Genomic DNA, 54208 nt, shown 5'->3' with positions numbered 1-54208 from the left:
CCTTCGCCAAGTCCCCGCACGGGCAGACGGCGTTCCGCCCTTGACCGGGTGGACGTGAGGCCCGGTGGCCCACCGGCTCAGGACGGCCCGGTGCCGGGACCCCACGGCGCCGTGTCGGGGTCGAGCAGGGGTACCGCACCCACAAACTCGGCGAGGACCTTGCCTGCGCCGTCCACGAGAGTCGACGTCACCGTCCAGCCCGACAGGTCCTCATCGGCGTCGACGACGGCCGACGCGACGTCGTCGCCCGGCATGGACCACCACGTGTCGTCGGCACCGTCGGGGGCGGTCGGTTCTCCTCGTGGGGTGTACTGCCGGCCGTCGGGGGAGTGCACGGTGAGCCCCGCCCGCGCATCCAGGGGCATGCGCGCGTCGGGGTCCGTCCCGGCCGTGGCGATCGACCAGCCGACCACGGCTTGCCAGCTCTTCTCGGTCGTGCGCCAGATCCCGGCCCGCGACTCGTTCCTCTCGCTGGAGGAGCTGCCGATCAGCGCGATGTACGGGCTGGTACCCGGGACCTCGCACGAGGACTCGGACTCCGCCGTCGTGATGCCGCCGGCGCTGCCCTGGACCAGGCTCATCGCCGCCGAGGCGGCGCAGAGCACGAGCGCGACGGCGCCCGTGACACGCGGCGGCCAGCGCAGCCACGGCGCGTGGGTGTCGCGGGACCGCCGGGCGTGGGCGACCCAGGGGTGCGGCTCCGGCCTGGTGGTGCGCACCGCGACCGTGCCGAGCAGGGAGTCGGCGAAGGTGCGCCCCTCACGGTGGACCGCCGCGCGGAGGTAGCCGATCAGGAGGATCGCGTCGAGCAGGTGCGCGAGCCAGCGCAGCACCGTGCCGAGGAGCCCGATCGGGCGTCCGGACGCGGCGTCGACCACCGAGATCCCTGCGACGCGCTTGCCCGGCGTCGCCCCCGTGTACGCCTGCAGGACGCCGAGGACCAGCAGGGTGCCGGCGGTCCAGCCGGCGCCGCCCGCGTCGGCGGTCTCGCCGGGCCCCGGGACGGCGGCGAGCGACGGTGCGTCGCCGGTGGCGAGGAACGCCACGGACGCCACCACGGCCGAGTCGAGCAGCGTCGCGAGCACGCGGTTCCCCCACGGCGCCCGGGGGCGCTCCGGGGTGAACGGCCCGAGGTCGTCCGTGGCGGGCGGCCCGGGCGCGGGTGGGGCCGGGGCGAGCGGCGGCTGCCCGACCGTCGTCGTCATGGCTGGATGCTCCCACCGCAGGTCGCCGGCGTCCACGGGTGCCGGGCCTGGGTGTCACCCCTGGCCCGCGCGGCGGGCCGGGAGGATCTCGACGGTGCCGGCGTCGCCGTCCACGGCGACGGTGCCGCGCAGGGCCTCGGTGGCGCGGGGGACGCCGAGCACCGCGGGGAGCCCCGCCTCGCGCGCGACGATCGCGGCGTGCGACAGCAGGCCGCCCGTCTCGGTGACGACGGCGGCGACGACGCCGAACAGCGGGGTCCAGGCCGGGTCTGTCTCGCGGCACACCAGGACGTCGCCGGGGCGCACCGCGGCGAAGTCGTCCGGGCCGCGCACCACCCGCGCGGGGCCGTGCGCCCGGCCGCCGCTCCCCGCCACCCCGTGCAGCACCCCCGTCCTTCCGCGCGCGGGAGCGCGGTCGGTGGCGGGCAGGGCGGCGGTGACGGGGCGCGCCTGGAGCAGCCAGACCGTGCCCGCGGCGTCGACCGCCCACTCCACGTCCTGCGCCCCGCCGAGCAGCGCGGCGACCCGCGCGCCGAGGCCGGCCACCCGCAGCACGCCGTCGTCGTCGAGGCAGGGCCGTCGCCGGTCGGCGGGGGCGACGTCGCGGGTCGTGGTGCCGTGGGACGAGCCGTCGACGCGGGTGTGCTTGGAGCCGACGTGGCGGCGGCCGACCTGCCCGGCCGTGACGGTGAACCGGTCCGGGTCGACGGCGCCCTGCACCACGCTCTGGCCCAGACCCCAGGACGCCTCGATCACGGCAGGCCGGCCCCCGGTCGTCCCGGCCGATCTGCCCGGAGCGGGGCCGGGGTCCGGGGTGAACATCACGCCCGCGACGTGCGCGGCGACCATGCGCTGCACGAGGACGGCGACGCCCGCCACCTCCGTCCGGCCGCGGGCGGCCCGGTAGGTCGTGGCGCGGGGGCCCGCGGCCGACGCGCGGCAGGCGTGCACGGCCGCGACGACCGCGTCGATCCCGGAGGCGCCGAGCACGCTGTCGTACTGACCTGCCGCGGAGGCGCCGGCCCCGTCCTCGTCCGCGGCGGAGGAGCGCACCGCGAACGGGCCTCCGCCGAGCCGGTCCAGCGCGGCGGCGAGATCGTGGACAACGGCACCGCTCAGGTCGGCGTCGGCGGGCACGACGACGCCGTCGGGGACGGGCAGGCCCGCGCGCCGCAGCCGCCCGAGCGTCGCGGCCTTCGCGCCCGCGTCCTGCGGTCGTGCGTCCGCCAGCGGGACGATCGTGCCCACCTGCCCACCTCCGGGTCCTCGTGCCGTGCGCGGGACGACGTCCTCCGCGTTCAACACCGTGTTGACAACAGAGTGTTGATGGTCCACGGTCGCGGGATGGAAAGCAAGCACGACCTCCCCGACGCCGCGGGCGACCAGGGCGCCGCGGACGCCGAGGCGCGGGCCCGCGCCACGCTGCTCGCCCTGGGCGCGGACGCGCTCGCGCCGCGACCGTGGCAGCCGGCGGGGGTGCCGCCGTCGGCGGCCGACCTCGTGCGGCACTACCTGTGGCGCTCGGCCCGCGGCGACCTCACGCCGGAGCAGGACGCCGCGGGCGCCCTCGCGGCGCTCGCCCTCGTCCCCGCGGCGCGGGCCGAGGCCGACCAGCTCGAGACCGCGGCCCTGTTCTCCGCGCGCGCGGCCGGGCACACGTTCGGCCGGATGGCGGCGGCGCGCGGGCTCGGGTCGCCCCAGGCCGTGCAGCAGCGCCTCGACCGTCTCGTGGCGCGGTCGGGCGCCGCCGCGGAGGACGACGCGTGAGCCGGGCCTCCGACCCGGGGCTGCTGGTGCTGCACGCGGTGCGGGTGCTCGGCACCGGCGACGACCGGGCCGTCGCCGCGCGGTACGGGCTCGACGCCGCCGAGGTGCACGAGGAGCTGCTCGACCTCGAGGCGTTCGGGCTCGTCACGTGGGCGGAGTTCGCCGGCACCGGTGGCTGGTCGCTCACCGAGCGCGGCCGCGCCGAGGACGGTCGTCGGCTCGCGGCGGAGCTCGCCGCCGTCCCCCGCGCCCCCGCCGTCGTGCGCGAGGTGCTCGCGGGGTTCGACCCGCTCAACGCCCGGCTGCGGCAGGCGTGCACCGACTGGCAGCTCCGGCCGGTCGCCGGCGGCCGGCTCGCCGTCAACGACCACGACGACGCCGCCTGGGACGGCCGCGTGCTCGACGAGCTCGGCGCCGTCGTCGACGGGGTGGCCCCGTTGCTGGCCGGGCTCGTGGCGGTCCTGGCGCGCTTCGAGGGCTACGACGCGCGGCTGGACGACGCGCTGGCGGCCGCGCGGGCGGGTGACGGCAGCCGTATGGCCGGCCTCGGCGCGGCGTCCGTCCACGGGGTGTGGATGGAGCTGCACGAGGACCTGCTGGCCACGGCGGGCGTCCCGCGCGGCGGCGCGTGATCGCTCAGAGGGTCAGCAGCACGAACGCCTCGACGACCAGCGCCGGCCGTCGGTGACGCCGGCGCCGGGGAGAGGGCGCGGGGGACGAGCCCCTGGTCAGGCCACGGCGCCTCGGATCGCCTCCGCGGTGGTGGTCGGGTCATAGCCCGCCGGGACGCCGTCGACCACGATGATGTCGCCGTCGATGTGGCGCGAACGCAGGGGCGCGATCTCCTGGTACGCCGGTGACGCCCACCAGTCCCGCGCCTCGTCGATCCCCGGGAAGCCGATCATCACCACGTGGCCGGGCCAGCTGCCCTCCTTGACCTCGTGCTGCGTCGCGTGGACGAGAAAGTGCCCGCCGTACGGCGCGAAGGTCCCGCTGATCCTCTCCATGTACTCGGCGACCTCGGGGTGCGGAGCGGCTTCTTGCAGGTGCGCGATCACGTAGGCAGCCAAGGCGACGTCTCTCCCTGTTCTCGGGGCCGCCAGGAGTCGGGCGGCGAGAGCCACGGTGCCCGACGTCGGGAGGTTTCGCCATGACTTTCGAGGTCATGCTCCGTTCGGCCACTACGATCGTGGGGGCTCGTGGCCGTCGTGCCGCCGGGCCGATCCCGTCCCCCGAGGAGGCCATCACCATGTCGAGCGTGCCGAGCTCCCCCCGCGTCGCCGTCGTCACCGGAGCCAGCAGCGGGATCGGGGCGGCCAGTGCCCGCGCGCTCGCGGCCGCGGGGTTCGACGTCGTGCTGGGCGCCCGCCGGCTGGACCGCCTGGAGCAGGTGGCCGCCGAGACCGGTGGCACCGCGATCGCGCTCGACGTCACCGACGACGCCTCGGTGGAGGCGTTCGCCCGCGCGGTCGACGAGCGGCACGGCCGCTGCGACCTGCTCGTCAACAACGCGGGCGGCGCCCTGGGGGCGGACCCCGTGGCCGGCGCCGACCTCGCCGACTGGCAGCGGATGTACGACATCAACGTGCTCGGCACGGTGCGGGTCACCCAGGCGCTGCTGCCGAAGCTGATCGCCAGCGGCGACGGCCAGGTCATCACCATCGGCTCGATCGCCGGCCGCGAGCCCTACAAGGGCGGCGGGGGGTACAACGCCGCCAAGCACGCCGAGGCCGCGCTCACCCGGGTGCTGCGCCTGGAGCTGCTCGGCCAGCCGGTGCGGGTCAGCGAGATCGACCCCGGCATGGTGCACACCGACTTCTCGCTGGTGCGCTTCAAGGGCGACCAGGAACGGGCCGACGCCGTCTACGCCGGCGTCGAGGCGCTCACGGCCGAGGACGTCGCCGAGACGGTGGCGTGGGTCGCCACCCGCCCGGCGCACGTCAACGTGGACCAGATCCTGCTCATGCCCCGCGACCAGGCTGCGGCGCAGACGATCCATCGGCGCTGACGGCCGGCGCCCCGGCGTCGTCCTCGCCGTGGCCGACCATCTTGAGGCCGATGGCGCAGCCGATGATGCCGACGAGGAACAGGGCCTTGAGGAGCGACGCCGTCTCGGTGCCGGTGAGCATCGCCCACGCGACCGTGAGGGCCGCGCCGACGCCCGTCCAGATGGCGTAGGCCGTGCCGATCGGGATGTGCTTGGCCGCGTAGCCCAGGCCGAGCATGCTGAAGGCCAGCGCGACCACGAAGACGATCGTGTCGCCGAGCACGGTGAATCCCTCGCTCGCGCCGAGCGCCGTGGCCCACACCGCCTCCAGCAGCGCGCTGGCCAGCAGCACGACCCAGGCGACGGTGCTCGCGTTCCTCGCGTTCTTCTTCGGGCTCATGTCCTTCGCCGCCATGTCAGCTCACCACCTTCAGTCCGACGACCGACCCGACCAGGCCGACCAGCAGCAGGGCGCGCGCGACCGTCAGTCGCTCGTCGCCGCGCACGATGGCGACCAGCACCGTGAGCACGGCGCCGATGCCCACCCAGACCGCGTAGGCGGTGCCCACGGGGATGGTGAGCATCGCGTGCGCCAGCCCCCACATGCTCAGGGCCAGGCCGACGACGAACACCGCCGTCGGCACCGGGCGCCGGAACCCGTGCGACGCCGCCAGCGCGGTCGCCCACACGGCCTCCATGACGCCGGCGGCGATCAGGATCAGCCAGTCCACGGCTCTCACTTCCTCTCGGTTCGGTGGGGTCTGATTCGTTCGCACGATCGTGCGAAGACAGTTCTAGCACACGTCGCACGACTGTGCGAACATGGGGCCGTGCCCCCACGTCTCGATCGCGAGGAACGCCAGCGCCAGGTCTCCGAGGCCGCGTGGCGCGTCCTCGTGCGCGACGGGCTCGAGGCCCTGTCCGTGCGCAACGTCGCCGCCGAGGCCGGACTGCCGCAGAGCTCGTTGCGGTACACGTTCCCCACCGTGGCGACCGTCCGCGAGCGCGCCGTCGCCCTGGTCGTCGAGCGGCTGGCCGAGCGGGTCGCCGCCGTCGACCCCGCCCGACCGGACTGGGGGCGGGCGGTCCTGGCCGAGCTCCTCCCGCTCGACGAGGAGCGCCGCACCGAGATGGAGGTCTACCTCGCGCTCGGCACCGCGGCGATGACCGACCCCTCCCTGCGGGTCGCGCACCGCGCCGCGCAGGAGGGCGTGCGGGACGTCTGCGCCCGTGCGCTCGCGGCGCTCGGCGGCGGCCGGCGACCGAGCGACGTCGAGGTGCGGCGCGTGCACGCCCTCGTCGACGGGCTCGCGCTGCACGTGGTGCGGCAGGAGCCGGACGCCGACTCCGCCTGGTCGTTGGACGTGCTCGACGCGCACCTGGCCGGCGTCGCCGCGGGCTGAGACTCAGCCCGTCGGACCCACCAGCGCGTCGCCGACCTCGGAGCGCAGGTACAGCACGGACCGGCCGGAGCGGGCGGAGGTCAGGAGCCCGGCGTCGCGCAGCACGCGCAGGTGCTGGTTGACGGCGCTCGTGGTGACGTCCAGCCGGCGGGCCAGCTCGGTGGACGACGCGGGGTGCTCGAGCGCCGTGAGCAGCCCCGCCCGCGCCCGTCCCAGCACCGCGACGAGCGCGGCACCCGCCACGTGCCGTTCCGCCTGCCACAGCGTGCCCGTGCCGCGGACGCCGTACATGATCATCGGCGGCTCCTCGGCGGAGATGGGGGCCGACGCGCCACCCGTGAAGAGGGTGGGCACCAGCGTCAGGCCCTCGCCGGTCGTGGGCCGTCGGAGGTCCGTCGTCGAGCTCCCGAGCCGCACGCTCACCACGCCGTCGGCGAAGGACACGCGGGGTGACAGGTCGGCGAACATCGCGCCCGCGCCGCGCGCGGAGATCACCGCGCCGCGGTGCACGACGTCGGCCTGGAGCACGGCGCGCATCCGCGGCCAGTACGGCGCGAAGCACGCGTCCCAGTAGGCGGTCAGCGCGTCGAGCAGCCGTCGCCGCACGCGGGGGAGCGGGTCGCGGAACGGAGCGGGCCGGCCGCCGGGGTGCAGGGCGGCGAGCTCGCGGGCGACGACGCCGTCCGGGGTCGCGGCGACGGCGGCCAGCTCGTCGTCGATGCGGGTGAGCGGGCTGCGCGGGCGCGGGGTGAGGAAGTCCGGCGTCCACAGCACCTCGTTGGTCAGCGCGAGCAGCATCTCGCCGTCGAGACGCGAGCGGGCCTCCTGGGTGCGGCGCAGCCACGGCAGGTGGAGCGGGTAGCGGCCCGGTTCACGCCAGGTGCGCAGCGACAGGACCAGCTCGTTCAGCGGGGAGACGGCGAACCGGACGTCGGCCAGGTCCATGCCCGCCAGCTCGTAGCGCATCCATCCCATCAGCGTGTCCGTCCCCTCAGTGCGTCCGTCCCGCCGCTCGTCCCACACCGTGAGCATAGGTGTAGCCCAGCGCTACATCAGTTCGCCGGACCGGACGGGTGTCGCCTACTGGTGCCCGTGATCCAGACCGTCTTTCCCCGGGACCCGGTGGCGCGTGCCCTCACCTTCTCGACCATGGCGTTCGCCGCGTCGACCGGCGTCTTCTACACCGTGTCCGTCCTGTACTTCACGCGCGTGATCGGGCTTTCCGCCGGCACGGTCGGGCTCGGGCTGGGGATCGCGGGCGGGGCGGGCGTCGTCGGGTCGTTCCTCGCGGGCCGGTGGTCGGACCGGCTCGGCGCCCACCGGGTGCAGGTGTGGGGCCTCGTGGTGCAGGCGGTGGCGCTCGCGGCGTACTCGTTCACCGCCGACGCCGTGAGCTTCACCCTGGTGGCCGTCGCCGCCAGCGCCGGCCGCGGCGTGCAGGGCACCGCACGGCAGGCGCTGCTCGCCCGGTGGTTCACCGGCCCCGAGCGCGTCGAGGTGCGCGCCCGGCTGCGCGTCGTGACGAACGTCCTCATCGGCCTCGGCACACTGGCCGCCGCCGTCGCCCTGCTCCTGGACACGGCGACCGCGTACCGCACCGCGATGGTCGCGACGGCGGTGCTGCTGCTCGGCGCCGTCGTCCCGCTCCTCCGGCTGCCGCGCCGGGTGCCCGAGCTGGCCGCGCGGATGCTCGAGGACGCGCCGGCCTCGGCCGGCCCGGGCGACGACGGCGGAGCCGAGGGTGCCCCGCACCCGCTGCGCGACCGGACGTACGTGGCGAGCGTCGTCCTCAACGCCGTCATGGCCATGCAGTTCGGCGTCATGACCGTGGGCGTGCCGCTCTGGGTCGCGACCACCGACGCCCCCACCGCGGTCGTGTCCGCGCTGCTCGTGGTCAACACGGTGCTGGTGGCGCTGCTGCAGGTGCGCGCCTCGCGCGGCACCCACGACGTGCGCGCGGCGGGGCGTGCCGTGCGTCGTGGCGGTGTGCTGCTGGCCGCGGCGTGCGTGCTGTACGCGGCGGCAGGCCACGGCAGCCTCGCCGCGGCGACGGCGCTGCTGGTGCTCGCCGCAGCCGCGCACTCCCTCGGCGAGGTGCTGTCCGAGGCCGGCGGGTGGGGCATGGCCTTCGAGCTCGCCGACCCGCGACGCGCGGGCGCCTACCAGGGCCTGTCGCAGACCGGCTACGCGCTCGCGGCCATGGCCGCGCCCGTCGTCGTCACCGCCCTGCCCGTGCGGTTCGGCACGCCCGGCTGGCTCGCGCTGGGCGCGGTCTTCGCCGTCGCGGGTGCCGCCGCCGCCGAGGTCGCCCGGCGGGCGGCGGGCGCCCGGGCCGGCGCGGAGGCGGTCCGGGCCGGCAGCTGACGGCCGGGGCGCGTGGCCCGACCCCGCCGTGCCGTCCGGTCGCTCCCGCCCCAGAATGCAGGGGTGGGCGACGACGAGAGCTCAGGGCCGTCCGACGGGCGGGAGCTGCGGTACGTGGGGACCCGGGGACCGGCCGCCGGTACCCGTGACGACGCGCACCGCACGCCGTGGGAGCACGTCGCGGACCGCGAGGCGTTCTTCGCCGCGGCCCGCGAGCTGGCGCCCGGGCTCGGCGGCGACGGAGCCCGCGACGCGCGGTTCCGCCCGGTCGCCGTCGTGCGCTGGGTCGACGACGACCACGTCCTCGTGCTCACCCCGACCGTCTGGTTCACGCAGGACGACCGGCAGGTGCACACCGGCGAGCTGGGGTTGCTCGTCGGGACCGACGCCGTCGTCACCTTCGAGGACGGCGGCGCCGGCGTGCACGACGCCGCCCTCGAGCGGCTGGACGGCCACCGCGGCGCCGAGGCGCCGGCGCCGCGCCGCGTGACGCTCGCCCTGGTCCTCGCGCTCGTGGGCGTCGCCTCGCGGGTCGAGGTGGCGCTGGGGGACGCCGTCGCCGAGACCGAGCAGCTCGTCTTCGACCGCGGGGTGCCGGACCCGGTGGAGCAGGTCTACGGCCTCAAGCGCGAGATCACGGAGGCGCGCCGCGCGCTGCTCCCGGTGACCGCCGAGCTCCCGGAGCTGGTGGACCCCGGGGACGAGCGGCACGCGCTCGTGGACCGCCGGGCGCTGGACCGGCTGGTCGCGACCGTCGAGCGCATCGACCGCCATCTCGACGCCCACGACGACCTGCTCTCGGACATGCTGCAGGTGCACCTGGCCCAAGTGTCGGTGCGGCAGAACGAGGACATGCGGAAGATCTCCGCGTGGGCGGCCATCCTCGTCTACCCGACGGTCGTCGCCGGCGTGTACGGCATGAACTTCACGCACATGCCCGAGCTGCACTGGCTGCTCGGCTACCCGTTCTCGCTGGTGCTGATGATCGTCGGCTGCGTCGTGCTGTACCGGGTCTTCCGGCGGGTGGGCTGGCTCTAGCTCGGGTCGTCGTCGGGCCTGGCGCCTCAGCCGGCGTCGGCGATCCGCTCCAGCTCCGCGGGCGTGCCGGCCATGATCGTCGCCGCGTGGGCGGTGATCCGCTCGACGGGCCAGTCCCACCAGCGCGCCCGCAGCAGCCGCGCCACGTCCTCGTCGGAGAAGCGGGAGCGGACCACCCGTGCCGGGTTGCCCGCGACGACCTCGTACGGGCCGACGTCCTTGGTCACGACGGCGTGCGCGCCGACCACCGCGCCGTCGCCGATCGTCACGCCGGGCAGCACGGTCGCGTCCCGCCCGATCCACACGTCGTTCCCGACGACCGTGTCCCCGGGCTGCTCGATGGCGAGGAAGGTGTCGAGCGTGGCGTCGGCCCAGGCGCCGCCGAACATCGTGAACGGGTACGTCGAGGGGCCGACCATCGGGTGGTTGCCGCCCGGCATGAGGAAGCTCGCCCCGGGGGCGATGGTCGTGAAGCGGCCGATGACGAGCCGCTGCGGGCCGTACAGGTAGCGCACGTTCGCCTGCTCGAACGGCGGGCGGGTGCCCTCGTCGTCGTAGTAGGTGAACTCGCCCACCTCGAGGAACGGCGACGTCACCTGGTTCCTGAGGAAGACGACGTTGGTGAGGTCGTCGCGGGTGCTGGGGGTGAGCCGGTCCGGGTCCGGGACAGCGGTCATGGGCGTCTCTCCGTGCGTCGTCGGTCGGGGCACCCGCGATCCTGCCCGGTCGCGGGCGGTGGGCGGCGGACGTCGGCGTGCGTGTCCGCCCTGGCGGAATACCCTCAGGAGGTATAGCGTTCTCGATACGGACATACCCCTAGGGGGTATCAGCGAGCGAGAGGAGAGGCCCCATGTCGCGCGAGCACGGCCACGACGTCGCCGACGACGTCCGCGAGCACGAGCACCACCAGCACGCGGAGGTCGCCGGGCACGAGGGCCACGGTGGTCACGAGGGCCACGGTGGCCACGAAGGCCACGGCGCTCATGAGGGCCACGGTGATCACGAAGGCCACGGCGGCCACGGCGGGCATGCGGGTCACGGCGACCACGTGGCGCAGTTCCGGCGGCTGTTCTGGATCATGCTGGCGCTCGCGGTGCCCACCGTGGCGCTGTCCGGCATGTTCGCGATGCTGCTGGGCTACGAGCTTCCCGACGCGGCCTGGGTGCCCTGGGTGTCGCCGGTGCTCGGCACGGTGATCTTCGCCTGGGGCGGGCGCCCGTTCCTCACCGGCGCGGTGGACGAGATCAAGGCCCGCCAGCCCGGGATGATGCTGCTCATCGGCCTGGCGATCACGGTCGCGTTCGTCGCCTCGATGGGCGCGAGCCTCGGGCTGCTGGACCACCAGCTCGACTTCTGGTGGGAGCTCGCGCTGCTGGTCGTCATCATGCTGCTCGGCCACTGGGTCGAGATGCGCTCCCTCGCGCAGACCACGTCGGCACTCGACTCCCTGGCCGCGCTGCTGCCGGACGAGGCGGAGCGCGTCGAGCACGGGCCCGACGGCGACCAGGTGGTCACCGTGTCCCCGACGGAGCTGGCCGTGGGCGACGTCGTCCTCGTGCGCCCGGGCGGCAGCGTCCCCGCCGACGGCCGGGTGGTCGACGGCCGCGCGGAGATGGACGAGTCGATGGTCACGGGGGAGTCGCGCACCGTCGCCCGCACGACCGGCGACACCGTCACCGCCGGCACCGTCGCCACGGACTCCGGCCTTCGCGTCGAGGTCAGCGCGACCGGCGACGACACTGCCCTCGCCGGCATCCAGCGGCTCGTCACCGAGGCGCAGGCCTCCTCGTCCCGGGCCCAGCGCCTGGCGGACGTCGCCGCGGGCTGGCTGTTCTGGTTCGCGCTCGGCGCCGCGGTGGTCACCGCGATCGTGTGGTCGGCGCTCGGGATGCCGGACGACGCCGTCGTGCGCACCGTCACCGTCCTCGTGATCGCCTGCCCCCACGCCCTGGGCCTGGCCATCCCGCTGGTCGTCTCCATCGCGACCGAGCGCGCTGCCCGCGGCGGTGTCCTCGTCAAGGACCGCCTGGCCCTCGAGAGCATGCGCACCGTCGACACCGTCCTGTTCGACAAGACCGGGACGCTGACCAAGGGCGAGCCGACCGTCTCCGACGTCGTCACCGCGTCCGGCGGCGCGGACGGCCCGGACGCCGACGGCGTGCTGGCGCTCGCCGCCGCCGCCGAGTCGGACAGCGAGCACCCGCTCGCGAAGGCGATCGTCCGGGCCGCCGCCGAGCGCGGGCTGACGGTGCCGCGGGCGCGCGACTTCTCGTCGTCCCCCGCGGTGGGCGTCGTCGCGACGGTCGACGGGCACGAGGTGCGCGTCGGCGGGCCGCGGCTCCTGGAGGAGCAGGGGGCGGCGGAGGTCCGCGAGGCCGAGGCCTGGCGCGCCGACGGCGCGATCATCCTGCACGTGCTGCGCGACGGCGTCGTCGTCGGCGGGCTGAAGCTCGCGGACGAGGTGCGCCAGGAGTCCGCGGAGGCGGTCGAGGCGCTGCACCGGCTCGGCGTGCAGGTCGTGATGATCACCGGCGACGCGGAAGCCGTGGCCCGGTCGGTCGCGGACGAGCTCGGCGTGGACCGGTACTTCGCCGGGGTGCGGCCCGAGGAAAAGTCCGCGAAGGTCCTCGAGCTGCAGCACGAGGGGCGGAAGGTCGCGATGGTGGGGGACGGCGTCAACGACGCCCCGGCGCTGGCCCAGGCCGACGTCGGCATCGCGATCGGCGCGGGCACCGACGTCGCCATCGCCTCGGCGGGCGTCATCCTCGCCAGCGACGACCCGCGGTCGGTGCTCTCGGTGATCGAGCTGTCGCGTGCCAGCTACCGCAAGATGAAGCAGAACCTGTGGTGGGCGGCGGGCTACAACCTGCTGTCCGTGCCGCTGGCGGCAGGCGTGCTCGCGCCGGTCGGGTTCGTGCTGCCGATGTCGGTCGGCGCGCTGCTGATGTCGGCGTCCACCGTGGTGGTGGCGCTGAACGCGCAGCTCCTGCGGCGGCTGGACCTGCGGCCGGGCGCCGTCCGCCGCTGACGCCCGGGGCACCGTCGTCGACCGTGCCGTCGCGACGGTGCCTCCGGGGGACCGAGCCCGCGGGCGGGCGAACTGTGCGGGTCGCACAGATCGCTGCGGAACTTGTGCAGAGTGTCTCTGGGCGGGTGTGGCTGCGCTGTCTAGCGTCGGCACGCGACACGCCCAGCCCTCTCAGCCACAGGAGTCCCGATGGCACAACACCCGGAGTCGGACGACTTCGCGCTCGCGCGGGTGGCGACGCACGCGCAGCGCCACTGGTTCGCGATCGCGGTCCAGCGGTTCGGCCAGGTGTCGGCCCTGTCCCAGTTCCTCATGGGCGCCACGCTCGGCTACGGGATGACGTTCGGGAACGCGGTGCTCGCCTTCCTCTTCGGCTCGATCATCCTCGAGGTGATCATGTGCGTCGTCGGGATCGTGGGCCAGAAGGAGGGCCTCAACACGGCGCTCCTGGCCCGCTGGACCGGGTTCGGCGAGGTGGGCGCGTCGCTGGTCGGCCTCGCCATCGGCATCAGCCTGATCGGCTGGTTCGGCATCCAGAGCGCGATCTCGGCCGAGTCGCTGGAGGCGCTCATGCCGGGCGTGCTGCCCGTCTGGGCCTGGTGCCTGATCTTCGGCCTCCTGGTCACCGCGATCGTGGCCGTCGGCTTCGGCGGCATGCAGTGGCTCGCCAACATCACCGTGCCGCTGTTCCTCGTGCTCGTCGGCTGGTCGATCGTCACCGAGCTGACCCGGCACCCGCTCGACGAGCTGCTCACCTCGCCGCCGCCCGGGCCCGAGCTGAGCATCGCCGCCGGGACCGGGATCGTCGCGGGCGGCCTCATCGTCGGCGCCATCATCACCGCCGACATGACCCGCTTCAACCGGTCCGGCAAGGACGTCGTCAAGCAGACCGTCGTCGGCGTCACGCTCGGCGAGTTCGTCATCGGGCTCGCCGGGGTGCTGCTCGCGCACGCCGCCGGCACCGGCAACGTCGTCGCCATCATCACGTCGTCGATCGGCTTCGTCGGGCTGCTCATCGTGCTGACGGGCACGCTGAAGATCAACGACTGGAACCTCTACTCGTCGTCGCTCGGCCTCGTGAACTTCGTGTCCACGACGTTCGGCCGCACCCTGTCCCGCACGATCACGACCGTCGTGCTCGGCGTGGTGGGGTCCGTCCTGGCCGCCGCCGGGATCCTCGGGAGGTTCACCGACTTCCTCACGGTCCTCGGCGTCGCCTTCCCGCCGATCGCCGGGATCATGGTCGCGGAGTACTTCGTCGTGCGCCGGTGGCGCGGCGACCTGGACGCCAGCCGCGCGGAGGGCACGCTGCCCGCCTCGGCGCCCCGCGTGGTGCCCGCGACGCTCGTCGTCTGGCTCGTGTCGTCCCTGGTGGGCTACTTCGTCCACGTGGGCATCCCGTCGATCAACTCCGTCGTGCTGGCCATGCTGCTCTACGTCGTCGCCGGGAAGCTCGGCCTCGTCCGCGGCGTCGGGCGGGCCGTCACGACGCAGCCGGGCGCTCGCCCGGAGCCGGCGCTCGCCGACTGACCTGGGGCCGGACCGGCCCGCGCACCAACCGAGGAGTGAGATGCACATCGGAATCGATGTCGGTGGCACCAACACCGACGCCGTCCTCATGGCGGGCACGACCGTGCTCGCCGGGGTGAAGAAGTCGACGAGCTCGGACGTGACCGGCGGGATCGTCGACGCGCTCCGCGGCCTGCGGGAGCAGCACCCGTTCGACGGCGGGCAGGTCTCGGCCGTCATGATCGGCACGACCCACTTCATCAACGCCCTCGTGGAGGCCCGCCGCCTCGCGCCGACGGCCGCGCTGCGCCTGGGCCTGCCCGCCACGCGGGCGCTGCCCCCGCTGGTCGACTGGCCGGAGAAGCTCTCCGAGGCGATCTCGGCGCGCACCTACCTGGCCCACGGCGGCTACGAGTTCGACGGGCGGCCCATCTCGCCGCTCGACCCGGACGAGCTGCGCCGGCACGCCGGCGACATGGCCGCCCACGGGGTCCGGTCCGTCGCGATCTCCTCGGTGTTCAGCCCCGTCAACCACGACCTGGAGCTCCGGGCCGCGGAGGTGCTCCGGTCCGAGCTGGGCGACGACGTGGCCATCTCGCTGTCCCACGAGATCGGCCGCATCGGCCTGCTCGAGCGCGAGAACGCGACCGTGATCAACGCGGCGTTGCGCGAGCTGGCGACCGAGATCGTCGACGGCCTCACCTCGGCCGTGCGCGCGGAGGGCATCGCCGCGCCGATCTTCCTCAGCCAGAACGACGGCACCCTCATGGACGAGGACTACGTGCGCCGGTACCCGGTGGCGACGTTCGCCTCCGGCCCGACCAACTCGATGCGCGGCGCGGCGTCCACCAGCGGGCTGGAGACCTGCGCGGTCATCGACGTCGGCGGCACGACGGCCGACGTCGGCCTGCTCGTCAACGGCTTCCCCCGCGAGACCACGACGGACGTGACGGTGGCAGGGGTGCGCACGAACTTCCGGATGCCGGACGTGCTGTCCCTCGGCATCGGCGGCGGCTCTCTGGTCGACGAGCAGACGGCGGAGGTCGGCCCGCAGTCGGTCGGCTACCGCCTGACGAGCGAGGCGCTCGTCTTCGGCGGCACGACGCTCACCGCCACGGACGTCGCCGTGGCCGCGGGCCGCGCCGAGATCGGCGACCCGGGCCGCGTCGCCCACCTGGACCCGGCGTTCGTCGACGCCGTGCTCAAGCGGGTCGCGCAGCGGGTGGAGGAGACCGTGGACCGCATGCGCACCAGCGCGGAGCGCATCCCCGTCGTCGCCGTCGGCGGCGGCTCGGTCCTGCTGCCCGACACGCTCGGCGAGTTCGGCGAGGTGCACCGGCCCGGCCACTACTCCGTGGCCAACGCGATCGGGGCCTCGATCGCGCAGGTCGGCGGCGAGGTCGACAAGATCTACTCGATCGCCCCCGGCGGCCGGGAGGACGCGCTGGCGGCCGTCCGCCAGGAGACCGTCGACAAGACCATCGCCGCGGGCGCCCTGCCCGAGTCGGTCAAGCTCGTCGACTTCGACGAGGTGCCGATCCCGTACCTGCCGGGCAACGCCACCCGCATCCGGGCCAAGGCCGTCGGCGACCTGGACATGGAGGCCTGAGATGAGCTGGACGATCGACGTCGACCAGGTCCGCCCGCTGGCGCGCGGCGCCGCGATCCTCGGCACCGGCGGCGGCGGCGACCCGTACATCGGCTCGCTGCTCGCCGCCCAGGCGATCCGCGAGCACGGCCCCGTCACGGTCGTCGGCCTGGACGAGCTCGGTGACGACGCGCTCGTCGTCACCGCGGCGATGATGGGCGCCCCCACCGTGATGGTCGAGAAGCTGCCCAACCTCGACGAGGTCGTCGCGTCCGTGCGCGCCCTCGAGCACGTGCTGGGCCGCACCGTCAGCCACGTCGCCTGCGCCGAGGTGGGCGGGGTGAACTCGACGGTCCCCGTGGCGGCCGCGGCCGCCCTCGGCGTGCCGCTGCTCGACGCCGACGGCATGGGCCGGGCGTTCCCGGAGCTGCAGATGGTGCTGCCCACCCTCTACGGCGTCACGGCGTCGCCGCTGTCGTTCGCCGACGACAAGGGCAACACCGGCGTGCTGACCACCGTCGACAACACCTGGACCGAGCGCATCGCCCGCGTCGCCTGCGTCGAGATGGGCTGCTCGGTGATGATCGCCGGCTTCCCGATGAGCGGCGCCCAGGCCCGCGAGAGCCTCGTGCGCGGCTCCCTGAGCACCTGCGTCGGCCTCGGCGAGGAGATCGCGGCCGCCCGCGCCGAGCACGACGACCCCGTGCGGCGCATCGTCGAGCGGCTCGGCGGCCGGGAGCTGTTCGCCGGCAAGGTCGTCGACGTCGAGCGGGCGACGACCACCGGGTTCGCGCGCGGCCGCGCCCGCATCGAGGGGGCCGGCGGCGACCTCGTCCTGGAGTTCCAGAACGAGCACCTCCTGGCCCGCCACGACGACCGGGTGCTCGTCACGACCCCCGACCTGATCATCGTGCTCGAGCACGACACCGGCGAGGCGATCACCACCGAGGGGCTGCGCTACGGCCAGCGCGTGCGCGTGGTCGCCGCCCCCGCCGACCCCCGCTGGCACTCCGACGAGGCGCTCGCCATGGTCGGGCCCGGGTACTTCGGGTACGACGTCGCGCCCCACCGGTTCGACGGGGCGGCGGCGGTCGCGGCATGAGCTGGGAGCTGACCGCCCGCGACCTGCCCGACCTCGCCCGGGGCGCCACCCTGCTCGGCACCGGGGGCGGGGGAGACCCGTACATCGGCCGCCGGCTCGTGGAGCAGGTGCTCGGGGACCGGACGATCACGATGCTCGACCCCGACGACCTCGCCGACGACCTGTTCGTCGTCCCGACCGCGCAGATGGGCGCGCCCACCGTCATGGTCGAGAAGATCCCGGCCGGCACGGAGCCGCTGCTGGCCCTGCGGACGCTGGAGCGGCACCTGGGCCGGACGGCGGACGCCACCATGCCCATCGAGTGCGGCGGGATCAACTCCATGATCCCGCTGGTCGTGGCGGCGGAGACGGGCCTGCCGGTGGTCGACGCGGACGGCATGGGGCGCGCGTTCCCCGAGCTGTCGATGGAGACGTTCGCCGTCTACGGCGTGCACGGCTCGCCGCTGGCGCTCGCCGGCGAGCGGGGCGAGCAGGTGGTGATCGACACCGGCGACGACGACCGCCAGATGGAGTGGCTCGCGAGGGCCGTGACGATCCGGCTGGGCGGGGTGGGACACATCGCGGAGTACGCGATGACCGGCGCCGACGTGCGGCGCACCGCCGTCCCGCGCACCGTGTCGATGGCGCTGGACCTGGGCCGGGCGATCCGGCTCGCCCGGGAGGAGAAGCGCTCGCCGTTCGACGCGATCGCCGACACCCTGGCCCGCACGCCCTACAGCCACGTGCGGGAGCTGTTCGTCGGCAAGGTGCGGGACGTCGAGCGGCGTACCACCGACGGGTTCGCGCAGGGCAGCGCCCGCATCGTCCCCCTGTCCTCGGGAGACGGGTCCTCGCAGGACGAGCGGGTGTGCGAGCTGGAGTTCCAGAACGAGAACGTCGTCGCGCGCGTCGACGGCCGTACCGTCGCCCTCGTGCCCGACCTGGTGTGCGTGCTGGAGGCGGAGACCGCCGAGCCGATCACGACGGAGGGGCTGCGCTACGGGCAGCGCGTGCGCGTGCTCGGGATCTCGACCCCCGCGATGATGCGCACCCCGGCGGCGCTGGACGCCTTCGGCCCGCAGGCCTTCGGGCTGACGGAGGAGTTCGTGCCCGTCGAGGAGCTCGCCCTGCAGGACGCCGCGCTCCCGTAGTGCGCGGCCTCCTAGGCTGCAGGGCGTGGCCCACGTCCTTCGGTCCAGCGACCTGCCCGCCCTGGCGGCCGGCTGCGCGCTGTTCGGTGCCGGCGGCGGCGGCGCGACGTGGCCTGTCGAGCTGATGGTCCGTCGTGGCGCGCCGTGGCCGGTCACCCTGCACGACGTCGCGGACGTCGACCCCGCCACGCCCTGCATGGCCGTGGCGTACTCCGGGTCGCCGGAGCTGCTCGGCGAGCGCCTGCCGTCGCTCGACCCGTTCGGGATCGCGACGGACGCGGTGGAGCGGTGGGTCGGCACCGAGATCCCGGCGCTGTGCTCGATGGAGATCGGCGGGATGAACGGGCTGACGACGCTCGGCGCCGCCGCCGGGCGCACGCTCGTCGACGCCGACCTCATGGGGCGGGCGTTCCCCGGGTTCGACCAGGTCTCGCTGCTGGTGGACGGCGTGCCGGGCGTGGTGCTCGGCTGCGCGACGGGTGCCGACGGGGTCGCCGTGGTCTCCCAGGCCCGCCCGGCCGACGTCGAACGGCTGCTGCGCACGGCGATCACCACGGCGGGCGGCTGGGCGGGGATCGTGCTCGGCGGGTTCACGGTGGGCGACCTCGCCCGGCACGCCGTCCTCGGCGCCTACGAGCGGGTGCTGTCGGTGGGCCGGGGGTTCGCCGACGCCCGGTTCGGCGAGCCGCACGACGTCGCGCGGGCGATCGGCGGCACGTTCCTCGCCGAAGGGCGGGTGCAGCGGGCCCCGCAGGCCACCCCGCACGCGGGGGTGACGAGCGTCGACCTGCGCGCCGTCGACGGCGCGGTGGTGCGCCTGGTGGCGCGCACCGAGCTCCTCGCGGTGCTGCGGGACGGGGTCGTCGTCGCGGCGGCGCCGACCGTCGTCGCCGCCGTGGACGCCGTGACGCGCGAGGTGGTGCAGATCTCGGAGCTCACGCCGGGGCGGAACGTCTTCGTCCTCGCGCTGCCCGCGCCGGCGTGGTGGCGCGCCGCGGACCACCGGCTCGCCGCGGTCACCCCGTCGCACTTCGGCGTCGAGGGCCTCGACCTGGCCACCGACCCGGGCACCGACCCGGCTACCGACCCGGCCACCGACCCGGCCGGCACGAGCACCGACACCCGGGAGGCGACATGAGCGACGGCCTGACCCTCTCCGCCCTGCTGGCCCACCCCCGCAACGGCGGCACCCGGCACGTCGCGGGCGGCGGGCGGACGGAGCGGACGTGGTCGAGCGCGGTCGTCGAGACGAGCGAGGACGCGCTCCCGCCGTCGGCCGACTCCGCCCTGGCGGTCATCGTCTCGGGGCCGCCGTCCGCGCCCTGGCAGCTCGACGCGCTGCTGCGGCGCGTGCGGGACCGGGGCTTCACCGGGCTGGTGCTGCCCGACGCCGCGGCCGTGCACGAGTCCGCGAGCCTCGCCGACCGGCTGGGCCTGGTGCTGCTGGTGGTCGACCGGCCGTGGGAGCTCGCCCGGACCTGCTGGGAGATGCTCGAGCAGCGGGACGCGATGACGCTGTCGCTGGTGCGGCACGTGGCGCAGTCGATCGAGTACCACGCCGAGGACCTGCCGGACCAGCTGCGGCACGTGGCCGCCAACCTCGGGTACGGCGTCGCGCTCGTCGACCGGGCCGGCGTGCTCGTCAGCGCGGGGCCGCCGCTGGCGCAGGGCGTGCTCGAGGAGATCTCGTTCTCCGGCTGGGCGGACACGGTGCGCACCGACGCCGGCGCGTGCGCATCGGTGCGGGTCGAGAGCCCGAGCCGCGAGGGCCTGCGCCTGGTGGTGCACGGCGCGGCCCTGACCGACGCCCAGCTCGCCGCCCTCACCACCGCCGCGGAGGTGGCCATGCCCATGGTCGCGGCCCGGCTGCTGCTCGACGAGATCGCCGCCGTCAGCGACGTCTCGCTGTCGTCCGGGCTGCTGAGCGACTTCCTGGAGCAGAAGGGCGCGCCGGACCCGGACGTCGAGCGGCGGATGCGCGAGCGCGGCTGGCGCACCAGCGGCTTCCACGTGGGGTTCCGCATGCTGGCGCGCGGCCGGCTCGACCCCTTCGAGCTCGTGCGGGCCGTGCGGCGCGAGCTGGGCCGGCTGCCGGTGGACTCGCACGTCACCACGCGCGGCCGCGGCGTCCTGGGCTGGCTGACGTTCGCCGACCGGCCGTCGCCCACCGACCTGGAGCGGCGCATCGCCGCGCTGCGCGACCTGCACGCGACGGCGGGCGACCAGTTCCCCGTCGCGACCGGCGTCGGCTCGCTCCAGGAGGGCGGCCAGGGCATGGTGTCGACGCTGGAGGAGGCGGCGGACGCGGCGCGGCTCGCCGTGTCCCGGTCGTCGTCCTCCTGGTTCCTGCACATCGACCGGCTCGGGCTGGAGCAGCTGCTCCTGGCGTGGACCGGCAACGACACGTTCGTGCCGACGGCGCAGGCGCTGCTCGCCCCGCTGACCGCGGCGGAGCGGGCGACCCTCACCGCGTTCCTCGACCACGAGTCGCAGGTGGCGGCCACCGCGACCGCGCTCGGCGTCCACCGCAACACCGTGACGGGCCGCATGCAGCGCATCCAGGAGGCGCTCGGGATCGACCTCGACGACCCCGAGGCCCGCCTCGCCGTGCACCTCGCGTGCCGGGCGGCGGCGCCGGCCAGCTAGACCGTGCCGGTGGTGTCCAGCCAGGAGCCGATCGCGAAGGTCGCGCCCAGGGCGGCTGCCCCGCCGACGACGACGCGCGCCGTCGCCCGCAGCCGCGGGGCGCCGCCGATCCACGCCGCGGTCGCGCCGGTGACCGCGAGCGCCACGAGCACGACCAGGAACGTCGCGACGATCTTGGCCGGCTCCGGGATGAGGAGCACGGCTGCGAACGGCAGGATCCCGCCGATGGTGAAGGCCGCGAACGACGCGATCGCGGCGTGCCACGGGCTCACGACGTCGTCGGTGTCGATGTTCAGCTCGGCCGACAGGTGGGCGCGCAGCGGGTCGTGCGCGGTGAGCTCCGTGGCGACCTGGCGTGCCGTGCCCTCGCTGAGCCCCTTCTCCCGGTAGATGCCGACGAGCTCGTCGAACTCCTCCTCGGGCATGGTCGCGAGCTCGTGCTTCTCGAGCGCGATGAGCGCCTTCTCGGAGTCCGACTGGCTGGAGACGGAGACGTACTCGCCGAGCGCCATCGAGATCGCGCCGCCGACGAGGGCCGCCAGCCCGGCCGTGAGGATCGCGCTGTGCGCCGACGTCGCCGCCGCCACGCCGACCACGACGGCGGCGACGGAGACGATCCCGTCGTTGGCGCCCAGCACGCCCGCGCGCAACCAGTTCAGGCGTTGCGCGAGCCCGCCGCCGTGCGGCTCGTCCGGGTGCCCGGTGCCCCGGCGCTCGTCCTCACCGACCGACATGACCCCAGTACAGCACCGGGCGCGGAGGTCCGCCAGCGAGGACGGGCGGCGCGCGCCGGTCAGGTCCGCAGGGAGAGCTCGCGGAACAGGGGGTTGCGCAACGGGACCGTCATCAGCAGGACCATGGCGGAGCCGTACAGCACGAACGGCACCCAGAGGGCGGTCACGGAGGCCAGCGCGCCGAACGCGGCCATCGCCAGCGGCATGAGCACGTCGTCGCCGAGCCGGGTGATCGACGCCATCCGCCCCAGGTACGAGGGGTCGACGGTGCCGGCGAACGTCGCGCCGAGCAGCGCCGAGGCGTACCCGGCCGTGAGCCCGATCAGGAGGCACGCCGCGCCGCCGAGCGGGAGCGGGCCGACGCCGAGGGCGCAGATCGCCGCACCCTGCACGACGAGCGCGCGGAACCCGGCCCGCGCCTCGTGCCGGGGCCGCCAGCGGGCGACCGACAGGGCGCCGAGCGCCGCGCCCAGCCCGATGCAGGCCTCCAGGATCCCGACGGCCGGGGCGCCCCAGCCCTCGTCGTGCGCGCGCAGCGCGATCCCGATGCCGACCGCGGGCCCGACGGCGAGGTTGAGGCCCGACAGCGCGAGCACGAGCGTGCGCGTCGCCGGCGCGCCCCGCAGGTGCCCGAAGCCGCGCCGGATCCCGCGCCACGGGGACTCCGGCTCGGCGCGGGGGAGCCCGAACCGCGGCCGCAGCCAGACGACCACGAAGGCGACGACGAGGGTGAAGGTGACCGCGTTGACCGACGCGCTGCCCGCGAGCCCCGTGTGCGCGACGAGGAACCCGCCGGCCGCGGCACCCGCCATCGTGGCCAGCCGCGACGCCGTCTGCGACACCGCGCTGTACGACGGGAGGTCCTCCGTGCGGACGAGCTGGCGCGCGATCGTGGCGGCGGACGGCTCGTAGAAGGCGTCGCAGACGCCGAACGCGACGGCGGCGACGGCGAGCAGCCCCACCGACGGCGCCGACGACAGGGCCCACAGCGCGGTGGCGACCAGCACGCCGACCCGCAGGAGGTTGAACAGGAGCATGACGTGCCGCGCGTTCGCCCGGTCGGCGAGCACGCCGCCGAACAGCAGGACGGCGGCCCGCGGGACGGTGCCCGCGGCGACGACGAAGCCGGCGACCGCCGGGGACGCGACCTGCACGGCCGTCCACGCCAGCGCGATCGTCCACAGCGCGTCGCCGGCGTCGGAGAGGGCCTTGACGCCGATCCACGCGTGGACAGCGCGGTCGCGCGCGAACCGCGGCGGCTCGCGCAGGAGCACGGGCTGCGGCGCGCTGCTCGTGGCGCTCTCGGCACCGCTCGTGGCGCTCATGGCGCCGTGGGGAAGCCGTGGCCGAAGACGAAGACCGGGCGGCGCTCGGCCCCGTCGTCGGTGTCGATCCCGGCCTGCCAGGCGGCGAACGTCTCGCGCATCGCCTCGGACAGGGCCGCCAGCTCCTCGGGGGTGGCCCAGGCGAGCCAGTCGATGCTGAACGCCGCGCGGTTCCACTCGGGCGTGGAGCCGGTGCGGTGGTGCCAGGCCCGCAGCCGGTCGACGTGCGTGCGGACGTTGGCCCGCTCGGCCTCGCGGGCGAGCAGGGCGTCGGCGGGGGAGTCGGGGAAGTCCTCGGCCGACCAGCTCATGCCCTGGCGCGCCAGCTGCCACCAGCTGGTGCGCCGGTCCCCGGTCGGGTCCTCGACACGTTCGACGCGGCCCGCCCGCGCCAGGATCCGCAGGTGATGGCTGATGCTGCCGACCTGCTGGTCGAGGGCCCGCGCCAGCGTCGTGACCTGGGTCGCCCCGTGCAGGCCGAGGTAGTCGCACATGCGGCGACGCACCGGGTGGTGGACGGCGGTGATCGCTTCGATCGGCTCCATGCCGTCGACGCTACGGGCGCCCCACCAGGTCCACAAGACTTCTTGTATACCGCGGTATCTCGCCGATTCTCGGCCCTAGGCGTGGGTCGGGTGCTCGTGCTCGGGGTGGGTGTCGGGCTCCACCTGGAAGGTGGAGTGCTCGACGGCGACGTCGAAGTGGGTGGCGACGCACTCCTGCAGCTCGTCCAGGATGCGCCCGGCGTGCCCGTCGTTGAAGCAGGCGGAGTCGACCACCACGTGCGCGGACAGGATGGGCAGGCCGGTGGCGATGAGGGAGGCGTGCACGTCGTGCACGTCGCGCACGTGCTCCACCCGCAGCAGGTGGGTGCGCACCTCGTCCAGGTCGAGCCCGGGCGGGGCCGACTCCAGCAGCACCGACCCGGCCGACCGCAGCAGGCGCACGGCTCGCGGCAGGATGAGCGCGCCGATGAACAGCGCGGCGACGGCGTCGGCACGCTGCCAGCCCGTCGTGGCGATGACGATCGCCGCGACGATCACGCCGACGGAGCCCAGGGCGTCGTTGAGGACCTCGAGGAACGCGGCGCGCAGGTTGAGGTTCGCGTCGCGGCGGCTCGCGAGGACCGCCATCGCCGCGAGGTTGCCGACGAGGCCGACGACGCCGAAGACGACGAGCTCGGTGGACGGCACCTCGGGCGGGTCGGCGAGCCGGAGCACGGCCTCCACCAGCACGTACACGCCGACGACGAGCAGCACGGCCGCCTGCGCGAGCGCGGCGAGCACCTCCGCCCGCCGGTAGCCCCACGTGCGCTGCGCCGACGGCGGGCGCAGGGACAGGTGGGCGGCGAACAGCGCGAGGGCGAGCCCGCCGGCGTCGGTGAGCATGTGCGCGGTGTCGACCAGCAGCGCGAGGCTGCCGGTGATCACCGCGCCGACGGCCTGCGCGAGCAGGATGAGCGCGGTGATGCCGAAGGCGACGGCGAGCCGGCCGCGGTGGTCCGTGGCGGCGTGCGCGTGGCCGTGGTCGTGGCTCATGGGTGGGCCTCGTCGTGGTGGTCGTGGTCGTGCACGAGCTCGCCCTCCCACGCCTCGCGCCCCTCGTGGACCGCGAACGCCGCGATGACGAAGCCGGCGACCGGGTCGAGCCAGGCCGCTCCGGTGAGCTGGAAGGCGACGAGGCCGGCCAGCGTCGAGACGGACAGGAGCACGCAGATGCGGGTCTCGGCGGCGTCGGCGAGGATCAGCGGGTCGCGCAGCGCCCTGCCGACCCGCATCTTGGCGGCGGCGAGCAGCGGCATGACGACCAGCGACGCGACCAGGACGACGACCGCCACCGGCGACCCGTCCGGCGTCTCCCCGCCGACGAGCGACCGCACCCCCTCGACGGTGACCCACGCGGCGAGCAGGAAGAACGTGACGGCCACGAGCCGCAGGGCGCGGCGCTCCTTGCGCGGGTCGTGGTCGCCGTGCCGCAGCCGGGCGGACAGCCGCAGCGCGACCAGCACGGCCGCGAACGACTCGATCGCGGAGTCGACTCCGAAGCCCACGACCGAGACCAGCCCGGCCGCCACGCCGGCGCCGATCGCCACCACGCCCTCGACGACGTTGTACGCCACCGTCGCCTGCGCCAGCCGCAGGCCGCGGCGGGTGAGGTGCTCGTGCTCGACGGCGACGGTCATGCCGCACCCCTGGCGTCGGCATGACCGTCGGCACCGGTGTCGGCGCGGCCGTCGTGCCCGTGGGCGCCGGGCGTCGCGCACGTGCAGTCCGGGCCGCAGCAGTCGGGGTCGACGACCAGGGCGAGGCGCAGCATGTCGCCGAGGGCGTGCGCCAGGTGCGGGTCGGACAGCCGGTACTCCGTGTGCCGGCCGGACGGGACACCCACGACCAGCCCGCACCCGCGCAGGCACGCGAGCTGGTTGGACATCACCTGGCGGGAGACGCCGAGCGCCTGTGCGAGGTCGGACGGGTACGCCGGCGCGTCCCGCAGCGCGAGCAGGATGCGCGCCCGCGTCCCGTCCGACAACGCGTGCCCGAGCCGCGCGAGCGCGGCGGTGTGCGTGAGCGTCACGGTTCCCATGAGGCCGACAGTACATGGAAACCTGTACTCATGACGCCTGTCGGATCGGTTCGGCAGTGGGTGGATCGGTTCGGCAAGCCTCCGTGCCGAACCGATCCACCCACTGCCGAACCGATCAGGCGGCGGGCGGGGCGATCCCGTCGAGGAGCGCGAGCTCGTCGTCGCTCAGCCGGAGGGCGCCGGCGGCGACGTTCTGCTCCAGGTGCCCGAGGTCGCCGGTGCCGGGGATGGTGAGGACGTGCGGCCCGCGGTGCAGGGTCCACGCCTGCCGCACCTGGGACGGCGTCGCGCCGTGCGCCGCGGCGACCGACTCGACCTCGGCCCGCCCGGCCTCGTGCGGGGTGCCACCGGGGACGGCCCCGGGCAGGGCCGCGCCCATGGAGAAGAACGGCACGAACGCGATGCCGAGCTCTCCGCACCGCGCGAGCAGCCCGTCGTCGGCGCGGTCGGTGAGGCCGTACCGGTTCTGCACGCAGACGACGGGCGCGATCTGCAGCGCCTCGTCGAGCTGTTCCGGCAGCACGTTGGAGACGCCGATGTTCCGCACCAGGCCGGCGTCGCGCAGGTCCGCGAGCGCGCCCACGTGCTCGGCCACCGACCCGGGCTCGCGGTCGAGGCCCGCGCCCCAGCGCAGGTTCACGACGTCGAGCTGGTCGAGGCCGAGCTGACGGATGTTCTCCTCCACGTGGCTGCGGAGCTGGTCGGGGCGGGCGTAGGGCTCGAAGCTGCCGTCGCGCGAGGCGGACGCGCCGATCTTGGTGGTGATCACCAGGTCGTCCGGGTACGGCTGGAGCGCCGCCCCGATGAGCTCGTTGGCCGAGCGGGTGGGGAAGAAGTAGAAGGCGGCGGTGTCGACGTGGTTCACGCCGAGCTCGACGGCGCGGCGCAGGACGGCGATCGCGTCGGCCCGGTCGCGGGGGACGGGGTCGCCGAAGGTGCCCATGAGCCGCATCGCGCCGAAGCCGACGCGGTTGACGGTGCGGTCGCCGAGCTGCCAGGTGCCGGCCGCGGCGGCGTCCGGGGCGGTGGACGCGGTGGACACGGCGGCAAGGTCGGTGCGGGTGGTGGTGGTGTGCGTGGTCATGCGGCCAGCCTGCGCCGCGCCCGGCGCGCGCCCGCCGCGGTGGCAGCTTGTTGCCGCCCCTGGCAGCAGGTTGCCACGGGGAGCAGAATCGAGGGCATGCAGACAGGCGAGGCCGTCACGATCGTGCGCGGCGAGGAGGAGCTCCTCGCCCGCACCGCCCACCTCTTCGCCACGGCGACCGACGTCGCCTGCGCGGCCAACGACCTGTTCACCTGGCAGTCGACCCACCCCGCGCAGGAGGCCTCGGCGCTCTGCCCTGCGCGGCCGGACGTCCGCGTGCGCAAGGTCTACCGGGCGGGCATGCTGCTCGACCCGGTGGCCGCCCACCACCTCGAGACGGTCCGCGACCTGCACGGCGCCCAGATCCGCATCACCGCCGACGAGATCAACGAGACGATCATCCTCGACCGCCGGCTCGCGGTCCTCGCGGGCGACGTGCGGGCGGGGCGGCGCAGCTACAGCGTCGTCACCCAGCCGGAGGTGGTGCAGGGCGTCGTCTCGCTGTTCGAGGTGGCGTGGCGCACGGCGACCGACCTCGCCCTGTACGACGCCCGGATCGCCGAGATCCGGCAGCTGGCGCCGCGGGTGCTGGACCTGCTCGGGCAGGGGATCAAGGACGAGACGGCGGCCCGGCGGCTCGGGCTCGGCGTCCGCACCTACCGCCGGCGCGTGGCGGAGCTCATGGACGCCCTCGGCGCCGAGTCGAGGTTCCAGGCAGGGGTCCGGGCGCGGGAGCTCGGGCTCGTCTGAGGGGCGACGGCGCGCGTCGATGACTTCCCGGTCCCGGTGCCGTCCACCGAGGACGAGCACGCACCGAAGCGGAAGGACGGATCGATGTCGAACCTGACCGTGGACCTCATCATCTCCCTCGACGGCTACGCCTCGGCGGAGGGGTGGCCGGGGTTCTGGGGCTTGGAGGGCCCGGGGTACCTCGCGTGGATCGGGGACCCGGCCCAGAACGCGCACACGTCGCTCATGGGCGCGACGACGTACCGGCTGATGTCGGGGTTCGCGCAGGAGGCGCCCGGCGAGGCCGGGCTCGCCGAGCTGACGGCGATGCCCAAGGTCGTGTTCTCCGCCAGCCTGGAGGAGCCCCTGACCTGGGCCAACACGGAGCTGGTCCGCGGGGACGCCGTCGAGGCGGTGCGGGAGCTGAAGGAGAGTCACCCGCGGCCGCTGCGCACGATCGGCAGCCTCAGCCTCGCCCGGTCCCTGCTCCTGGCCGGCCTCGTGGACCGCTACCGGGTGGTCGTGTTCCCCGTGATCACGGGCGCGACGGGGAGCGAGCGCATCTTCGACGGCTACCCCGACGTCGCCCTGGAGCTGGTGGAGAGCCGCCTCTTCGACGGCCGGCTCCAGCTGCTCGAGTACGTGCCGACGGTGCTCGACGGTCCGCCCGGCGACGACGATCGGTCCTGAACCGCTCCTTGCCAGCGGGCTCGCGGCCGCCGTCGGCCCGGGTGCATCTAGTCCGATTCTCCGGGGATCGAGCCCGGCGGCGGGCCGGGGGTCTTGGGCTCGTCGGGGGAGTCGGGCGACGGGGTCCCTTCATGTGCCGGCGGGCCGGGGCTCTTGGGCTCGTCGGGGGAGTCGGGCGACGGGGTCCCTTCATGTGCCGGCGGGCCCGGGCTCTTGGGCTCGTCGGAGGAGTCGTCGGGGCGACGTGCGCCCGGGCGGGTGGGATTGCCGGGACTCGCCGGCTCGGTGGGACCGGGGTTCTTGGGGCCGCTCACGACAGGTCTCCTTCGGTGGTGGAGTGCGAGCTGTGCACTGAACTCGATCTTCGCCCCGGGGCGCCGTGGCCGCACGAGGTGGCCACCTGCCCGGTTCCGAACCCGCTGGTCCACCGGTCCTCGATCAGAATTGCCGTGCAGCGACGTCCGGGCGGTGTGACGACGCAAGCAGCTCGCGGAGGCGAGCTGCGGAGACGGGGGCGCCCGGGTCGCCGAGGTAGTTCTTCGCGAAGCCGTCGAGGTCGGCGGCGTAGATCGGGGTGTAGGCGCCCGACTCGGGCTCGAAGCACCACGACTCGGCGAGCGTCCCGGCGTCGACGGTGTCGAAACCGAGCGTGCTCACGATCCGGGAGACGCTCGCCTTCGCCTCGCTGTCGTCACCGGCGACCGGCAGCGCAGTCCGCGGGGAGGAGTGCGCGAGGTGGGGGATGTGGTGGGAGACGATGTTGTTGAAGGCCTTCACGACGACGGAGCCGGGCAGGAGCGCCTGCTCGTGCTCGGCCGTGGTGCTCGCAAGCGTGTCCAGCGGTTCGATGCGACCGTCACGGTGGGGGTAGTAGTTGCCGGTCGAGAGGATCGTCTTTCCGGAGAGGGCGTCGACGGGCAGGTTCGGGTAGGCGCTCAGAGGCACGGCCAGCACCGGGACGTCGCCGAACTCCGCAGCCGCTCGCGCATCGCCGGCCCGTGCGAGGGGACCGAGCTCGTCGATCAGGGCAGTGAGGGACTCCGGTCCTCGAGAGTTCGCGATGAGGACTTCGTCCTCGGCTGCGACGGCCAGGCGGGCGATCGCGCTGCCGATGGCTCCGCTGCCGATGATGCCGATGCGTGTCATGGTCTCTCCTGAACTTCGTCGTGGTGGTCGGTGTCATGTCTCTCGGGTGGTGCCGTCGTCGCCCACCCGTTCCTGGTCAGTTCGGCCAGAGCCGCCGCGGACGCGTCGTCGGCCAGGGCCGCACCGCCCACCCAGCTGGTGGCCAGTGCGGCCAGGAACAGGTCGCGAGCCCGGACGTCCCGGCGTGCGCTCCCGTCGTCCTGCGCGGCGTGCAGGAACTCCTCGGTCGTCGTGATGAACCCCTGGCAGGTCACCGACAGCGGGGACGATCCGGTCGTGGTCGCGGCCCGCAGCGGCTCAGGCAGGCCGTCGAACGCTCCCGCCCACGCGGCGATCGCGTCGAGCCACCCGTCCAGTGCGTCGGCCGCGCTCACCGATCCGCTGCGGAGGTGATCACGCCGAGCCACGAGCGCGTCGTCGCGAGCGGTGAGCAACGCGGCGATCAACGTCTCCCGGTTCGGGAAGTGCCGGTAGAGCGTCCCTGCGCCGATCCCGGCCCGCTTGGCGATCGCGTCGAGTGAGCCGGTGACTCCGTGCTCGGAGAAGTACTGCTCCGCCGTGTCGAGGATCCGGTCCCTGTTGCGCTGGGCATCGGCCCGCGGAGCGCGAGCCCTGTCCGTCGTTCTGTGCATCACCACGCACCTCTGCCGATATAGCGGAGACTCTCTCCGCATCCATGCAAGCGGAGACTATGTCCGCTCGGCGGGCGGGTCAAACATGTCCGTCAGGACCGACCGTGGCTCTCACGACGGTCTCGGGCATCCGCCGCCGGCGGCCAGCCCGCTGCTGCCGTCGCGCAGGCGCTGCGGCGGTCTTGGTCCGGGCGGTCAGCCGCCCGGCCGCACCAGCCCCGACTCGTAGGCGAGGACGACGAGCGCGGCGCGGTCCCGCGCGTCCAGCCGGGTGAGCAGCCGGCTGACGTAGGTGCGCGCCGTCGCGGGGCTGAGGTAGAGGTCGCGGGCGATCTCGTCGTTGGTCAGGCCCCGTCCCACGCGTTCCAGGACCTCGCGCTCGCGCCCGGTGAGGTCGTCGACGAGGGCGGCGAGGCGGGCGTCGACCGCGCGCGAGCCCGCGGCCGCGCGCATGACCGTGGCCGTCACCGCGGGGGCGAGGAGCGAGTCGCCGGCGGCGACGGTGCGCACGGCGGCGCGCAGGTCGCCAGGGGAGACGTCCTTGAGCAGGTAGCCGGCGGCCCCCGCGCGCAGGGCCTCGACGACGTGCTCGTCCTCGTCGAACGTCGTCAGCACGAGCACCCGCACGCCGCGCAGCGCCGGGTCGGCGACGATCGCGCGCGTCGCCTCGATGCCGTCCAGGAGCGGCATGCGCACGTCCATGAGCACGACGTCGGGCCGCAGCTCGCGCACGCGGGCCAGCCCCGCGCGCCCGTCGGCCGCCTCGCCGACGACCGTGATGTCGCCGTCGTGCTCCGCCAGCGGACGCAGCCCGGCACGCACCAGCTCCTGGTCGTCGACCAGGACGACCCGGATCGCCGGCGCCTCGCCCGCGTCGACCGTCATCGCGCCTCCTCGTCGTCGAGCCTCGCCGGCAGGTCGGCCGTGACGACGAACCCGCCGCCGGCGGCGTCGCTCGCGTCCAGGGTGCCGCCCAGCAGCGCGACCCGTTCCCGCATCCCGGCGATGCCGGTGCCGGAGCCAGGAGCGGGTCCGGACCCGCCGGACCCGCCTGCCGGGCCGTCCGGCGCGCCGTGCCCGTCGTCGACGACCGTCAGCCGCAGCCGCCCGTCCGCCACGACCGCCCGGACGCCGGCGCGGGTCGCCCCGGAGTGCCGCAGCACGTTCGTGAGGGACTCCTGCACCACGCGGTACGCGGCGGCGTCGATCGTGTCCGACACGGCCCCGGGAGGCACGTCGACGGCGACGTCGACCGCGAGCCCGGCCGCCGTCGCCGGCGCGACGAGGGCGTCCAGGCCGGCGAGGCCGAGCGACCCCCGCGGGGCGTCGCGGTCCGGGCCGGGCGCGGCACGCAGCACCTTCACGGTGGCGCGCAGCTCGGCCAGGGTGCCCGACGTCGCGTCGCGCACGCGCGCGAGCGCACCCCGCGCCGCGTCGTCGTCGCGCCCCACGGCCTCCGCCGCGACGCCCGAGTGCAGGGCGACGACCGAGAGCGTGTGCCCGATCGTGTCGTGCAGGTCGCGCGCGATGCGCAGGCGCTCCTCCTGCAGCCGCCGGGCGGCGGCGCTCGCCTCCTCCGCGGCGGTCAGCGCCCGCACCTGCTCGGTGCGCTCGCGGGCCTCGCGCGCGAGCCGGACGGCCACCCCCAGCGCGATCGCCGCGGCCGTCAGCGCGACGTTGGTGACCAGGTCGTAGGCGGGCAGGGCCGCGGCGGGGTCGTCGTCCACCACCCGGAAGTACGTGGCGACGGCGATGAGGACGACGCCCGTGGCGACCGCCCAGGCGGTGCGGCCCAGCTCCGCCGCGGAGTAGAGGGCGGCGACCGCGGGCAGCACCATCCCGATGGGCGCGAAGCCGAGCGCGTAGTAGGCGCACACGGCCAGGAAGGTCGCGACGAGCATGAGGCGCGGCAGGCGCCGCCGCAGCAGCACGAGGGCGCCGAACCCGAGGGCGAACAGGTAGGCGACGGGGCCGGTGCTGCCCGTCCCGTCCGGGTCGGCGGCGATGACGACCGCGACGACCAGCGTCATCGCCAGGCCGAGCACCACGTCGGCGACCCACGGGCTCGGGCCTGCCGTCGCGCGCGAGGTCATGCCGACCAGGCTAGGCGACCGGGCCAGCGCCCGGCCCGGAAGGGGGACGGATCAGGGGCGAGTCGGGGTCGGTGTCGCTCCCGGGCGACACCAGGAGACGCTCCCGGGCCGATGTGGCGGCCCCGGTCCGGGCGGGATCGTCGAGCCATGACCTCACCACAGCAGCCCGACCCCCGGTACCCGTCCGCCTCGCAGCCCGTCCCGCCCTCGTCGTCGCAGCCCGGCCCGCCGCCCGCGGGGCAGCCCGGCCCGCCGCCCGCGGGGCAGCCCGGCCCGCCGCCCACCGGGCAGCCGGCCGGCATCTCGTGGCCGCTGGTCGCCGGCCTGGCGTCGATGGCGCTCCTGTGGCCGCTCACCGCGCTCACCGGCATCGGCGGCACGGGCGCGCCGCGGGCGTTCACCATCGTCGCCGTCACCGCCGTCGTGTGGATCGGCGTCGTCGGCCTCGGCCGCGTGCCGCGCCCGGTCGCCACCCTCACCCTCGCCGGCCTCGGGTTCGGCGTCGTCGCGCTGGCCGTGTCGATGCTCGTCGGCGGTGTCGGGATCGGCGGCGGGGGAGCGGCCGCGTGGACGGCGGTCCCCGCGCTGGCGATGGACGCCGGCTGGGGCGCGCTCGCCGGCGTCGTCGCGCTCGGCGTCCAGAGGGCGCGCGGGGCGGGGCCCCGATGAGACGACGCGCGACGGCGGCCGCGCTCGCGGCCGTCACGACCCTCGTCGCCGCCGGGTGCAGCGGCGTCCCCGGCTCGGTGACGCCGGTCGACGAGCCGGAGTTCGCCCAGGAGCTGGCGGTCCCGCCGCTCGCGGAGTCCCGCGTCGTCGACGGCGTGCGGACCTTCTCCCTGACCGCGCAGGAGGGCACGACGTCGTTCGCGCCCGCCACGGACGCCGGCACGGCGACCGAGACGTGGGGCTTCGACGGCGCGTACCTGGGCCCGACGCTGCGCGCCGAGCGCGGCGAGAAGGTCGCGGTCGAGGTCACCAACGACCTCGGCGAGACGACGAGCGTGCACTGGCACGGGATGCACCTGCCGGCCGCGATGGACGGCGGCCCGCACCAGGCGGTCGAACCGGGCGGGACGTGGCGGCCCGCCTGGACGATCGACCAGCCCGCCGCGACGCTCTGGTACCACCCGCACCCCCACGGGCAGACCGAGGAGCACGTGTACCGCGGGCTCGCGGGGATGTTCATCCTCGACGACGACGCCTCGCGCGCGGCCGACCTGCCGAGCACCTACGGCGTCGACGACGTGCCCGTGGTCGTGCAGGACAAGGTGTTCGACGACGACGGGCAGCTGGAGCTGTCCGACGACGGCGGCGAGCCGGGCACGCTCGGCGGCACGGTCATGACCAACGGCACGGTCGGCGCCTACCAGGAGGTCACGACCGAGCGGGTGCGGCTGCGGCTGCTCAACGGCTCCACGGCGCGCACGTACTCCCTCGGGTTCGCCGATCGTCAGCTGGACCTCGTCGCCACCGACGGCGGGCTGCTCGACGCGCCGGTGCGGCTGGACGAGGTGCGCCTCGCGCCGGGGGAGCGGGCCGAGGTGGTGGTCGAGATGGCCCCCGGCGAGACGACGCGGCTGCGCTCGTCGGAGGCCGACCTCGGCGGCGTCGCCGCGCCGTTCGCGATGGGCGGCAACGACGCGTTCGACGTGCTGGAGCTGCGGGCGGCCGACGAGCTCGCGCCGTCGCCGGAGCCCGCGTGGGGGCCGTCGCGGCATGCGGCCGGCGACGCGCTCCACGAGCAGGACGCCAGCGTGACCCGCACGTTCGACCTCGACGAGCGCACCATCAACGGCGAGCGGATGGACATGGGCCGCATCGACGAGGTGGCCACGGCGGGGGCGACCGAGATCTGGGAGGTGCGCAACACCATCCCCATGCCGCACAGCTTCCACGTGCACGACGTCCAGTTCCGCGTCCTGACGATCGACGGCGAGGCACCGCCGCCCGAGCTCGCCGGCCCCAAGGACACCGTCTACCTGGAGCCGCGGCGCACGTACCGGCTGCTCATGCGGTTCGACGACTACACCGACGACCGGCTGCCGTACATGTACCACTGCCACATGCTGCTGCACGAGGACGAGGGGATGATGGGCCAGTTCCTCGTCGTCGAGCCGGGGTCGGACGCCGCGCCCGGGCGGGCGGGGCACCTCGCCGGCCACGCCGGCCCGGACGACGGCGCGGACGACGGCCACGCCGCGCACGACGCCGGCGCGCGTCAGGTCGGCGACGGGTACGGCCCGCGACGGGCCGCCCCCACCCACGACCACGGCTGACCGGCGCGGCCCGCCCGGTGCTCACAGCAGCGGCAGGCTCCGGATGATGCGGTCGACCTTGTTCCGCGGCCCGACGATCCCGACGGCGGCGTAGTCGAACTCGTCGACGGGGGTGCGCGCGACGGCGTCGAGGTACTCGTCGTAGACCCGGACCGCCTGCCCGACGGCCGGCATGTCGGCGACGAAGGTCTGCTCGTGCGCCGCCGCCCTCGCCCTGATCTCCCGCAGGGTGGCGGCGTCCGCGGCGACGACCGTGCAGCCGGTCCACGGCAGCCCCGGGTGCACGGTGCCGTCCGCGTCCTTCGCGTCCGGGCCGAGCAGGCCGTCGACGCGGGGCACGGTGGCCGCCGCGACGCAGATCGCCGCGTTCGCCGCCAGCCCCGGGGCCAGGGTGTCCCGCACGGCGATCACCCACTTGAGCCGCGCCCTGCGGGTCGGGGTGGCGGTATCGATCTCCTCCGGGGCGAACCCGATGTCACTCATGCGTACTCCTCCGTCCGTTCGTGCGGTCGTGCAGCGCGACGCTACGACGTCCGTCGGCCGTGGCGCCGCGGATCCGTACGACGTTCGGGAAGAGTGGGAGAATCCCCGTCATGGACGAACTTGATCGGGCCATCCTGCGCGAGCTCCAGTCGGATGCTCGGCGGACCAACCGGGACGTCGCGGCGGCCGTCGGCGTCTCGCCGAGCACCGCGCTGGAGCGCACGCGCGCCCTGCGCCGCCGCGGGGTGATCCGCGGCGCGCTGCTCGACGTCGACCTGGGCGCGATCGGGCGGCCGGTGCAGGCGCTCGTGTCGGTCCGCATCCGCCCGCCGTCGCGCGACGTCATCGAGGAGTTCCGCGACTGGGCGCAGGACCTGCCGGAGACGCTCGGCGTGTTCGTCACGACCGGCACGGCCGACTTCGTCCTGCACGTCGCCGTCCCCGACAACGACCGGCTCTACGCGTTCGTCATCGACCGCCTCACCCAGCACCGGGCCGTCGCGGACGTCCGCACCTCCGTGGTGTTCGAGCACCTGCGCACGACGCGCGTCGACCCGGTGCCGGAGGACTGAGCCGGGTCGCGGCAGGCCGCCGCACCGCCGTCCGGAGCGAGGGAATTGCGCTGGCGCGTGCCCGGGGCCGCTGCCAGGATCGCGCCATGCCCCTGCTGCTCCCCGTGACGTTCGCGCCCTTCGCCGCCGCCGAGCAGCCCGTGCTCGACGTCCCCGCCGTCGGCGCCCGGCTGCGCCCCTGGAGCGGGGACGACGCGCCGGCCGTCCGCGCCGTCTACGCGGACGACGCGGTCCGGCGCTGGCACGCGCGCACCTTCGACTCGGACGAGGAGGCGCGCGCGATGCTCGAGGGCTGGCGCGAGGGCTGGTCGAACGGCAGCGAGTCGAGCTGGGCGGTCGTCGACGCGGCGTCGGACGCGCTGCTCGGGCGGGTCGCGGTCAAGCTCTTCGACCCGCACGGCGTGGGCGCCCTCGCCTACTGGACCGCCCCCGCGGCGCGCGGTCGCGGGGTGGCCCCCGCCGCGGCGCAGGTCGCCACGGACTGGGCCTTCGACGCCGGCTTCCACCGCGTGGAGCTGGTGCACTCGAGCGACAACGCTGCGTCGTGCCGCGTCGCCGAGAAGGCGGGCATCCCGGGCGAGGCCGTGCTGCGCCAGTCCGTGCGCCACGCCGACGGCTGGCACGACATGCACCTGCACGCCCGCACGCGCGGGGCGCCTGAGCCGGTGGACGGGCCGGTGAGCGGGCCGGTGAGGGACGGGGGTGGCCTGGCCGGTCGGGCCGTAGGAGGATCGCCTACGTGAACCGACCCGGTCCGGAGCAGCACCTGCGCGACCTCGCGCTGCTGCGCCGCGTGCGCGACCGGATGGACCGCGAGTTCGCGCAGCCCCTGGACGTGGAGGCGCTGGCCCGCGGCGTGCACATGTCGGCCGGGCACCTGAGCAGGCAGTTCAAGCAGGCGTTCGGCGAGTCGCCGTACAGCTACCTGATGACGCGCCGCATCGAGCGGGCCATGACCCTGCTGCGCCGCGGCGACCTCAGCGTGACCGACGTCTGCTTCGCGGTGGGGTCGTCGTCGCTCGGCACGTTCAGCACCCGCTTCACGGAGCTGGTGGGCATGTCGCCGAGCGAGTACGCGCGCCGTGCCCGGACGTCGGGCGCCGGGGAGCTGCCGTCGTGCGTCACCAAGCAGGTCACGCGACCCATCAGGAATCGAGAAGCACCGGCGGTGGAGGTGCACCTAGCGTGAGATCCATGGACATCACCATTCACACCACGTTCCTCCCGCACACCGACCCGGAGGCCTCCCTGGGCTTCTACCGCGACCTCCTCGGGTTCGAGCTGGCCCAGGACGTCGGCCAGGGCGCCATGCGCTGGCTGACGTTCGTCTCCCCGGCGCAGCCCGACGTCCGGCTCGTCCTCACGCCGCCGGCCGCCGACCCCGGGGTCACCGACGACGAGCGCCGCACCATCGTCGAGCTGATGGCCAAGGGCAGCTACCAGTCGATCATCCTCGCCACGAAGGACCTGGACGGCGCGTTCGCGAAGCTCCAGGCCGCCGACGCGGAGGTCGTCTCCGAGCCCACCGAGCAGCCGTGGGGCGTGCGCGACTGCGCGTTCCGCGACCCCGCGGGCAACATGGTCCGCATCGACGAGGTCCGGTGAGCACGGTGTGCGTCCCCGGGCTGCCTCGCCCCGCCCGGAGCGCGGTCGTCGACGAGCCGGAGGACCTCGCCCGGGTCGTGGCGGCACGACCTGCCTCCCGTACGGCGTACGATTCTCTTCCCCCACGGCTGAACCTCCGACCGAAGGAGCACCCCGGTGACCGTCACGGAGCCCTCGATCACCGCACCGACGTCCCCTGGCCCGGCCCCGGGCCGCGTCGTCTCCGTGCACGTGAGCCCCGACCACGGCTTCAGCAAGCCGCCCGTTGACCGGATCGTCCTGGTCGAGGGCGTCGGGGTCGAGGGGGACGCCCACGCCGGCGTGACCGTGCAGCACCGCAGCCGGGTCGCCGTCGACCCCTCGCAGCCGAACCTGCGCCAGGTGCACCTCATCCAGGCCGAGCTCTTCGACGAGCTGCGCGCGGCGGGCCACGACGTCGGGCCCGGGGACCTGGGGGAGAACGTCACCACCCGCGGGCTCGACCTGCTCGCCCTGCCGGTCGGTGCGCGCCTGGCCGTCGGCGGCGCGGTCGTGACGGTGACCGGGCTGCGCAACCCGTGCCAGCAGATCAACGACTTCCGGCCCGGGCTGCTGAAGCAGGTGCTGCGCCGCCGCGACGACGGCGAGGTCGAGCGCCTCACCGGCGTCATGGGGATCGTGTCGCGCGGTGGCACCGTCCGCCCCGGGGACACGGTCGACGTCGAGCTGCCGGCCTCGCCGCACCTCCCGCTCACCCGCGTATGACCGCCGTCCCACCACGACCGTCCCACGCACGCCCACGCCCCCGGCGCGCCCGCGCCGTCACGACCGAAGGAGCCTCACGGTGACCACGAGCGAGCACGCCGCCGACGCGCACGACCTGATCCGCGTACGGGGGGCGCGCGAGAACAACCTGCGCGACGTCGACGTCGAGATCCCCAAGCGGCGGCTGACCGTGTTCACCGGGGTCTCCGGGTCGGGCAAGAGCTCGCTGGTGTTCGCGACGATCGCCGCCGAGTCGCGGCGCCTCATCGACGAGACGTACTCGACCTTCGTGCAGGGCTTCATGCCGTCCCTGCCGCGGCCGGACGTCGACACGCTCGAGGGCATCACCACCGCGATCCTCGTGGACCAGGAGCGCATGGGCGCCAACGTGCGGTCCACGGTCGGCACGGTGACCGACGCGAACGCGATGCTCCGCAACCTGTTCAGCCGCATCGGCGAGCCGTACGTCGGGCCGCCGACGGCCTTCTCGTTCAACATCCCGACGTCGACGGCGAGCGGCGTGTTCTCCACCGGCAAGGCCGGGGGCGAGGTGGAGAAGAAGGTCGTGCGCAACCAGGTGTACCTGGGCGGCATGTGCCCGGAGTGCGAGGGCCGCGGCACGGTGTCCGACCTCGACCTGTCGGTGATCGTCGACGAGACCAGGTCGCTGCGCGAGGGCGCGATCCTCGTGCCCGGGTACAAGGCCGACGGCTGGATGGTGAAGGGGTTCTCCGAGACCGGGCTGCTGGACGGCGACAAGCCGGTGCGGGACTACAGCGAGACCGAGCGCCACGACTTCCTGTACCGGGAGAAGGAGAAGATCCGGGCGCTGGGGATGAACATGACCTACCAGGGCCTCATCCCCAAGCTGCGCGAGTCGATGTTCAGCAAGGCGCCCGAGTCGCTGCAGCCGCACATCCGGGCGTTCGTCGAGCGGGCGGCCGTGTTCGTGCCGTGCCCCGCCTGCGACGGCACGCGGCTCAACGAGTCCGCCCGGTCGGCGAAGGTCAACGGCGCCGGCATCGCCGACGTGTGCCGCATGCAGATCACGGACGCCGCGACCTGGGCGCGGGGCATCGACGACCCGGGCGTCGCGCCGCTGGTCGGGAGCCTGCTGCACCTGTTCGACTCGTTCGTCGAGATCGGGCTGGGCTACCTCTCGCTGGACCGGCCCGCGGGCACCCTGTCCGGGGGCGAGGCGCAGCGCACCAAGATGATCCGGCACCTGGGCTCCGCGCTCACGGACGTCACGTACGTCTTCGACGAGCCCACCATCGGCCTGCACCCGCACGACATCCAGCGGATGAACAACCTGCTGGTCGACCTGCGCGACAAGGGCAACACCGTGCTCGTCGTCGAGCACAAGCCGGAGGCGATCGCCGTCGCCGACCACGTGATCGACCTCGGCCCGGGTGCCGGGACCGACGGCGGTACCGTCTGCTACGAGGGCACCGTCGAGGGGCTGCGGGCCAGCGACACGCTGACCGGCCGGCACCTCGACGACCGGGTGGCCGTCAAGGACACCGTGCGGGAGCCGTCCGGCGCGCTGGCGATCCGCGGTGCCACGCAGAACAACCTGCAGGGCGTGGACGTCGACGTCCCCACCGGGGTGCTGACCGTCGTGACGGGCGTCGCGGGCTCCGGCAAGAGCTCGCTCATCCACGGCAACCTCGGGGGGCGCGAGGGGGTCGTCGTGGTCGACCAGGGCGCGATCAAGGGCTCTCGCCGCTCCAACCCCGCGACGTACACGGGCCTGCTGGAGCCGATCCGCAAGGCGTTCGCGAAGGCCAACGGCGTCAAGCCGGCCCTGTTCAGCGCCAACTCGGAGGGCGCCTGCCCGACCTGCAAGGGCAACGGGCGCATCTACACCGAGCTCGGGTTCATGGAGACGGTCGAGACGCCGTGCGAGGACTGCGGCGGCAAGCGGTTCATGGCCTCGGTGCTGGAGTACACGCTCGGCGGGAAGAACATCGCCGAGGTGTTCGACCTGTCCGTCGCCCACGCGCACGCGTTCTTCCGCGAGGGCGAGGCGAAGATCCCCGCCGCGCACAAGATCCTCGCGCACCTGGAGGACGTGGGGCTGGGGTACGTCAAGCTCGGCCAGCCGCTCAACACGCTGTCCGGCGGAGAGCGGCAGCGGCTCAAGCTCGCCATGCACATGGGCGACAAGGGCGGCACGTACATCCTCGACGAGCCGACCACCGGCCTGCACCTGGCCGACGTCGCGAACCTCCTCGGCCTGCTCGACCGGCTGGTCGACGCCGGCAAGACCGTCATCGTCGTCGAGCACCACCAGGCGGTGATGGCGCACGCCGACTGGATCGTCGACCTCGGGCCCGGCGCCGGCCACGACGGCGGGCGCGTGGTCTTCGAGGGGACGCCCGCCGACCTGGTCGCCGCGCGCTCCACCGTCACGGGTGAGCACCTCGCCGACTACGTGGGCGCCTGATGGGCCGCGTGCTGGAGCGCTTCGCCGGGCGGGTCGCGCTCGTGACGGGCGCGGGCCACGGGATCGGCGCCGCCACCGCCCGGCGGCTGCACGCCGAGGGCGCCGCGGTCGTGCTGGCCGACGTCGACCTCGCAGCGGCCGAGGCCGTCGCGGCGGGGTTGGACGAAGGGCGCGAGGACGAGCGCGAGGACAGCCGGGCCACGGCCGTCGCCTGCGACATCACCGACCCCACGTCGGTCGACGCGGCCGTCGCTGACGCCGTGCGCCGCCACGGGCGCCTCGACGCGCTGGTCAACGTGGCGGGCGGGGCCCGCCCGCACCCCGGCGTCGTCGACGGGATGACGGACGACGACTGGGCCGGGACCGTCGACCTCAACCTCGCCGGCCCGATGCGCGTCGTCCGGGCCGCGGCGCCGCACCTGTCGCGCCGCGGCGGGGCGATCGTCCTCGTCGGCTCCGTCAACGGCCTGCAGGCGTTCGGCGACGAGGCCTACTCCGCCGCGAAGGCCGGCCTCAGCTCCCTCGCGCAGAACCTCGCGGTCCGGCTCGGGCCCGATCGGGTGCGCATCAACGTCGTTGCGCCCGGCACCGTCCGCACCCGCGTGTGGGACGGGCAGGGCGGCGCCGACGTGATGGCGCCGCTGTACCCGCTCGGGCGCGTGGGGGAGCCGGAGGACATCGCCGCCGCCGTCGCCTTCCTGGCCTCCGACGACGGGGCGTGGGTCACCGGCGTCACGCTCCCCGTGGACGGCGGGGTGCTGGCCGGCCCGTCGGCCGCGCTGGGCCGGCTGGGCCGCTGACGGCGCACCGCCGGCCGGTCAGTGCGTGACCGTCGTCTGCTGGTAGAGGGCGAGCCGCGGCTCGCCGTCGACGACGCGGTAGGTGCTCGACATCAGCGCGACGAACGGTTCCTCCCCGTCGCGGACCGCCTCGGCGCGGTAGACCAGCGCCCCCGCGCCGTCGCCGAGGTCCACGTGGCGCGGGTCGGCGATCTCGTACGAGTCCCAGGCGGGCGAGCCGTCGAGCGACGCGGCGACGGTGCTGCGGTCCATCGTCATCCCGTTGACGAGCACCATGAGCCCGTCGGGCGTCATGAGCCGGCCGTAGAACGTGCCGCCGCGGCTCTCGCACAGCGACGCCCATCCTGCGTGCTCGAGCTCTAGCAGCCGGTCCAGCGTGAGTTGGCTCATGCGGCCACGCTAGGCGAGGGCCGGCCGGTGCGCTGCTGCTTCGCCGACCGTGTCGTGGGGCCGTCACGTCCGAGGGCGTCGGCTCGTCGGGAGGACGACGGCCGGCACCGGGCGCGGCCGCGACCCACGGAGGACGACATGGCACGGACCCTGGTCACCGGCGGCACGGGGCACCTCGGCAGGCTGGTCGTGCCGCGGCTGGTCGAAGCGGTCGACGAGGTGCGGGTGGTCAGCCGCAGCCCGCACGCGTCGGGCGACGGCATCGAGTACGTCGTGGCGGACTGGACGACGGGCGAGGGCCTGACCGAGGCGGTGCGCGGCGCGGACGTCGTCGTGCACCTGGCCGGCGACCAGCTGCACAACGAGGCGACGGCGCAGGCGCTGCTGCGCGCCGTCCGCGAGGCGGGCCACCGGCCGCACCTGGTGAACGTCTCGGTGGTGGGCGCGGAGCGGGTGCCCGTGCGCACCGGGTTCGACCGCCGGGTGCTCGGCTACATGCCGAGCAAGTACGCCGCGGAGCGGGTCCTGGAGGGCTCCGGCCTGCCGTGGACGAACCTGCGCGCCACCCAGTTCCACGAGCTGGTGCTCATCGCCGCCCGGGGGTTGGGGAAGCTCCCCGTCGTGCCGGCGCCCACCGGGTGGCAGGCGCAGCCGATCGCCGCGGACGAGGTCGCGGCGCGGCTGGTCGAGCTGGCGCTCGGGAGCCCGCAGGGCAGGGTGCCCGACCTCGCGGGCCCCGAGGTGCACACGTTCCGCGCCATGATCCGCGGCTACCTCGACGCCGTCGGCTCCCGGCGCCCGACCGTGCCGGTCCGCGTCCCGGGCGGCGCGTCGCGCGCGTACGCGGCGGGCGCCAACCTGGCCCCCGACCGCGCCGTCGGCAAACAGACGTGGGCGGAGTTCCTCGCGGCGGAGGCCGGCCCGGGCCGCCGCTGAGCGGTCGGGCCCGCGCGAGCGACGCCGTCAGGCGGCGGCGCGGTCGGAGGCCAGCAGGCCGTAGACGAGGGTGTCGGTCCACTCGCCCTTGGAGTACCAGTCCTGGCGCAGGTGCCCCTCGCGCTGCATCCCGACCCGCTCGCACAGGCGGGCGGACGCCTCGTTGCGGGCGTCGAGCTGCGCCACCACGCGGTGCATGCCGTAGAAGTCGAAGGCGAGACCGAGGACGGCGCGCACGGCCTCCGTCGCGAAGCCCTGCCCGGTGTGCTCGGGGTGGAACACCCAGCCGATCTCCCCGCGCGACACGGTGTCGCCCGTCGTCCACAGGACGACGTCGCCCACGACCTGCCCGTCGTGCGTCACGACCAGCGCCAGCGCGGACCCGGGCTCGTCGATGCCGGTGCGCGCCAGCCGCTTGGCGAGCTGGGCTGCGGCGTCGTCGGGGGTCCACGGTTCCTCGAGGAGGAACCGCGAGACCTCAGGGCTCGCGTAGTACGCGAGAAGGGGTTCGAGGTCCTCCGGCTGGTGGGCGCGCAGGACCAACCGGTCCGTCGTCACCGGCAGGGGGGTCTCGGTCGTCACGACGACGACGGTAACCGCCCCCGCCCGGATTGTCAGAACCTGGTGCCACACTGCTGCCGTGCCGCTGACCTCCCGGGAGCTCAACCGGGCCACGCTCGCCCGGCAGCTCCTCGTGCGCCGGCGGGTCCTCGACGGGGCTGACGACGGCGCCGACCGCGGGGCCCACGGGGTGGCGGACACCGTGCGCGAGCTCGTCGCGCTCCAGGCCCAGCTCCCCGCCGCGCCCTACGTCGCGCTGTGGAACCGGGTCGACGGGTTCGACCCCGCCGACCTCGACGTCGCCTACGCCGACCGCCTGCTCGTGCGGGGCACGTCGCTGCGCATCACGCTGCACGCGGTGCACGCCGCGGACCACGCCGGGTACCGCACCGCGATGCAGCCGACGTTGCGCGGCGCCCGGCTCGGCGACCGCCGGTTCACCGACACGGGCCTCACGGCGGCCGACGCGGACGCGCTCCAGCCGGGGCTGCTCGCCCAGCTCGACCGGCCCCGCACCGGCGACGAGCTGGTCGCGTGGATCGAGGCGCTGCACCCCGGCGGCGGCAAGCGGGCCTGGTGGGCGCTGCGGCACTACGGGCCGTTCGTGCACGCCCCGACGGGCGACCCCTGGTCGTTCCCGGCGCGCGTCTCGTGGCTGCCCGGGCCCGGTCTCGACGCCCCCGGCCTGACCGGCATGGGCCTCGACGGCGAGCCGGACGCCGCGCTCGTGCCCCTGGCGCGGCGCTATCTGGCCGGGTTCGGGCCGGCGTCGGTGGCCGACGTCGCCCACTTCCTCACGGTGCAGCGTGCGCGGGCCCGCGCGGCCGTCGCCGCCCTCGCCGGCGAGCTCGAGGAGCTCGAGGGGCCCGACGGCACCGTGCTCTACGACGTGCCCGGCGCGCCGCGGCCCGCAGCCGACACCCCGGCCCCGCCGCGGCTGCTCGGCATGTGGGACAACGTCCTGCTGGCGCACCTGGACCGCAGCCGCATCGTCCCGCCCGCGCTCCGGCGCGTCGTGACGCGGGTCAACGGCGACGTCCTGCCCACGCTGCTGGTCGACGGGTACGTGGCGGGCGTGTGGCGCACGGTCGACGGCGCCGGCGGCGCGCCGGTCGTGGAGGCGCGGTCGTTCACGAGACTGCCCGACGAGGTGTGGTCGGCGCTCGCCGACGAGGCGGCGTCGTTCCTGGCCGTGCTCGCCGGTCGTGACCCGCATCCGTTCCGGCGCTACGACCACTGGTGGGCGAAGCTGCCCGAGGCGGCCCAGGAGCGCCTGCTCCCGGCCTGACGGCACGACGGCGCCGGTGCGGCAGGCGCGGGCCCGTGCGGAAAAGCCGTGGCGCAGGCGGCGTGCGGGGAGCACCGTGGCCCCATGACCACCGCACCGGACGCACCGACGTGGCGCCTCGTGGACGCCCCGCACGCACCGGGGGTCGACCATCCCGACGCCTGGGCCTACCACGGCATCGCGGACCTCGAGCGGGCCGTCGGCCTCGCCGACCTGGGGCACGACGACCTCGCGCCCCGACCTGTCGACCTGTGGGTCGAGTCGGCCCACCAAGAGCACGTGCGGCAGGTGCGGGTGGTGGCCGTCGAGACGGGTGACGAGCAGGGTGGCGCAGGCGCGCGGCGCGTCGTCGGGCACGGCGCGCTGGCCCTGCCGGTGGTCGACAACCGGCACCTGGCGATGGCGCGGGTGGCGGTGCTGCCGTCGCACCGCCGGCGCGGCATCGGGGCCGCGCTGGCGGAGCACCTGCGGCGCGCGGCCCTCCTCGAGGGGCGCAGCACGCTCTTCGCGGAGGTCGAGTTCGCGGCCGAGCCGCCGGCGGGCGCCGCGGGCGCCGTCGTCCCGCGCGAGGGCGACGGGCGGGTGGCCGCCGACCTGCCCGGCATGGCGTTCGCCCGGCGCGCCGGGCTGGCTCTGGAGATCGTCTCGCGGCGGTCGGTGCTCGACCTGCCGCTGCCGGCGGGGGCGGTCGAGGGGTTCGTGGCCGAGGCCGCCGCGCACGCCGGGGACGCCTACCGCGTGCACACGTGGCAGGCCCCGGTGCCCGACGCCTGGGTGGACCAGCTCGCGGCCCTCGAGGGGCGGCTGTCGCTGGACGAGCCGAACGGCGGGCTCGCGCTGGAGCCGGAGGCGTGGGACGGCGTCCGGTTCCGGGTCGAGGAGGGCAAGCGCGCCGAGCGCGGCGAGGGCCTGCTGGTGACCGCCGCCGAGCACGTCGCCACCGGCACGCTCGCCGGGATGACGATCCTCGAGTACGCCCACGACCGGCCCGGGCTCACCGAGCAGGAGAGCACCGTCGTGCTGCCCGAGCACCGCGGCCACCGGCTGGGGATGCTGGTCAAGGCGGTCAACCTGCGCGAGCACGCCCGCGTCCGGCCGGCGACGCGGCGGATCTCCACCTGGAACAACGAGACGAACGGCCCGATGCTGGCCATCAACGTGGCGCTGGGCTTCCGGCCCGCCGGCGGGTCGGCCGAGCTGCAGGCGCCCCTCGTCGAGGTCGCGTCGATGTGCCGGGGGTGACCGTCAGTCCGCCGGGACCGCCAGCACCTCGCCGGGGGCCAGGCGCCGGTACGGCACGTCGCCGGCGAGCGACGCCGTGATCCGGTCGACGACGGCTCTCCCGGCGTCGCTGAGGATGGCGTCGTGGACCGGGACGGCGGTGCCGGGGGCCACCTGCCGCAGGTAGTCCACGGCCTCGGCCAGCTTGAGCCACGGCCCGCTGACGGGCAGGGCGAGCACCTGCACCCGGGCGCCGTCCGGCACCGGGACGAAGGCGTCGCCCGGGTGCAGCACCGCGCCGTCGACGAGGTAGCCGACGTTGGCGGGCGGCTCCAGGTCGGGGTGGATGGTCGCGTGGCGGTGGCCCACGACCTGCACGGCGAACCCGGCCGCCTCGACGACGTCGCCGCCGTCGACGGCGTGCAGCCGCCCGGCGGGCGCGCCCGCCCCGGCCAGGAGGTCGACGACGGCGCCCGGCGCCCACACCTCGGCCGACGACCCGTCCGCGAGTGCCGTGACCACACCCTCGACGTCGACGTGGTCGGCGTGCTCGTGCGTCACCAGGACGGCGTCGGCGCCGGCCAGGATGCCCGGGTCGGTGAACGTGCCGGGGTCGACGACGAGCGCCCGCCCGTCGCGCTCGAGCCGGATCCCGGCGTGGCCCCACACCGTCATCGCGACGGTGGACATGTCGCTCTCCTCTCGGTCGCCGTCACGACGTGTCGTCACCCATCCTGCCGCGGGACGGCGCCCGGGTCCGACGAGCCGGTGTGCCGGGCGAGCTCCGGCAGCAGCACGTCCCACGTCTCCGGCGGCGGCGCCTGGTGCCCCATCCCCTCGAGCAGCAGCAGCCGGGCGCCGGGGATCGCGGCCGCGAGGGCCTCCCCGTGGCCGGGGAACAGCGGGTCCTCGGTGCCGTGCACGACCAGGGTCGGCACGGCGATGTCGGCGAGCGTGCCCGCGAACGGCTCCCCGGGCTCGGCAGCGAAGTGGTTGCCGCCGGCTGTCGGGTCGATGGAGCGCTCGACGCCGCGGGTCGCGACGGCGCGCGTCCGGCCCTCGTCGAAGGTGCCGCGGCCGGTGAGCGCGCGGTCCTCGGCGACGGCCGCCTCGACGAGCGCCGCGGTGTCCGCGGGATCGGGGGCGGGGCCGTCCCAGAGCCCGTCGAGCTCCGGCGCCGACGGCGGCAGCTCGGCGTCGTCGGGACCCGACACCGCGCGGGTGGTGGCGACCAGGGTGGCCGTCGTGACGCGGTCGGGGTGCTCCAGCGCGAGCTCCTGCGCGATGGCGCCGCCCATCGACAGGCCGACGACGTGCGCGGAGCGGACACCGGCGGCGTCGAGCACGCGCAGCGCGTCCTCGGTGACGTCGCGGCCGGTGTAGTCCGGCGCCCCCGGCGGGCAGGTCGTCGACCGGCCGGTGTCGCGGTGGTCGTAGCGCACGACGTGCCGGCGGTGGGGGCCGTCGAGGTCCGCGAGGGCCACGCACAGGTCGGCGGGCCACCAGTCCATCGGCGACCCCACACCGCCGACGAGCAGCACCGTGGGGTCGGCCGGGTCGCCGAGGGACTGGTAGCACAGCCGCACGCCGTCGGCCTCGGCGTAGCGCTCCGGCCCGAGCGCGTCGCCGTCCGCGGGCCCGACGCCCGGCACGCCCGCCGTCACGGGCGGGTCGCCTTGCCGTCGAGCCACAGGGTGGCCGACTCGTCGCGGTGCACCCCGTCCGAGCCGACGTGCTTCGTGCTGATCGACGGCCCCTTGGTGATGACGTGCACCATCGCCATGCCGTGCCCCCGCCCGAGGCCGTAGTCCTCCTTCAGCCACGCGAGGATCGGGCCGGCCTTGGTGCCGGGGCCGAAGCCCTTGGCCGTGGCCTGCTCCACCAGCTGGCGCGGGGTGTGGCCGGTCGTGGTCTCGACGGCGTCGAGGTACGCCTGGAACGACATGGTGCTCCCTTGCGGTCCGTCGCCCGGGGTGGGCGGGTCGTCACGTCAGACGGGGACAGCCTGCCGGACTCATCGCTCGGGCCCGGGGAACCGAGCCCGGCGAGCCCGGCGAGCCAGGCGCGTCAGGCGAGGCGGAGCAGGGCCTGGACCGGGGTGTGGTCGCTCGGGTACCGCCCGCCCGACGTCCATGTGTTCACCGTCGCGGCCAGGACCTCGACGCCGCCGCTGGCGAGGATCCAGTCGATGCGCTCGCCGCCGGGCACGGGGTCGCCGTAGTTCGGGAAGGTGCCCACGTCGGGGGTGAGCTGCCGGTCGGCGGCATCCCACGTGTCGAGCAGCCCGCCGTCGGTGACGAGGACGTCGTACGGCGCGGAGGCGCCGGCGACCGCGTTGAAGTCGGCGCTGACCACGGCGGGCAGGCCCGCCTCGGCGACCTGGTCGCGCACCACCCGGGCGCTGCGCACCCGGGCGTTCTCGGACTCGTGGTCGAAGTGGGAGTTGACGTGCAGGAACTCGGTGCCCGTGCGCTCGTCGCGGAACCGGGCCCACGTGACGATGCGGGTGACGGAGTTGCCCCAGGTCGCCGAGCCGATGAGGTCCGGCGTGTCCGACAGCCAGTACTGGTCCCACCACAGCAGCGTGAGCCGGCGCGCGTCGTAGAAGATCGCCGAGTACTCGCCGCCCGCGCCGCCGTCGCGGCCGTAGCCCACGGTCCGGTAGTGCCGGCCGAGACCCTCCTCCACGGCGACGAGCTGCTGGAACTCCGCCTCCTGCACGCCGAGGATCGTCGGCTGCTCCAGCGCGAGGAACGCCGTGACCAGGGGCGCGCGGTCCGGCCAGTGGTCCGGCTCGCCCGGCTGCGTCGTGTCGCTGCGGTCGAGGCGGATGTTGAAGCTCATCGCGTGGATCGTCGAGCCCTTCGCGGCACCGATCAGCGGGTCGCCGGCCGGGCGCCGCCCGGTCGTCGCGGCCGGGGACGCGCCGGCCGGTGCGGCGAGCGCGCCGGCGGCGCCGACGGCGCCCAGGGTGCCGACGGCGCCGAGGGCGGCGCGTCGGGAGATGCCGGGGGCGGCGGAGCTGCGGTGGTCCATGTCGTCCTCCAGGAGGGTGGGTTGATTGCCCGACCATCCCATCGTGGGCGGATGACCGCGCGGCGGACGGCAGGTGGCCGGCGGACGACGAGCCCGTGACCGGCGCACCGGCCGACCCGGGTGGCCTGCGGCTACGCTCGGCCCCATCGTGACCCACCCGCACCGTGACGCCCCGACCCCCGCCACCACTCCTGCCACGACGTCTCCTGCCACGCCGTCGTCCGACCCACCCTCGGCCCGTACGTCTCCCGACGACGCCGCCCGCCTCGTCGCGTGGGGCCAAGAGCTGCGCTCCGTCCACTCCCGCCTGCGCGACGCGCTCGAGGTCGCGCGGGAGGCGGTCGCCGACCACGCCACCTCGGTACCCGGGGCCGTCGACCCCCGCCGCGAGCTCGGCCTGTTCTGCCACGGCTTCTGCCAGGCGCTCGAGGGGCACCACCGTGGCGAGGACGCCAGCGTCTTCACCGCGCTCCTGGAGCTGCGCCCCGACCTCGCCGACGTGGTCGCGGAGCTGAAGCGCGACCACTCGATGCTCGACCACCTGCTCGGCAACCTCGCCCGTGCGGTGGACGACCATGCCGACGCCGCGACGCTGGAACGTCACCTCGACGGCATCGACGCCGTCATGGAGACGCACTTCCGGTACGAGGAGAAGCGGCTCGTCGAGGTGCTGGACGAGCCGGCCGTCGCCGCGGCGCTCGCGGGCACGGACCGCCGTGAGGTGCTGGGCCCGCTCGCCTGAGGCACGGCCGCCGCCGGGAGCAGACGGGCTGTCATCTCGTCGGGGCGGGTGCGCGGCCGGGTCGGGCAGACTGGGGCCACCGCCCGCACCACGAGAGGTCTGCCATGCCCGCATCGCCCGCCCGCCCGCCGCTCTCCCGCACCGGCCGCGTCTTCGCCGTCGTCGCCGTGATCGAGGCCTTCACCTGGGCGGGCCTGCTCGTGGGCATGTTCCTCAAGTACGTCACCGAGACGACGGAGGCGGGCGTGTGGCTGTTCGGTCGCCTGCACGGCGCCGCGTTCGTGGCCTACGTCGTGGTCGCGCTGGTCGTGGCGGTGAAGCTGCGCTGGGGCTGGTTCCGCACGCTCGTGGCGCTCGCGGCCGCCGTCCCGCCGCTGACGACCCTGCTGGCCGAGTGGTGGCTGCGCCGCAGCGGGCACCTGAGCGACCCGGCCCTGTCCCGCGGGGGCGCGGGCGACCGGTCCGGCGACGAGTCCGGCGACGCGGCGCAGGAGCTCGCCGCGCGCTGAGCGCGCTGAGGCCGGGTCAGGTCCGGGACGGGCGTTCCCGGGGCGTTCTCGCGCGCGACACGCGCGTGTCGCCCGCCGCCGCTACGGTGGCGTCGGTCACACCTTGTGCCGCCCTCTCGCCCCCTGGAGCGCCTCATGGTTTCCCCTCGTCCTACCGCGCGACGGCGCACCGCCGCCGTCGCGTCCCTGAGCCTCGCCGTCGCCGGGCTCACGGCGGCCGGTGCCTCGTCCGCCGCCGCTGACGACGACGTCAGCGCGCAGGACGTCGTCGACGTCCAGATCCTCGCCACCAACGACTTCCACGGCCGCATCCAGGCGAACGGCAGCGAGGCCGGCGCCGCGGTGCTGTCCGGGGCCGTGAACCAGCTGCGCGCCCAGAACCCGAACACCGTGTTCGCGGCGGCGGGCGACCTCATCGGCGCCTCGACGTTCGAGTCGTTCATCCAGCAGGACAAGCCGACGATCGACGCCCTCAACGCCGCGGGCCTCGACGTCTCCGCGGTCGGCAACCACGAGCTCGACCAGGGTCACGACGACCTCATGGACCGCGTGCTCGCCCCGTACGACGCCGAGACCAACCCGTACGGCGGCGCGCAGTGGCAGTACCTCGCGGCCAACCTCAAGGTGCGGGCGACCGGCGAGGACGCCGTCCCCGCCAGCTGGATCAAGGACTTCGGCGAGGTGCAGGTCGGCTTCGTCGGCGCCGTCACGGAGGAGCTCGAGACGCTCGTCAGCCCGTCGGGCATCGCCGACCTGGAGGTGCGCAGCGTCGTCGAGACGACCAACGAGGAGGCCGACGCGCTCAAGGCCGCGGGCGCCGACGTCGTCGTCCTGCTGGTGCACGAGGGTGCGGCGTCCACGGAGTGCGCCGCGATGCCGACGGCGGGCGACGCGTTCGCGGGCATCGTGGGCGGTGTCGGCCCCGAGGTGGACGCCATCGTCTCCGGGCACACCCACCTCGCCTACGACTGCGCGTTCCCCGTCGAGGAGTGGGCGGGGGAGGCCGTCACCGAGCGCCCCGTCGTGTCGGCCGGCCAGTACGGCTACAACCTCAACCGGCTCGTGTACTCGGTCGACGCCGCGACCGGCGAGGTCGCGGGCGTCGAGACGGCCGTGCTGCCGCTCGCGGGGAACTACCCGGCCGACGCGGAGGTCGAGAAGCTCGTCGCGGACGCCGTCGCGGAGGCGGACGTGCTGGGCGCCGAGCCGCTGGGGCAGATCGCGGGCGAGCTGGACCGTGCGCAGCGGTGGACCGTCGACTCCGAGACCGGGCAGGACGTGCTCGCGGAGAACCGGGGCGGCGAGTCCACGCTCGGCAACCTCGTCGCCGAGGTGCAGCGCTGGGCCACCGAGGCTCCCGAGTCCGGCGGTGCCCAGATCGCGTTCATGAACCCCGGCGGCCTGCGTGCCGACCTGGTCGGCAGCGGCGACGACGCGTTCCCCCGCACGGTCACGTACAAGCAGGCGGCGACCGTGCAGCCGTTCGCCAACACGCTGGTGAACATGCAGCTCACCGGAGCGCAGATCAAGGCCGTGCTCGAGCAGCAGTGGCAGCGCGACGCCGACGGCAACGTGCTGAGCCGCCCGTTCCTGCGCCTCGGCGTCTCGGCCGGCTTCGAGCACACCTACGACCCGGCGCGCCCCGAGGGCGACCGGATCACGGGCATGTGGCTCGACGGCGAGCCGATCGAGGAGGCCACGTCCTACTCCGTGACGGTCAACTCGTTCCTGGCCACCGGCGGCGACAACTTCCGCGCCTTCGCCGAGGGCACCGGCGCCCGTGACACCGGCAAGAGCGACCTCACGGCCTTCGTCGACTACATGGCGGCCTTCGCGGCGTCCGAGCCGTTGCCCGTCGACGCCGCCCAGCACGCCGTCGGTGTCTCCTTCCCGGCCGGTGCCCCGGAGGCGTACGAGCCCGGCGGCACCGTCGCGTTCGACGTGTCGTCCTGGGCCATGACCGGGTCGGACGACGTCACCGACCCGGAGCTGACCGTGTCCCTCGGCGACCGGACGCTCGGCTCCGCGGCGGTGGACAGCACGATCGGCCGCGCGGCCGACGACGAGGCGGGCACCGCGTCCGTCCAGGTCACCCTGCCGCCGGACACGCCCGCAGGCACCGCGACGCTCACGCTCGCCGGGGCGGCGACCGGCACCGAGGTCGCCGTGCCGGTCGAGGTGTCGGAGCCGGCGAAGGCGGAGCCGACGATCACCGTCGACGCGCCCGAGACGGTCGTCGCGTGGTTCCAGCGTGCCCGCCTCGACGTGACGGTCGCGTCGCCCGCCGGCACCCCGGCCGGCACCGTCACCGCGACCGTCAACGGCAAGGCGGCGGACACCGACCGGCTGAACGCGAAGGGCGACGGCCGGCTGCGGGTCGGCCCGTTCAAGCCCGGCACGGTCGAGGTGGAGGTGCGGTACTCGGGCGACGACGCCACCGAGCCGGCCACGACGACCACCACCGTCCGGGTCAAGAGCCTGTGGGAGATCATCTTCGGCAGCCGCGGCTGACCGAGCGACGACGGCAGAGACGGACGGACGGCCTGGCCCGATGATGTCGGGCCAGGCCGTCCGTCCGTGGTGCGTCGGTCAGATGCGGCGCCGCATCAGCAGCGCGACCGCCGCCACGCCGGCGAGCAGCCCGATCCCGAGCAGGATGCTGCTGGCCACCGACATCGTGCCGGCCGGGCTGGCCTCCATCTCGGACCGCAGGGTGCCGGTGCCGTCGGCGAGCTCGACCGTGCCGTCGGAGAGTGTCGCCGCCCCGACGGACAGGTCGGCGCTGCCGGTGGCCAGGCGCGTCGCGCCCGCGGACACCAGGTCCGCGCCCGAGGCCAGCTCGGTGGTCCCGTCCGCGAGGTCGGCGGCGCCCTCGTCCAGCTCCACGGCGCCGCCCGCGAGCTTGCGGATCCCCTCGGCGGCGTCGTTCGTGCCCACCGCGATCCGGTCCAGGCCGTCCACCAGCTTGCCGGCGCCGGTCCGCGCGTCGCCGAGCTTGCTGGTGAGCGTCGCGCTGCCGTCGACGAGCTGCGGGAGCCCGTCGGCGAGCGCCGCGGCGCCCGCCGCGGCGTCGGAGTTGCCCGCCGCGACCGTCGCGGCACCCACCGCGGCGTCGTACGACCCGGCGAAGACGCGCGCGGACCCGTCCGCCAGCGTCGTCGCGCCGCCGGCGAGCTCCTCGGCCCCGGCGGCGGTCTGCCCGGCCCCGGTGGCCACCTGATGGGCGCCGTCGCGCAGCCGGGACCCGCCGTCCAGCACGGCGGTGATCCCGCCGCTGACCTTCGCGGTCCCGACACGCAGGTCGCTCGCGCCCTGCGCGAGGTCGTCGGCGCCCGTCGAGACCGCCGCGGCCCCGGCGGCGGCCTTCGCCGTGCCCTCCTTCAGCGACGACGCACCCGCGCTGAGCGCCTGGGAACCGTTGACGAGGCCCTCGTCGGCGGTGAAGCCGCCGTGGAGCCGGACCGCGCCGGCGTGGCTCTCGGCTGCACCGTTGCTGACGCCCGTCGCGCCCGCAGCGACGTCCGAGGCGCCGGCGGCCAGCTGCTGCAGCGTGGCCTTGAGCGTGGCGTCCTCGGTCGCGGCCGCGAGAGCGGTGAGCTTGTCGCGGAGCGAGCCGGCCCCGCCGGCGACCTGCTCGGCGCCGCCGGCCACCTGGCCGAGGCCTTCCACGAGGGCGCCGCTGCCGTCGGCGGCGGTGGTGATCCCCGCCGCGAGGTGGGCCGCGCCCGCGGAGAGCTCGTCCGCGCCCGCGGCGGCTGTCGCCGTCCCGGTCGCCAGGGCGTCACCGCCTTCCGCGAGCGTGGCAGCACCCTCGTCGAGCTTCACGGCGCCGCCGGCTGCGGCCCGGGCCCCGGCCGCGAGCTCGCCGCCCGAGGTGACGAGGTCGTCGAGGCCCGCGGCCACGGTGCCGGCGCCGGCCGCGACCTGGGAGTTGCCGTCGGCGAGGACGGCCGAGCCGTCGGCGAGCACCTTGTTGCCGTCCGCGACGGCAGAGGCACCGCCCGCGACCTGGGCCGTGCCATCGGCGAGGACGCCAGAACCCGCGGCGAGCCTGCTGGTGCCGTCCGCCAGATCACCCGCGCCGTCGTCGGCCTGGACGATGCCGGCGCCGAGCTCGGCGGAACCGTCGCGCAGCTGCCGGGTGCCGTCCTCCAGCACGATGATGCCGTCGAGGGCCTCGAGCGTGCCGGGCTGGAGCTTGCCGACCAGGCCGTCGCGGAGCTCGCCCGAGCCCTTGACGAGGCGGGTGGTGCCGGCCACGAGCTCGCCACCGCCGTCGGACAGCAGCGCGGCCCCGTCGGACAGGTCGGTGGCGCCGTCGGACAGGTCGGTCGCGCCGTCGGCGAGCTGCGTGCTCCCGTCGGCGAGCTGGCCGGCCCCGTCGGAGACCTGGTCCGCGCCGGTGTCGAGCCGGACGGCGCCGTCGGCCACCTGGCTGTTGAGGGAGACGAGCACCACGAGCGCGACGAGCGCGGCGAGTGCCAGGGCGGCGACGGCCGCGATCGTGGAGACGGTCGGGCCGCGGGACCCGCGGATGGCAGGGGTGGTCGAGTTCATCGGAGCCTCATTCCAGTCCGCGCCGCCGTCGGCGCAGTCCAGCACGGCACGGCCGTGGCCCGTCGCCGTCGACGGGGCTGAGCAGGAGACTACTGAGGATCCCTCAGTAACGGGGCCGGCGGTGCGTCACGATCAGGACACGATCTGAGAGACCGCCGCGCCGCAGCGCCGGGCCGGGCCGGCCGAGGGGACGCTCCTATGGATGTCAAGCGACGATCGGTCCCCGTTCGAGTAGGTGGTAGAGGTCTCGGGC

General features: G+C 75.1%; 58 protein-coding genes (1 of these 58 cut by a window edge). 31 read left to right on the top strand and 27 right to left on the bottom strand.

Translation table 11 applies throughout. From position 1 onward, the window contains the following. Positions 1–44: the 3' portion of a pyridoxamine 5'-phosphate oxidase family protein gene (locus IEW03_RS16335; RefSeq protein ID WP_188524766.1), read on the top strand. It extends 451 nt beyond the left edge of the window; the window shows 44 of its 495 coding nt (coding positions 452–495); its start codon lies off the left edge, out of view; it ends in the stop codon at positions 42–44. A 33-nt stretch (positions 45–77) separates the two neighbouring features. On the opposite strand, the gene IEW03_RS16330 is transcribed toward IEW03_RS16335, so the two are convergent. Continuing rightward, entirely contained in the window at positions 78–1205 is a 1128-nt protein-coding gene (locus IEW03_RS16330) for an RDD family protein (RefSeq protein ID WP_188524765.1), read from the bottom strand. A 54-nt stretch (positions 1206–1259) separates the two neighbouring features. Continuing rightward, positions 1260–2453, bottom strand: coding sequence for a PEP/pyruvate-binding domain-containing protein (locus tag IEW03_RS16325; RefSeq protein WP_229738355.1), 1194 nt, complete (start codon positions 2451–2453; stop codon positions 1260–1262). Positions 2454–2549: 96 nt separating this feature from the next. On the opposite strand from IEW03_RS16325, the gene IEW03_RS16320 reads away from it, so the two are divergent. Together IEW03_RS16320 and IEW03_RS16315 are read left to right on the top strand one after the other, a co-directional pair. Next, entirely contained in the window at positions 2550–2972 is a 423-nt protein-coding gene (locus IEW03_RS16320) for a DNA-binding protein (RefSeq protein WP_188524764.1), read from the top strand. Beyond that, positions 2969–3604, top strand: a complete 636-nt coding sequence (locus IEW03_RS16315) for a transcriptional regulator (RefSeq protein WP_188524763.1) — start codon at positions 2969–2971, stop codon at positions 3602–3604. The genes IEW03_RS16320 and IEW03_RS16315 overlap by 4 nt, the downstream gene beginning before the upstream one ends. A gap of 96 nt (positions 3605–3700) precedes the next feature. On the opposite strand, the gene IEW03_RS16310 is transcribed toward IEW03_RS16315, so the two are convergent. Beyond that, the gene (locus tag IEW03_RS16310; protein WP_188524762.1) at positions 3701–4042 is read right to left on the bottom strand and encodes a DUF1330 domain-containing protein; all 342 of its coding nucleotides are present in this window, start codon (positions 4040–4042) and stop codon (positions 3701–3703) included. A gap of 179 nt (positions 4043–4221) precedes the next feature. Here IEW03_RS16310 and IEW03_RS16305 point away from each other — a divergent pair, with 179 nt between their 5' ends. After that, positions 4222–4980: an SDR family NAD(P)-dependent oxidoreductase gene (locus tag IEW03_RS16305; RefSeq protein WP_188524861.1), complete on the top strand. Its 759-nt coding sequence runs from the start codon at positions 4222–4224 to the stop codon at positions 4978–4980. Here IEW03_RS16305 and IEW03_RS16300 read toward each other — a convergent pair. Continuing rightward, positions 4934–5374, bottom strand: coding sequence for a DMT family transporter (locus IEW03_RS16300; RefSeq protein WP_308808228.1), 441 nt, complete (start codon positions 5372–5374; stop codon positions 4934–4936). The genes IEW03_RS16305 and IEW03_RS16300 overlap by 47 nt on opposite strands. Position 5375: 1 nt before the next feature. Beyond that, positions 5376–5690 (bottom strand): DMT family transporter, encoded by a 315-nt coding sequence (locus IEW03_RS16295; RefSeq protein WP_188524761.1) that lies wholly within the window; start codon positions 5688–5690, stop codon positions 5376–5378. Between the two features lie 99 nt (positions 5691–5789). Here IEW03_RS16295 and IEW03_RS16290 point away from each other — a divergent pair, with 99 nt between their 5' ends. Further along, complete coding sequence (locus tag IEW03_RS16290) at positions 5790–6362, top strand: TetR/AcrR family transcriptional regulator (RefSeq protein WP_188524760.1); 573 nt, start codon at positions 5790–5792, stop codon at positions 6360–6362. Between the two features lie 3 nt (positions 6363–6365). Here IEW03_RS16290 and IEW03_RS16285 read toward each other — a convergent pair whose 3' ends face one another. Continuing rightward, positions 6366–7337 carry an ArsR/SmtB family transcription factor gene (locus IEW03_RS16285; RefSeq protein ID WP_188524759.1) on the bottom strand — a complete coding sequence of 324 codons (972 nt, stop codon included), beginning with the start codon at positions 7335–7337 and terminating at the stop codon, positions 6366–6368. Positions 7338–7454: 117 nt separating this feature from the next. Here IEW03_RS16285 and IEW03_RS16280 point away from each other — a divergent pair, with 117 nt between their 5' ends. Both IEW03_RS16280 and IEW03_RS16275 read left to right on the top strand, forming a co-directional pair. Beyond that, a complete protein-coding gene (locus tag IEW03_RS16280; RefSeq protein WP_188524880.1) occupies positions 7455–8726 on the top strand; it encodes an MFS transporter in 1272 nt (423 codons plus the stop codon). A 63-nt stretch (positions 8727–8789) separates the two neighbouring features. Beyond that, positions 8790–9764 carry a CorA family divalent cation transporter gene (locus tag IEW03_RS16275; protein ID WP_229738353.1) on the top strand — a complete coding sequence of 325 codons (975 nt, stop codon included), beginning with the start codon at positions 8790–8792 and terminating at the stop codon, positions 9762–9764. Between the two features lie 26 nt (positions 9765–9790). On the opposite strand, the gene IEW03_RS20625 is transcribed toward IEW03_RS16275, so the two are convergent. After that, complete coding sequence (locus IEW03_RS20625) at positions 9791–10441, bottom strand: CatB-related O-acetyltransferase (RefSeq protein WP_188524758.1); 651 nt, start codon at positions 10439–10441, stop codon at positions 9791–9793. A gap of 149 nt (positions 10442–10590) precedes the next feature. After that, positions 10591–10803 (bottom strand): hypothetical protein, encoded by a 213-nt coding sequence (locus IEW03_RS20485; protein WP_229738351.1) that lies wholly within the window; start codon positions 10801–10803, stop codon positions 10591–10593. Positions 10804–10812: 9 nt separating this feature from the next. On the opposite strand from IEW03_RS20485, the gene IEW03_RS16265 reads away from it, so the two are divergent. The 7 genes from IEW03_RS16265 (at position 10813) to IEW03_RS16235 (ending at position 20767) form a co-directional block, all read left to right on the top strand. Next, complete coding sequence (locus tag IEW03_RS16265; protein WP_229738349.1) at positions 10813–12792, top strand: heavy metal translocating P-type ATPase; 1980 nt, start codon at positions 10813–10815, stop codon at positions 12790–12792. A gap of 189 nt (positions 12793–12981) precedes the next feature. Further along, positions 12982–14322: a purine-cytosine permease family protein gene (locus tag IEW03_RS16260; protein WP_188524756.1), complete on the top strand. Its 1341-nt coding sequence runs from the start codon at positions 12982–12984 to the stop codon at positions 14320–14322. Positions 14323–14362: 40 nt separating this feature from the next. Further along, positions 14363–15910, top strand: coding sequence for a hydantoinase/oxoprolinase N-terminal domain-containing protein (locus IEW03_RS16255; RefSeq protein ID WP_188524755.1), 1548 nt, complete (start codon positions 14363–14365; stop codon positions 15908–15910). 1 nt (position 15911) lies between these two features. Continuing rightward, the gene (locus IEW03_RS16250; protein WP_188524754.1) at positions 15912–16991 is read left to right on the top strand and encodes an S-methyl thiohydantoin desulfurase family protein; all 1080 of its coding nucleotides are present in this window, start codon (positions 15912–15914) and stop codon (positions 16989–16991) included. After that, the gene (locus IEW03_RS16245; protein ID WP_188524753.1) at positions 16988–18121 is read left to right on the top strand and encodes an S-methyl thiohydantoin desulfurase family protein; all 1134 of its coding nucleotides are present in this window, start codon (positions 16988–16990) and stop codon (positions 18119–18121) included. Before IEW03_RS16250 ends, IEW03_RS16245 begins: the two co-directional genes overlap by 4 nt. Before the next feature lie 25 nt (positions 18122–18146). After that, a complete protein-coding gene (locus IEW03_RS16240) occupies positions 18147–19259 on the top strand; it encodes an S-methyl thiohydantoin desulfurase domain-containing protein (protein ID WP_229738347.1) in 1113 nt (370 codons plus the stop codon). Then, positions 19256–20767: a PucR family transcriptional regulator gene (locus tag IEW03_RS16235; protein ID WP_188524752.1), complete on the top strand. Its 1512-nt coding sequence runs from the start codon at positions 19256–19258 to the stop codon at positions 20765–20767. The genes IEW03_RS16240 and IEW03_RS16235 overlap by 4 nt, the downstream gene beginning before the upstream one ends. Here IEW03_RS16235 and IEW03_RS16230 read toward each other — a convergent pair. The 7 genes from IEW03_RS16230 to IEW03_RS16200 form a co-directional block, all read right to left on the bottom strand. Then, complete coding sequence (locus tag IEW03_RS16230; RefSeq protein ID WP_188524751.1) at positions 20764–21501, bottom strand: VIT1/CCC1 transporter family protein; 738 nt, start codon at positions 21499–21501, stop codon at positions 20764–20766. The two genes, IEW03_RS16235 and IEW03_RS16230, sit on opposite strands and share 4 nt — an antisense overlap. A 59-nt stretch (positions 21502–21560) precedes the next feature. Further along, positions 21561–22826 carry an MFS transporter gene (locus IEW03_RS16225; protein WP_188524750.1) on the bottom strand — a complete coding sequence of 422 codons (1266 nt, stop codon included), beginning with the start codon at positions 22824–22826 and terminating at the stop codon, positions 21561–21563. Further along, positions 22823–23371: a winged helix-turn-helix domain-containing protein gene (locus tag IEW03_RS16220; RefSeq protein ID WP_188524749.1), complete on the bottom strand. Its 549-nt coding sequence runs from the start codon at positions 23369–23371 to the stop codon at positions 22823–22825. The genes IEW03_RS16225 and IEW03_RS16220 overlap by 4 nt, the downstream gene beginning before the upstream one ends. Positions 23372–23446: 75 nt before the next feature. After that, positions 23447–24364: a cation diffusion facilitator family transporter gene (locus IEW03_RS16215; protein ID WP_188524748.1), complete on the bottom strand. Its 918-nt coding sequence runs from the start codon at positions 24362–24364 to the stop codon at positions 23447–23449. Continuing rightward, positions 24361–25008 (bottom strand): cation efflux transmembrane domain-containing protein, encoded by a 648-nt coding sequence (locus IEW03_RS16210; RefSeq protein ID WP_188524747.1) that lies wholly within the window; start codon positions 25006–25008, stop codon positions 24361–24363. Before IEW03_RS16210 ends, IEW03_RS16215 begins: the two co-directional genes overlap by 4 nt. Continuing rightward, positions 25005–25409 carry an ArsR/SmtB family transcription factor gene (locus IEW03_RS16205; RefSeq protein ID WP_188524746.1) on the bottom strand — a complete coding sequence of 135 codons (405 nt, stop codon included), beginning with the start codon at positions 25407–25409 and terminating at the stop codon, positions 25005–25007. The genes IEW03_RS16210 and IEW03_RS16205 overlap by 4 nt, the downstream gene beginning before the upstream one ends. A 115-nt stretch (positions 25410–25524) precedes the next feature. Next, positions 25525–26493: an oxidoreductase gene (locus IEW03_RS16200; protein WP_188524745.1), complete on the bottom strand. Its 969-nt coding sequence runs from the start codon at positions 26491–26493 to the stop codon at positions 25525–25527. 96 nt (positions 26494–26589) lie between these two features. On the opposite strand from IEW03_RS16200, the gene IEW03_RS16195 reads away from it, so the two are divergent. Beyond that, complete coding sequence (locus tag IEW03_RS16195) at positions 26590–27243, top strand: helix-turn-helix domain-containing protein (protein ID WP_188524744.1); 654 nt, start codon at positions 26590–26592, stop codon at positions 27241–27243. A gap of 84 nt (positions 27244–27327) precedes the next feature. Further along, positions 27328–27912, top strand: coding sequence for a dihydrofolate reductase family protein (locus IEW03_RS16190; RefSeq protein ID WP_188524743.1), 585 nt, complete (start codon positions 27328–27330; stop codon positions 27910–27912). Positions 27913–28350: 438 nt separating this feature from the next. Here IEW03_RS16190 and IEW03_RS16185 read toward each other — a convergent pair whose 3' ends face one another. From IEW03_RS16185 to IEW03_RS16170, 4 genes are all read right to left on the bottom strand, one after another. Further along, positions 28351–29058, bottom strand: coding sequence for an NADPH-dependent F420 reductase (locus IEW03_RS16185; protein WP_188524742.1), 708 nt, complete (start codon positions 29056–29058; stop codon positions 28351–28353). Then, a complete protein-coding gene (locus IEW03_RS16180) occupies positions 29055–29690 on the bottom strand; it encodes a TetR/AcrR family transcriptional regulator (protein WP_188524741.1) in 636 nt (211 codons plus the stop codon). Before IEW03_RS16180 ends, IEW03_RS16185 begins: the two co-directional genes overlap by 4 nt. 195 nt (positions 29691–29885) lie before the next feature. Continuing rightward, entirely contained in the window at positions 29886–30575 is a 690-nt protein-coding gene (locus IEW03_RS16175) for a response regulator (RefSeq protein WP_188524740.1), read from the bottom strand. Beyond that, positions 30572–31783, bottom strand: a complete 1212-nt coding sequence (locus IEW03_RS16170; protein WP_188524739.1) for a sensor histidine kinase — start codon at positions 31781–31783, stop codon at positions 30572–30574. Before IEW03_RS16170 ends, IEW03_RS16175 begins: the two co-directional genes overlap by 4 nt. Positions 31784–31930: 147 nt before the next feature. Between IEW03_RS16170 and IEW03_RS16165 the strand changes: the two genes are divergently transcribed. Next, entirely contained in the window at positions 31931–32452 is a 522-nt protein-coding gene (locus IEW03_RS16165) for a hypothetical protein (RefSeq protein ID WP_188524738.1), read from the top strand. After that, on the top strand, positions 32449–34062 hold the full coding sequence (locus IEW03_RS16160; RefSeq protein WP_188524737.1) for a multicopper oxidase family protein: 1614 nt from the start codon (positions 32449–32451) through the stop codon (positions 34060–34062). Before IEW03_RS16165 ends, IEW03_RS16160 begins: the two co-directional genes overlap by 4 nt. 21 nt (positions 34063–34083) lie before the next feature. Here the strand turns inward: IEW03_RS16160 and IEW03_RS16155 are convergent, their stop codons facing one another. Beyond that, positions 34084–34545 carry a DUF2000 domain-containing protein gene (locus IEW03_RS16155; protein ID WP_188524736.1) on the bottom strand — a complete coding sequence of 154 codons (462 nt, stop codon included), beginning with the start codon at positions 34543–34545 and terminating at the stop codon, positions 34084–34086. A gap of 110 nt (positions 34546–34655) precedes the next feature. Here IEW03_RS16155 and IEW03_RS16150 point away from each other — a divergent pair, with 110 nt between their 5' ends. From IEW03_RS16150 to IEW03_RS16120, 7 genes are all read left to right on the top strand, one after another. Beyond that, positions 34656–35117 (top strand): Lrp/AsnC family transcriptional regulator, encoded by a 462-nt coding sequence (locus tag IEW03_RS16150; RefSeq protein WP_188524735.1) that lies wholly within the window; start codon positions 34656–34658, stop codon positions 35115–35117. Positions 35118–35203: 86 nt separating this feature from the next. After that, positions 35204–35860, top strand: a complete 657-nt coding sequence (locus IEW03_RS16145) for a GNAT family N-acetyltransferase (protein ID WP_188524734.1) — start codon at positions 35204–35206, stop codon at positions 35858–35860. A gap of 62 nt (positions 35861–35922) precedes the next feature. Further along, complete coding sequence (locus IEW03_RS16140) at positions 35923–36306, top strand: helix-turn-helix transcriptional regulator (RefSeq protein ID WP_229738380.1); 384 nt, start codon at positions 35923–35925, stop codon at positions 36304–36306. A gap of 5 nt (positions 36307–36311) precedes the next feature. Beyond that, positions 36312–36722, top strand: a complete 411-nt coding sequence (locus IEW03_RS16135; protein ID WP_188524732.1) for a VOC family protein — start codon at positions 36312–36314, stop codon at positions 36720–36722. A gap of 156 nt (positions 36723–36878) precedes the next feature. Next, positions 36879–37466, top strand: coding sequence for an MOSC domain-containing protein (locus IEW03_RS16130; RefSeq protein ID WP_229738345.1), 588 nt, complete (start codon positions 36879–36881; stop codon positions 37464–37466). A 79-nt stretch (positions 37467–37545) separates the two neighbouring features. Next, positions 37546–39915 (top strand): ATP-binding cassette domain-containing protein, encoded by a 2370-nt coding sequence (locus tag IEW03_RS16125; RefSeq protein ID WP_188524731.1) that lies wholly within the window; start codon positions 37546–37548, stop codon positions 39913–39915. Further along, on the top strand, positions 39915–40715 hold the full coding sequence (locus IEW03_RS16120; protein WP_188524730.1) for an SDR family NAD(P)-dependent oxidoreductase: 801 nt from the start codon (positions 39915–39917) through the stop codon (positions 40713–40715). The genes IEW03_RS16125 and IEW03_RS16120 overlap by 1 nt, the downstream gene beginning before the upstream one ends. An 18-nt stretch (positions 40716–40733) precedes the next feature. Here the strand turns inward: IEW03_RS16120 and IEW03_RS16115 are convergent, their stop codons facing one another. After that, positions 40734–41105 (bottom strand): DUF4440 domain-containing protein, encoded by a 372-nt coding sequence (locus tag IEW03_RS16115; RefSeq protein ID WP_188524729.1) that lies wholly within the window; start codon positions 41103–41105, stop codon positions 40734–40736. Between the two features lie 138 nt (positions 41106–41243). On the opposite strand from IEW03_RS16115, the gene IEW03_RS16110 reads away from it, so the two are divergent. Further along, positions 41244–42041, top strand: a complete 798-nt coding sequence (locus IEW03_RS16110; protein WP_188524728.1) for an SDR family oxidoreductase — start codon at positions 41244–41246, stop codon at positions 42039–42041. Positions 42042–42068: 27 nt separating this feature from the next. On the opposite strand, the gene IEW03_RS16105 is transcribed toward IEW03_RS16110, so the two are convergent. Beyond that, a complete protein-coding gene (locus tag IEW03_RS16105; protein ID WP_229738343.1) occupies positions 42069–42623 on the bottom strand; it encodes a GNAT family N-acetyltransferase in 555 nt (184 codons plus the stop codon). Positions 42624–42681: 58 nt separating this feature from the next. Here IEW03_RS16105 and IEW03_RS16100 point away from each other — a divergent pair, with 58 nt between their 5' ends. Both IEW03_RS16100 and IEW03_RS16095 read left to right on the top strand, forming a co-directional pair. Next, on the top strand, positions 42682–43890 hold the full coding sequence (locus tag IEW03_RS16100) for a winged helix DNA-binding domain-containing protein (RefSeq protein WP_188524727.1): 1209 nt from the start codon (positions 42682–42684) through the stop codon (positions 43888–43890). An 84-nt stretch (positions 43891–43974) separates the two neighbouring features. Further along, complete coding sequence (locus IEW03_RS16095) at positions 43975–45132, top strand: GNAT family N-acetyltransferase (protein WP_188524726.1); 1158 nt, start codon at positions 43975–43977, stop codon at positions 45130–45132. Between the two features lie 3 nt (positions 45133–45135). Here the strand turns inward: IEW03_RS16095 and IEW03_RS16090 are convergent, their stop codons facing one another. The 4 genes from IEW03_RS16090 to IEW03_RS16075 all read right to left on the bottom strand — a co-directional run bounded on the left by IEW03_RS16090 (position 45136) and on the right by IEW03_RS16075 (position 48147). After that, the gene (locus IEW03_RS16090; RefSeq protein ID WP_188524725.1) at positions 45136–45801 is read right to left on the bottom strand and encodes an MBL fold metallo-hydrolase; all 666 of its coding nucleotides are present in this window, start codon (positions 45799–45801) and stop codon (positions 45136–45138) included. A 35-nt stretch (positions 45802–45836) separates the two neighbouring features. Further along, complete coding sequence (locus tag IEW03_RS16085) at positions 45837–46775, bottom strand: alpha/beta fold hydrolase (RefSeq protein WP_229738341.1); 939 nt, start codon at positions 46773–46775, stop codon at positions 45837–45839. Beyond that, positions 46772–47056 (bottom strand): DUF4287 domain-containing protein, encoded by a 285-nt coding sequence (locus tag IEW03_RS16080; protein ID WP_188524724.1) that lies wholly within the window; start codon positions 47054–47056, stop codon positions 46772–46774. Before IEW03_RS16080 ends, IEW03_RS16085 begins: the two co-directional genes overlap by 4 nt. A 122-nt stretch (positions 47057–47178) precedes the next feature. Then, positions 47179–48147, bottom strand: coding sequence for an endonuclease/exonuclease/phosphatase family protein (locus IEW03_RS16075; protein ID WP_188524723.1), 969 nt, complete (start codon positions 48145–48147; stop codon positions 47179–47181). Positions 48148–48295: 148 nt separating this feature from the next. Here IEW03_RS16075 and IEW03_RS16070 point away from each other — a divergent pair, with 148 nt between their 5' ends. From IEW03_RS16070 to IEW03_RS16060, 3 genes are all read left to right on the top strand, one after another. Further along, positions 48296–48889: a hemerythrin domain-containing protein gene (locus IEW03_RS16070; protein ID WP_188524722.1), complete on the top strand. Its 594-nt coding sequence runs from the start codon at positions 48296–48298 to the stop codon at positions 48887–48889. A gap of 104 nt (positions 48890–48993) precedes the next feature. Further along, complete coding sequence (locus IEW03_RS16065) at positions 48994–49398, top strand: DUF3817 domain-containing protein (protein WP_188524721.1); 405 nt, start codon at positions 48994–48996, stop codon at positions 49396–49398. A gap of 135 nt (positions 49399–49533) precedes the next feature. Next, entirely contained in the window at positions 49534–51909 is a 2376-nt protein-coding gene (locus tag IEW03_RS16060; RefSeq protein ID WP_188524720.1) for a bifunctional metallophosphatase/5'-nucleotidase, read from the top strand. Positions 51910–51987: 78 nt separating this feature from the next. Here IEW03_RS16060 and IEW03_RS16055 read toward each other — a convergent pair whose 3' ends face one another. Further along, positions 51988–53955, bottom strand: coding sequence for a YhgE/Pip domain-containing protein (locus tag IEW03_RS16055; protein WP_188524719.1), 1968 nt, complete (start codon positions 53953–53955; stop codon positions 51988–51990). Positions 53956–54208: the final 253 nt, after the last annotated feature.

Origin of the sequence: Isoptericola cucumis (genome assembly GCF_014635665.1) — a bacterium.
In the GTDB taxonomy this organism is placed as follows: Bacteria; Actinomycetota; Actinomycetes; order Actinomycetales; family Cellulomonadaceae; genus Isoptericola; species Isoptericola cucumis.
The sequence above is the reverse complement of the archived record's forward strand: the minus strand, read 5'-3'. Positions and strand labels throughout refer to the sequence as shown.

Excerpts from the sequence above, each read along its gene's own strand:
- IEW03_RS16330 (WP_188524765.1), bottom strand. The coding sequence starts at position 1,205 with ATGACGACGACGGTCGGGCAGCCGCCGCTCGCCCCGGCCCCACCCGCG.
- IEW03_RS16320 (WP_188524764.1), top strand. The coding sequence starts at position 2,550 with ATGGAAAGCAAGCACGACCTCCCCGACGCCGCGGGCGACCAGGGCGCC.
- IEW03_RS16305 (WP_188524861.1), top strand. The coding sequence starts at position 4,222 with ATGTCGAGCGTGCCGAGCTCCCCCCGCGTCGCCGTCGTCACCGGAGCC.
- IEW03_RS16300 (WP_308808228.1), bottom strand. The coding sequence starts at position 5,374 with ATGGCGGCGAAGGACATGAGCCCGAAGAAGAACGCGAGGAACGCGAGC.
- IEW03_RS16285 (WP_188524759.1), bottom strand. The coding sequence starts at position 7,337 with ATGGGATGGATGCGCTACGAGCTGGCGGGCATGGACCTGGCCGACGTC.
- IEW03_RS20625 (WP_188524758.1), bottom strand. The coding sequence starts at position 10,441 with ATGACCGCTGTCCCGGACCCGGACCGGCTCACCCCCAGCACCCGCGAC.
- IEW03_RS16260 (WP_188524756.1), top strand. The coding sequence starts at position 12,982 with ATGGCACAACACCCGGAGTCGGACGACTTCGCGCTCGCGCGGGTGGCG.
- IEW03_RS16255 (WP_188524755.1), top strand. The coding sequence starts at position 14,363 with ATGCACATCGGAATCGATGTCGGTGGCACCAACACCGACGCCGTCCTC.
- IEW03_RS16250 (WP_188524754.1), top strand. The coding sequence starts at position 15,912 with ATGAGCTGGACGATCGACGTCGACCAGGTCCGCCCGCTGGCGCGCGGC.
- IEW03_RS16245 (WP_188524753.1), top strand. The coding sequence starts at position 16,988 with ATGAGCTGGGAGCTGACCGCCCGCGACCTGCCCGACCTCGCCCGGGGC.
- IEW03_RS16235 (WP_188524752.1), top strand. The coding sequence starts at position 19,256 with ATGAGCGACGGCCTGACCCTCTCCGCCCTGCTGGCCCACCCCCGCAAC.
- IEW03_RS16230 (WP_188524751.1), bottom strand. The coding sequence starts at position 21,501 with ATGTCGGTCGGTGAGGACGAGCGCCGGGGCACCGGGCACCCGGACGAG.
- IEW03_RS16225 (WP_188524750.1), bottom strand. The coding sequence starts at position 22,826 with ATGAGCGCCACGAGCGGTGCCGAGAGCGCCACGAGCAGCGCGCCGCAG.
- IEW03_RS16220 (WP_188524749.1), bottom strand. The coding sequence starts at position 23,371 with ATGGAGCCGATCGAAGCGATCACCGCCGTCCACCACCCGGTGCGTCGC.
- IEW03_RS16215 (WP_188524748.1), bottom strand. The coding sequence starts at position 24,364 with ATGAGCCACGACCACGGCCACGCGCACGCCGCCACGGACCACCGCGGC.
- IEW03_RS16210 (WP_188524747.1), bottom strand. The coding sequence starts at position 25,008 with ATGACCGTCGCCGTCGAGCACGAGCACCTCACCCGCCGCGGCCTGCGG.
- IEW03_RS16205 (WP_188524746.1), bottom strand. The coding sequence starts at position 25,409 with ATGGGAACCGTGACGCTCACGCACACCGCCGCGCTCGCGCGGCTCGGG.
- IEW03_RS16200 (WP_188524745.1), bottom strand. The coding sequence starts at position 26,493 with ATGACCACGCACACCACCACCACCCGCACCGACCTTGCCGCCGTGTCC.
- IEW03_RS16195 (WP_188524744.1), top strand. The coding sequence starts at position 26,590 with ATGCAGACAGGCGAGGCCGTCACGATCGTGCGCGGCGAGGAGGAGCTC.
- IEW03_RS16190 (WP_188524743.1), top strand. The coding sequence starts at position 27,328 with ATGTCGAACCTGACCGTGGACCTCATCATCTCCCTCGACGGCTACGCC.
- IEW03_RS16185 (WP_188524742.1), bottom strand. The coding sequence starts at position 29,058 with ATGACACGCATCGGCATCATCGGCAGCGGAGCCATCGGCAGCGCGATC.
- IEW03_RS16180 (WP_188524741.1), bottom strand. The coding sequence starts at position 29,690 with ATGCACAGAACGACGGACAGGGCTCGCGCTCCGCGGGCCGATGCCCAG.
- IEW03_RS16175 (WP_188524740.1), bottom strand. The coding sequence starts at position 30,575 with ATGACGGTCGACGCGGGCGAGGCGCCGGCGATCCGGGTCGTCCTGGTC.
- IEW03_RS16170 (WP_188524739.1), bottom strand. The coding sequence starts at position 31,783 with ATGACCTCGCGCGCGACGGCAGGCCCGAGCCCGTGGGTCGCCGACGTG.
- IEW03_RS16165 (WP_188524738.1), top strand. The coding sequence starts at position 31,931 with ATGACCTCACCACAGCAGCCCGACCCCCGGTACCCGTCCGCCTCGCAG.
- IEW03_RS16160 (WP_188524737.1), top strand. The coding sequence starts at position 32,449 with ATGAGACGACGCGCGACGGCGGCCGCGCTCGCGGCCGTCACGACCCTC.
- IEW03_RS16155 (WP_188524736.1), bottom strand. The coding sequence starts at position 34,545 with ATGAGTGACATCGGGTTCGCCCCGGAGGAGATCGATACCGCCACCCCG.
- IEW03_RS16150 (WP_188524735.1), top strand. The coding sequence starts at position 34,656 with ATGGACGAACTTGATCGGGCCATCCTGCGCGAGCTCCAGTCGGATGCT.
- IEW03_RS16145 (WP_188524734.1), top strand. The coding sequence starts at position 35,204 with ATGCCCCTGCTGCTCCCCGTGACGTTCGCGCCCTTCGCCGCCGCCGAG.
- IEW03_RS16140 (WP_229738380.1), top strand. The coding sequence starts at position 35,923 with ATGGACCGCGAGTTCGCGCAGCCCCTGGACGTGGAGGCGCTGGCCCGC.
- IEW03_RS16135 (WP_188524732.1), top strand. The coding sequence starts at position 36,312 with ATGGACATCACCATTCACACCACGTTCCTCCCGCACACCGACCCGGAG.
- IEW03_RS16120 (WP_188524730.1), top strand. The coding sequence starts at position 39,915 with ATGGGCCGCGTGCTGGAGCGCTTCGCCGGGCGGGTCGCGCTCGTGACG.
- IEW03_RS16115 (WP_188524729.1), bottom strand. The coding sequence starts at position 41,105 with ATGAGCCAACTCACGCTGGACCGGCTGCTAGAGCTCGAGCACGCAGGA.
- IEW03_RS16110 (WP_188524728.1), top strand. The coding sequence starts at position 41,244 with ATGGCACGGACCCTGGTCACCGGCGGCACGGGGCACCTCGGCAGGCTG.
- IEW03_RS16095 (WP_188524726.1), top strand. The coding sequence starts at position 43,975 with ATGACCACCGCACCGGACGCACCGACGTGGCGCCTCGTGGACGCCCCG.
- IEW03_RS16090 (WP_188524725.1), bottom strand. The coding sequence starts at position 45,801 with ATGTCCACCGTCGCGATGACGGTGTGGGGCCACGCCGGGATCCGGCTC.
- IEW03_RS16080 (WP_188524724.1), bottom strand. The coding sequence starts at position 47,056 with ATGTCGTTCCAGGCGTACCTCGACGCCGTCGAGACCACGACCGGCCAC.
- IEW03_RS16075 (WP_188524723.1), bottom strand. The coding sequence starts at position 48,147 with ATGGACCACCGCAGCTCCGCCGCCCCCGGCATCTCCCGACGCGCCGCC.
- IEW03_RS16065 (WP_188524721.1), top strand. The coding sequence starts at position 48,994 with ATGCCCGCATCGCCCGCCCGCCCGCCGCTCTCCCGCACCGGCCGCGTC.
- IEW03_RS16060 (WP_188524720.1), top strand. The coding sequence starts at position 49,534 with ATGGTTTCCCCTCGTCCTACCGCGCGACGGCGCACCGCCGCCGTCGCG.
- IEW03_RS16055 (WP_188524719.1), bottom strand. The coding sequence starts at position 53,955 with ATGAACTCGACCACCCCTGCCATCCGCGGGTCCCGCGGCCCGACCGTC.